We start from the raw sequence: 57,671 nt of genomic DNA, 5'->3' as shown, positions 1-57,671 counted from the left end.
GAAGAGGGCACGACGCTGTTCTCGCTGCTGCTCGCCGCGTGGCAGGTCCTCCTCGCCCGGCATGCGGGACAGGAGCGCTTCGCGGTCGGCTCGCCCGCGGCGGGGCGCACGCGCGCGGGACTGGAGGACGTCGTCGGCTACCACGTCAATCCCGTGGCGCTGGTGGCGGACCTGTCCGGGGACCCGTCCTTCCGCGCGCACCTGGGCCGGGTCCGGCGCACGGTGCTGGAGGCGCTGGAGCACCAGGAGTTCCCCTTCCCCCTGCTCGTGGAACGCCTGCGGCGTCCGCGCGACGCGAGCCGGTCTCCGTTGTTCCAGGCGGTGTTCGCCTGGGAGCAGCCGCACCGGCGCGAGGAGCTCACCCCGCTGGTGCTGGGCCTTCCTGGCGTGCGCGTGCGCTTCGCGGGTCTGGAGGCGGAGAGCGTGCCGGTGGAGCTGGGCACCGCGCAGTTCGACCTCGCGCTCCAGATGGCGGATGCGCCGAGCGGGTTGGACGGCGCGCTCCGCTACGACACGGACCTCTTCGACGCGGACACCGCCGGGCGCATGGTGGCGCGCTTCACGTGCCTGCTCGCGGGCATCGCGGCGGACGTGGACCAGCGCGTGTCGGCCCTGCCTCTGCTGCCGGACGCGGAGCAGGAGCGCGTGCGTACGTTCAGCGCGGGGGCTCTGGCGCCCGCGTCCTTCACCCCCGTTCACCACGCCATCGCGTCACACGCCGCGCTCGCGCCCGACTCGCTGGCCATCGCTTCGGACGGGCGACAGTGGACGTACGGAATGCTGGAGCGCCAGGCCCGCGTGCTCGCGCGAAGGCTGCGCCAGCTGGGCGTGGGTCCGGACGTGCGCGTCGGCGTGCTGATGCACCGCTCGCCCGAACAGGTGCTCGCGCTGCTGGGCGTCCTCAAGGCGGGCGGCGCGTACGTGCCGATGGATCCGGATGCACCGCGGGCGCGGTTGGAAGCACTGCTGGAGGACGTGGGCGCGGCGGTGGTGCTCACGACGCCAGAGCTGCGCTCACGGCTGCCCGCGTCCGCGCGGGTGCTGGACGACGTGACGGCCGCGGCCCACGACGTGCCGGACACCTCGCTGGACGTCACGCCCGACGCGGATCACCTCGCCTACGTCATCTATACGTCCGGCTCCACCGGGCGGCCCAAGGGTGTGCAGCTCACGCACGGCGGACTGGCCCACTTCGCGGGCTGGTACCAGCGGACCTTCGGGCTGTCGCCCTCGGCGCGGGCCACGCACCTGTCCACGCCGGTCTTCGACGCGTCCGTGCTGGAGGTGTGGCCCGCGCTCATCGCGGGCGCCAGCCTGCACCTGCCCGGCGATGACGTGCGTGCCATGCCGGAGCGGCTCGTCGCGTGGCTCGCCGCCGAGCGCATCACCCACACCTTCCTCACCACGGCCCTGGCGGAGGGCGTGCTCGGACAGGCGTGGCCCCAGTCGCTCGCCCTGCGCGAGCTGACCACCGGCGGTGACCAACTGCACCGGCGCCCCTCCGCGCACACTCCCTTCCGCGTCACCAACCTCTACGGTCCCACCGAAGGCACCGTGGCCGCCACCTTCGCCCCGGTCGAGTCCGGGGACGTGGCGTCCGGCCTGCCCACCATCGGCCGGCCGCTGGACGGCGTGCGCGTGCACATGCTCGACGCGGAGCTGCGGTCCCAGCCGCTGGGGGTCGCGGGCGAGCTGTGCATCGGCGGGCCGGGCGTGGCTCGTGGTTACCTGGACCGCCCCGACCTCACCGCCCGCGCCTTCGTGCCGGATCCCTTCAGCGCGGTCCCCGGCGCGCGCCTGTACCGGACCGGAGACCTCGCGCGCCTGTTGCCGGAAGGCGAGCTCCAGTTCCTGGGCCGGCTCGACCATCAGGTGAAGCTGCGCGGCTTCCGCATCGAACTGGGGGAGATTGAATCCGTCCTCCAGCGTCACCCGGACGTGCGGCAGTGCGTGGTCGCGGTGCGTGACGAACCTCCCGCGGGCAAGCGCCTCGTCGCCTACGTCGTCGCCGCGCCGGACGCGGTGCTCACCGGAGCCGCGCTGCGCGAGCACGTGCGCCGCGAGCTGCCGGAGGTGATGTGCCCCGCGGCCTTCGTGCTCCTGCCCGCGCTGCCGCTGACCCCCACGGGCAAGGTGGACCGTCAGGCCCTGCCCGCGCCCGAGCTGGAGCGCTCCACGTCCCCGGAGGACGCGGCGCCGCGCACCGCCACGGAGCAGTCGCTCGCGGGACTCTGGGCGGAGCTGCTCGGCGGGGCCGTGGGCCTGCACGAGGACTGGTTCGCGATGGGCGGCCACTCGCTGCTGGCCGCGAGGCTGCTCGCTCGCGTGCGCGAGGTGTTCGGGGTGGAGCTGCCCCTGCGCACGCTGTTCGAGGCGCCCACGGTGGCCTCGCTCGCCGCGCGCATCGACGGGGGCGTGCGCGCTCCGGTGCGAGGACCCACGCTGACGCACCGGAAGGACCGCGCACCGGAAGCGCCGCTGTCCTACGCGCAGGAGCGGCTGTGGTTCCTGGACCAGTTGGAGCCCGGCGACGCGCGCTACCACCTGCCCGCGGCGGTACGCCTCCAGGGTCCGCTGGATGTCGCGGCGCTGCGCCGAGGCCTGGATGAAGTGGTCCGCCGCCACGAGGCGCTGCGCACCACCTTCTCCCAGCACCAGGGCCGCGCCGTTCAGCGCGTCCATGCGCACGTCCCCTTCGAACTGCCCGAAGTGGACCTGGGCGGCCTGTCCCCGGAGGCGCGCGACGCGGAGGTGCACCGGCTCGCGAAGCATGAGGCCCGCGCTCCGTTCCCGCTCGCCCAAGGCCCCCTGCTGCGTGGGCGGCTGCTGAGGCTGGGCCCTGACGAGCACGTGCTGCTGCTGACGCTCCACCACATCGTCGCGGATGGCGAGTCCGTCGCCGTGCTGCTGCGAGAGTTGGGCGCGCTGTACGCGGCGTTCTCCACGGGCGTCCCTCCGGCGCTCGCACCGCTGCCGCTCCAGTACATCGACTTCGCGCTGTGGCAGCGGGAGTGGCTGGCGGACGGCGTGCTGGAGCGGCAGCTCGCGCACTGGAAGCAGCGGCTGGCGGGCGCCCCCGGCGTCCTGGAGCTGCCCACGGACCGGCCCCGGCCCGCGGTGCGGACGCTCGCGGGCGGCCGTCACGCGGTCCATCTCCCGGCGGCGCTCGCCGGGGGACTCGCGGAGCTGGGCCGGCGCGAAGGCGCCACGCCGTTCATGACGCTGCTGGCGGCGTTCCAGACGCTGCTGCTGCGCTACACGGGCCAGGACGACCTCGTCGTGGGCTGCCCGCTGTCCAACCGCACGCGCGTGGAGACCGAAGGGCTCATCGGCTTCTTCGTCAACACGCTGCCCCTGCGCACGGACGCCTCTGGCAACCCCTCCTTCCGCCAGCTGCTGGGCCGGGTGCGCGAGTCCGTGCTCGCGGCGCACGAGCACCAGGACGTGCCCTTCGAGAAGCTGGTCGAAGCGCTCGCGGTGGAGCGCGACCTGGGTCGCACGCCGCTCTTCCAGGTCGCGTTCTCCTACCAGGACGCGCCCCTGCCCTCCCGCGCCCTCCAGGGGCTGCGCCTGACGCTCCTGGAGTCTGAATCCGCTCCGGCGAAGTTCGACCTGAACCTCGCGCTGGAGCGCGGCGAGGACGGCCGGCTGACCGCGCGCTTCGAATACGACGCGGACCTCTTCGACGCGGCCTCCATCGCGCGCCTCGCGGGGCACTTCCAGGAGCTGCTGACCAGCATCGCCGCGGATCCCGACGGCCGCGTGGGCGACCTGTCCCTGATGACGGCGGAGGAGCGGCACACGCTGCTCCACGGGTGGAACCCGCGCCCGGTGGCGCCGCCGTCCCACGTCCCCGTGCACTCGCGCTTCGGGGCCTGGGCGGAGCGCACGCCGGACGCGCTCGCGGTGGCCTTCGCGGGTGAGTCGCTCACCTACGGCCAGCTCGAAGCCCGCGCGAACCGGCTGGCCTGGCACCTGCGCGGCCTGGGCGTGGGGCCCGACGTGCCCGTGTCGCTCTGTCTGGAGCGCTCGACCGCGTTCGTCGAAGCGGCGCTGGGCGTGCTCAAGGCGGGCGGCGCCTACGTTCCGTTGGACCCTTCCGCGCCCCCGGAGCGGCTCCAGTCCATCCTGGAGGACGTCCGCGCGCCGGTGCTCCTGGCCTCGCGGAACACCGCCGCGCTGGCGCTTCCGCCGGACTGCCGGTGCCTGCTCGCGGAGGACGGCTTCGGCGCCGCCGGTGCGCCCGCGCACGCCCCGCCGGAGCTCACGGGTCCACGCCACCTGGCGTACGTCATCTACACGTCGGGCTCCACCGGCCGCCCCAAGGGCGTGGAGCTGGAGCACGCGGGACTGGCCCACCTGGTGGACTGGCATCAGCGGACCTACGCGCTGACGCCGGAGGACCGCACGACCCAGGCTGCCGGGCCCGCGTTCGACGCCGCCGTGTGGGAGCTATGGCCCACCCTCACGGCGGGCGCCAGCCTCCACATCGTGGAGGACGAGGTGCGCGGCGTGCCGGAGCGCCTCGTCGCGTGGCTCACCGATGAGCGCATCACCCGCTGCTTCCTGCCCACGCCGCTCGCGGAGGCGGTGCTCACGCAGCCGTGGCCCGCGCACGCGGCGCTGCGGACGCTGCTCACCGGCGGAGACCGGCTGCACCGGGGCGCGCCCGAAGGCACACCGTTCCAGTTGATCAACCACTACGGCCCCACGGAGTGCACGGTCGTCGCCACCAGCGGACAGGTCTCCGCGGGCGCCGTGAACCCGCCCATCGGGCGCCCCATCGCGAACACCCAGGCCTACGTCCTGGACGCGCGCCAGCAGCCCGTCCCCGTGGGCGTCCCTGGCGAGCTGTGGTTGGGCGGCCTGGGGCTCGCGCGCGGCTACCTGAACCGTCCGGAGCTCACCGCGCGCGCCTTCGTTCCGCACCCCTTCGACGCGCGCGACGGCGCCCGCATCTATCGCACCGGCGACCGGGTCCGCTTCCTGCCGGACGGGGCGCTCGAGTTCCTGGGCCGCGCCGACACGCAGGTGAAGCTGCGCGGCCTGCGCCTCGAACTGGGAGAGGTGGAGTCGCTCGCGATGGAGCACCCCGCCGTGCGGCAGGCCATCGCGACGGTCAGCGAAGAGGGGCCCGGCGGCAAGCGGCTGGTGCTCCACGCGGTGGTGGCGCCGGGACAAGCGTGCACGGAAGGCGACCTCAAGGCCCACCTGCGCCGCCGGCTGCCGGAGTCCCTGGTCCCGTCCGCCATCCTGTTCCTGGACGCGCTCCCGCTCACCCTCAACGGGAAGGTGGACCGTCGCGCGCTGCCCGCGCCGGACGCCACGCCTCGCGCGGACGGTGTGGCCCCCCGAGACGCCACGGAGCAGCGGCTGGCGGACATCTGGACGGAGCTGCTCGGGGCTCCCCGGGTGGGCGTCCACGACGACTTCTTCGAGCTGGGCGGCAACTCGCTGCTCGCCACCCAGGTCATCTCGCGCGTGCGCGAATCCTTCGGCGTGGACGTGCCCCTGCGCAGCGCCTTCGAGGCGCGCACCGTGGCCGCGCTCGCGCAGGTCGTCTCACGGCAGGCGGAAGTCCGGAAGCAGCCCGTCCTCACGGCGCGCGCGCCAGCTGAGGCGCTGCCCCGGGTGGAGGGGCTGTCCGAGGCGGAGCTGGACGCACTCATCGCTGAGCTCGAAAGCGGAGAAATCGAATCATGAGTGACGAGAAGCAGTCCTCCGCGTTGGAGGAGAAGCGCGCCCGCGCCCGGGCCCTCATCCAGCAGCGCGCGGCGAAGCCTCGGGCCTTGCCGCCCTCCTTCGCCCAGCAGCGGCTGTGGTTCCTGGATCGGCTGGAGCCGGGCAGCCACCACTACGGCATCCCCTTCGCCGTGCGCCTCAGCGGAACGCTGGAGAGAAGCGCCCTGGAGAAGAGCTTCCAGGAGATCGTCCAGCGCCACGAATCCCTGCGCACGACCTTCCAGGCCCGCGAGGGCGAGGCCGTGCAGGTCGTGGGGCCCACGCCGGAACTGCCGCTGCACGTGGTGGACCTGGGCGGGCTGGACGCGCAAGAGACCGCGCGCCGCGTGCGGGAGCTGACCGCCGAGGACGTGGCCGCGCCCTTCGACCTGGAGCGCGGTCCGTTGATCCGCTGGAAGCTGCTGCGCCTGTCGGACGCCGAGCACATCCTGCTGCTGTCGATGCACCACATCGTCTCCGACGGCTGGTCCATTGGCGTGTTCGTGCGCGAGCTGGCAGCGCTGTACGCGGCCTTCCTCCAGGGCGCGCCCTCGCCGCTCCCGCCGCTCACGGTGCAGTACTCCGACTTCGCCCGCTGGCAGCGCGACTGGCTCCAGGGCGACGTGCTGGAGGAGCAGCTCGCGTACTGGCGCGCGCACCTGGCGGACGCGCCCACCGCGCTGGGCCTTCCCACGGACCGGCCGCGTCCTCCGGCCCAGACCTTCCGCGGCACGCAGCTGCCCCTGGGTGTGTCCCCGGCTGTCACCGCCGCGCTCAATGCCCTGTCCCGCCAGGAGGGCGCCACGCTGTTCATGACCCTGCTGGCCGCGTGGCTGGTGCTGCTCCAGCGCTACACGCGCCAGGACGACCTCGTCGTCGGCACGCCCATCGCCAACCGCAACCGCGCGGAGACCGAGGGGCTCATCGGCTTCTTCGTCAACACGCTGCCCCTGCGCACGAACCTCTCCGGCGACCCGCGCTTCACGGACCTGATGGGCCGCGTGCGCGAGACGGCCCTGGGCGGCTTCGCCCACCAGGACGTCCCCTTCGAGAAGCTGGTGATGGACCTGCGCGTGAAGCGGGACCTGAGCCGCTCGCCGCTCTTCCAGACGATGTTCGTCCTCCAGAACGCGCCGCTCCAGCCGCTGGCGCTCCCGGGGCTCACGCTGACGAACCTGGACCTGGAGACGGACACCGCCAAGTTCGAGCTCACCCTGACGCTGGTCGAGACGTCGGGCGCGTTGACGGGCTGGCTCGAATACAACACGGACCTCTTCGACGCCTCCACCGCCCACCGGCTGGCGCGGGCCTACGAGCGCCTGCTGGAAGGCATCGCGGCGGATCCGGAGCGCCGAGTCTCCGCGCTGCCGCTGATGGACGCGGCCGGCCGCCAACAAACGCTGGAGTCCTTCCACCCGCCCGCGGTGCCGCTGTCCCCGCGCCCCCTGCACGTCCTCTTCGAGGAGCAGGCACGGCGCACGCCGGACGCCATCGCGGTGGAGTGCGAGGACGACCTCCTCACGTACGCGGAGCTGGAGCGCCGGGCCAACCGGCTCGCGCACCTGCTGCTCGCATCCGGCCTGGAGCCCGAGGAGCGCGTGGCGTTGTGCCTGCCCCGCTCGACGGAGGTACTGGTCGCGATGCTCGCGGTCATGAAGGCCGGCGGCGCCTTCGTGCCAATGGACGCCGGCGCTCCCACGCAGCGGCTGGCCCTGATGGTCGCGGAGTGCCGCGCCCGCTACGTGCTCGCGCCCGCCTCGCTCGCGGTCAAGCTGCCGGTGCCGCCGGAGGCGCGCCTGGAGCCCGGCGCGTGGCGGCAGGAAGGCCTACGGGAGACGCCTCCCGCGCGGACCGCCCACCTGGAGCAACTGGCCTACGTGGTGCACACCTCCGGCTCCACCGGCGTGCCCAAGGGCGTGATGATCTCCCACGCGGGCATCGCCAACCGGATGCTCTGGGAACAGCATGCGCTGCCCATCGGACCGGAGGACCGCGTCCTCCAGGTGGCCTCGTTCGGCTTCGACGCCTCCATCTGGGAGTTCTTCCGCGCGCTGCTCGCGGGGGCCCGCGCGGTGATGGTGCGAGACGGCGCGCACCAGGACAGCCGCTACATCGCGGACCTCATGGCCCGGCGCGGCGTCACGCAGATGAACGTGGTGCCGTCGCTGCTGCGCGTGGTGCTGGAGGAGCCGCGCATGGGGGACTGCCGCGCGCTGCGCACGGTGGTCTGCGGAGGCGAGGCGCTGACGACGGACCTGGTGGACCGGCTGGCGGAGCACTCCTCCGCGACGCTCTTCAACTTCTATGGCCAGACGGAGGTGTCCATCGACGCCACGTGGTTCACCTGCGCGCCCGGCATGGCGCGCAAGGCGGTGCCGCTGGGCCAGCCGCTGGGCAACATGAAGATGCACGTGCTGGACGTGCGCGGACAGCCCGTTCCCCCGGGCGCGCCCGGCGAGGTGTACCTGGGCGGACCGGGCCTGGCGCGGGGCTACTTCCTGCGGCCGGACCTGAGCGCGGAGCGCTTCGTGCCGGACCCCTTCGGCCCTCCGGGTTCACGCCTGTTCCGCACCGGCGACCTGGCCCGCCAGCTGCCGGACGGCGAGCTGGAGTTCCTGGGGCGCGGCGACCACCAGGTGAAGATCCGCGGCGTCCGCGTGGAGCTGGGCGAGATTGAAGCAGCGCTCCGCCAGCACCCCGCCATCCAGGACGTGGTGGTGCTCGCGCGCGAGCAGGCCGTGGAACCCGAGCCCCCCGCGATGGATCCGCGCCTGCTCCCGCTGGAGCCGCCCCCGCGCGGCCCGTCCCCGCATCCCCTGCCCTGACCCTCACCCCCCCCGCGGAGAAGACACGCCATGCAACGCACCAACCTCCAATTGGCCTCGCAGCACCCGTCGCTGGTCCCGCAGTCCCAGTCACTTCCGGTGGTCTCCTCGCACACCGAATGGGATCCGCTCGAGGAGGTCATCGTCGGCGTCGCGGACGGCGCCACGGTGCCCTCGTGGCACGTGACCCTCAAGTCGACCATGCCCCGCAAGCACTGGGGCTTCTTCCAGGAGCACGGCGGCAAGCCCTTCCCCCAGGACATGGTGGACGCGGCCAACCGCGACCTGGACGAGTTCGCCCACATCCTGGAGGCCGAGGGCATCCGCGTCCGCCGCCCCGAGCGCGTCTCCCACGCAAAGCCCTTCGCCACGCCGGACTGGCACTCGCCGGGCGGCCTCTACACGGCCATGCCCCGGGACCTGCTGCTCGTCGTGGGCGACCAGCTCATCGAGACGCCCATGCCGTGGCGCTCCCGCTATTTCGAAGTACATCCGTACCGGAAGCTATTGAAAGAGTACTTCCAGGCGGGCGCGCGGTGGACCTCCGCGCCCAAGCCGCAGCTGACGGACGAGTCGTTCGACGACACCTGGGAGGTGCCGGGTGACGACGAGCCCATGCGCTACGCCCTCACGGAGTTCGAGCCGCTCTTCGACGCGGCGGACTTCGTGCGCTGTGGCCGGGACCTCTTCTACATCCGCAGCCACGTGACGAACGCGTTCGGCGTGGAGTGGCTGCGGCGGCACCTGGGCAGCGAGTACCGCATCCACGAGCTGAAGTGCCGGGACACCAAGCCCATGCACATCGACACGACGTTCATGCCGCTGGCGCCCGGCAAGCTGCTGGTGAACCCGGAGCGCGTGGACGAGCTGCCGCGGATGTTCAAGTCGTGGGACATCCTCCGCGCGCCGCCGCCCTGCGCCTCGGACGACCTCATCCTCTACTTCAGCGGCAAGTGGCTGAGCATGAACATCCTCATGCTCGATGAGCAGCGCCTCGTCGTGGACAAGAACGAGCACACGCTGATCCGCGCCTTCAAGGACTGGGGCTTCAAGCCCATCACCTGCAACTTCACGAACTTCTACCGGCTGGGAGGCTCGTTCCACTGCGCCACGCTCGACGTGCGCCGCCGTGGCGTCCTCCAGTCCTACTTCTGAGCCAAGGCTGCGCGCCCGCGCGCCGCATCCCCCCTTTCCGCCGACAACCCTCCCGAGGACCGCTCCAACATGTCGTCCACGCACCGCCGGCTCTCCGAATCCCCTTCCGAACAGCGTGAACCGCCGGCCCGAAACCTGGCGCGGGAGGACGCCCCCGCCGCGTCCTCCCGGGAGCTGGTGGCCTACGTCGTCCCGCGCCAGGGCCAGACGGCGCCCACCGTCGAGGAGCTGCGCGGCTTCCTCAAGGAGCGGCTGCCGGAGTCGCTCATCCCCCAGGCGTGGATGCTGCTGGAGTCGCTGCCCCTCACCCTCAACGGAAAGGTGGACCTGCGCGCGCTGCCCGCGCCCCTGCGCCCCCAGGCGGCGCAGGCCTTCCTGCCACCCCAGGGCGCGACGGAGGAGCTCATCGCCGGCACCTGGGCGAGCCTGCTGCGCGTGCCCCGCGTGGGACGGCACGACAACTTCTTCGAGCTGGGCGGCCACTCGCTCCTGGCCACCCAGGTGATGTCCCGCCTCAACTCCGCGCTGGGCACCGAGCTGCCGCTGCGCATCCTCTTCGAGTCAGCCACGGTGGCGGGGCTCGCGGCCCGCGTGGACAGCGCGCGCGCCGAGGCTTCGGGAGAAACCCTGCCACCGCTGGTCCCCGCGCCGCGGGATGCGCCCCTGCCGCTGTCCTTCGCCCAGCAGCGGCTGTGGTTCCTCGACCAACTGGAGCCCGGCCTCACCGCCTACAACGTCGCGGGCGCGGTGCGGCTGTTGGGTCCGCTGGACGTCCAGGCCATGGCGAAGAGCCTGGAGGCGCTCGTGCAGCGCCACGAAACGCTGCGCACCACCTTCGCGCTGGTGGACGGACAGCCCGTGCAGCGGGTGCACCCCACGGTGGAGGTGCCGGTGCACGTGGAGGCCCTGTCCGGCGCCAGCGAGGACGCCGTGCGCCAACGCGTGGAGGAGGAGGCGCGCAGGCCCTTCGACTTGGCCACGGGTCCGCTCCTGCGCGCGCGCCTGCTGGACCTGGGCGGCATGGAGCACGTGCTGCTCGTCACGATGCACCACATCATCTCCGACGGCTGGTCCATCAGCGTCTTCGTGCGCGAGCTGGCCGCCTTCTACGGCGCCTTCACCTCCGGGCAGTCCGCGGCGCTCGCGCCCCTGGCCGTGCAGTACGGGGACTTCTCCGTGTGGCAGCGCCAGTGGATGCGCGGCGAGCGGCTGGACGCGCAGCTGGCGTACTGGAAGCAGCAGCTGACCGGAGCGCCGCCCTCGCTGGAGCTGCCCACGGACCGGCCCCGCCCGGCCGCGCAGCGCTACCGGGGCGCGCGCCACGCCTGGAAGCTGGGCAGGGCGCTGACGGACGCGCTCCAACAGCTGTCGCGCCGCCAGGACGTGACCCTCTTCATGACGCTGCTGGCGGGCTTCAACGTGCTCCTGGGCCGCTACGCGCGCACGGAGGACGTCGTCATCGGCAGCGCCATCGCCAACCGCGGCCACGTGGAGACCGAAGGGCTCATCGGCTTCTTCGTCAACACGCTGGCCCTGCGCACGGACCTCTCCGGCGACCCGCGCTTCGTGGAGCTGCTGGGCCGCGTGCGCCAGACGACGCTGGGCGCCTACGCCCACCAGGATGTCCCCTTCGAAAAACTGGTGGAGGCGCTGCAACTGCCGCGCGACCTGAGCCGCCCGCCCCTCTTCCAGGTCATGTTCGCGCTGCAGAACATGCCCCCGCCCCGCCTGGAGCTGGACGGCCTGACGCTGACGCCGGTGGACGTGGAGACCGGCTCCGCGCAGTTCGACCTGACCCTGAGCCTCACCGAGGACAAGGACGGCCTGGTCGCCTGGTTCGAATACAACACCGACCTCTTCGACGCGGCCACCGTCCAGCGGCTCGCGGGCCACTACCAGACGCTGCTGGAGGGCGCCGCGCGAGACCCGCGCCAGCGCCTCTCCCGGCTGCCGCTGCTCACCCCCGCCGAAAACCAGCGCCAGCTGCTGGACTGGAACCGCACGGACGTGCCCTGGCGGCGCGACGAGTGCTTCCACGAGGTCTTCGAGGCCCAGGTGGACCGCACGCCGGACGCGCTCGCCGCCGTGTGCGAGGGCCGCTCCCTCACGTACCGGGAGCTGGACGCGCGGGCCAACCGGCTGGCGCACCACCTGCTGGCCGCGGGCGTGTCCACGGACCGCATCGTCGCGCTCTTCCTGGACCGGGAGCTGGAGTTCCTCGTCGCCATGCTCGCCGTCTGGAAGGCGGGCGGGGCGTATGTGCCCATCGACCCGGCGCTGCCCCGGCACCGGCTGCGCTCCGTCGTGGAGCAGAGCCAGTGCGTGATGCTGCTCACGGAGGAGCGCCACCTCGCGGACGCCCGGGACATCGCCTCCGGCCGCCCCGTGGCGCGGGTGACGGAGCTGCTGGAACAGGACGCGCCCTGGACGCGCCCGGACGTGCACGTGCCGCCGGAGGCGCTCGCCTACGTCATCTTCACGTCGGGCTCCACCGGCATGCCCAAGGGCGTGATGATTGAACACGTCGGGATGCTCAACCACCTGCGTGCGAAGCAGCACACGCTGGGCATCACCGCCCGGGACGTAGTGGCGGAAATCGCCACGCCCAGCTTCGACGTGTCGGTGTGGCAGTTCGTCTGCGCGCTGCTCGTGGGCGCGCGCACGGCCATCTTCAAGGACGAGTCCGCGTGGGAGCCCGTCCAGTTGCTGGCGAAGATGCGGGACGAACGCGTCACCGTCCTGGAGACGGTGCCCACGCACATGCGCATCATGCTGGAGGAGATGGAGGCCAACCCCGGCCGCTACGACCTCTCCGCCATGCGCTGGTTCATCGTGAACGGCGAGCCGCTCCTGCCGGAGCTGTGCGCGCGCTGGTTCAAGCGCTGGCCGGGCGTGCCCATGGTGAACGCCTACGGCGCCACGGAGGTCTCCGACGACAGCGCGCACTACCCCATGCGGTCCGCGCCCTCCATGCACTGGGCCAGCCTGCCCATCAACGGCACGCTGCCCAACCTCCAGGCGTACATCCTGGACACCTTCCTGCAGCCGGTGCCCATCGGCGTCGCGGGGGAGATGTACATCGGCGGCGTCGGCGTGGGGCGCGGCTACCTGGGGGACCCCCTCAAGACGGCCCGCTCGTTCGTGCCGGATCCGTTCGCCACGGAGCCCGGCCAGCGGCTGTACCGCACCGGAGACCTGGTGCGCTTCCTGGAGGACGGCAGCATCGAGGTGCTGGGCCGCATCGACCACCAGGTGAAGGTCCGCGGCTTCCGCATCGAGATTGGCGAAGTGGAATCCGCGCTCGCCCAGCACCCGGACCTGAGGGACTCGGTCGTCATCGCGCGAGGGGACAAGGGCCACGCGAAGCGGCTGGTGGCCTACGCCGTCCTCAAGGAGGCGGAGGCCGTCACCCCGGCCGCGCTCGCGGAGTACCTGTCCAGCAGGCTGGCGGACTACATGGTGCCGTCCGCCTTCGTGCTGATGGACGCGCTGCCGCTCCTGCCCAACGGCAAGGTGGACCGCAACGCGCTCCCCGCGCCGGGAGAGGGTGACCTCGGGTCGCTCACCGCCTACGTGGCGCCCCGCACACCGCTGGAGCAGCGGGTCGCGGACGTCTGGGCGGACCTGCTGGGCCTGCCCCGCGTCGGCGCGGAGGACAACTTCTTCGCGCTCGGCGGGCACTCGCTGGTGGCCATCCAGTCCAACGCGAAGCTGCGCGCCCTCACCGGTGTGGAGCTGTCCGTGCGCGACCTCTTCGAGGGCCAGACGGTGGCGCGCATCGCGCAGCGCATCGAGGCATTGCAGAGCGTCCCCGCGGACGGTGCCGCGCCGGCGGTGGCGCTGCCGCCCCTGCGCAGGCTGGAGCCCCGGGCGCACTATCCGCTGGCCACGTACCAGTTCCCCGAGTGGTACATGCACGAGCTGGAGCCAGACAGCCCGTTCTACAACGTGTGCATCGGCGACCTGGTGCTCACCGGCGACCTGGACCTGGACGCCTTCACCCGCGCCTGGCAGACGCTGGTGGACCGCCACGACATCTTCCGGCTGCACTTCGGCTACGTGGACGGCCAGCCCGTGCAGCGCGTCCGCCCGCACGTGGCCGTCACCCGCGAGTCGCTGTACCTGGACCGGCGCGACGTCCCGGACGCGGACTTCCACGCGGAGGTGCAGCGGCTGGCGCGGCGGCACAGCGGCATGTCGCTCGACTTCGAGAACGGCCCGATGTTCCACGTGAAGCTCGCGCACTTCTCCGGCGGCCGCTTCCTCGTCCTCTTCCTCGTCCACCACATCATCTGGGACGAGACCTCCACCATGAACCTGGCGCGGGAGCTGAGCGAGCTCTACAACGCCTTCCGCGCGGCGCGCGCCCCGCGCCTGCCGGAGCTGCGGCTGGGCTACGTGGACTACGCCGCGTGGATCCACGACGCCGTGGCCTCTGGCGGCCTGGAGCCCCAGCGCCGCTACTGGCTCCAGAAGTTCGCCACGCTCCCGCCGCCCCTGGAGCTGCCGCTCGACTTCCCGCGCCCCGCCTTCCAGACGTTCAACGGCGCGGAGGTCCACCGCGTCATCCCGAAGGAGCGGAGCGCCTCCATTGACGCCTTCGCCCGCCGGCACCACACCACGCTCAACATCGTCTTCCTCTCCGCGCTGCACGCGCAGCTGCACCGGCTGAGCGGACAGCGGGACTTCGTGGTGGGCACGCCCATCGCCAACCGCGACGACGAGCGCGTGGCGCCGCTGCTGGGGCTCTTCGCCACCGCGCTGCCCATGCGCTGCACCGTGCGGCCGGGCATGACCTTCCAGCAGCTGTTGGAGGACACGCGCCAGACGGCGGCGGAGGCGTATGACCACCACGTCTACCCCAGCGTGCTGGCCATCCAGGAGCTGAACCCGGACACGGACCTGTCCCGCAACCGCCTCTTCTCCGTGATGTACGGGTTGCAGAACAACAAGCTGCGGCTCGCCGACGAGGTCCGCTTCGAAGGGCTCCAGCTGGAGTTCCTGCGCGGCATCGAGGTCGCCGAGAGCGAGACGTCCAAGTTCGACCTCACGTACATCGTGGACCACGTCGCCAGCGGCGTCATCGTCCGGCTCAACTACAACACCGACCTGTTCAAGGCCGCGACCGCGGAGCGGATGCTGGAGCAGTACCTCTCGCTCGTCGAACAGCTGGTGGCGGACCCCACCCGCGCGCTCGCGGACTACCGGATGCTGTCCACGACGTCGGAGCAGCGGCTGCTGCACGCGTTCAACGACACGGCGCTGCCCTTCGACGCGGACACCGGCGTGCACCGCCTGGTGGAAGCGCAGGTGGAGCGCACGCCGGACGCGGTGGCGCTCTCGTGGGAGGGCGGACACCTCACGTACCGGCAGCTGGACCGCGAGGCCAACCGCTGGGCCCACCACCTGCTGGCGCACGGCGTGGGCCCGGAGCACCGGGTCGGCGTGCGCCTGGAGCCGTCACCGGAGCTGGTGCTCGCGCTGCTGGCCGTGCTCAAGGCGGGCGCCGCGTACGTGCCCGTCAGCCCGGAGCACCCCGAGGAGCGCCAGGCACAGGTGCTGGACGCCGCCGGAGCCCGGCTGCTCATCACCGCGGGGCCGCTGGCCCAAAGCCTCCAGCGCCCGGGGCTGACGGTGCTCTCCATGGACGCGGAGCGCGCTGGCGTGGCGTCCCGGCCCTCCACCTCCCCGGAGGGCGCATGGGGTGGCCGGGCCCTGGCCTACGTGCTGTTCACGTCGGGCACCACGGGCGTGCCGAAGGGCATCGAAATCGAGCACCGGGGCATCGCCAACGTCGTCGCCTCCACCCAGCGGGACTACGCGCTGGACGCGAGCGACGCGGTGCTGCTGCTCACCTCGTTCACGTTCGACCCGTTCGTGCTGGACCTCTACTGGCCGCTGACCGTGGGCGCGCGCGTGGTGATTCCGCCGCACGCCGCGGCCCGCTCGCCCCAGCACCTGGCGGAGGTCGTGCGCCGCGAAGCCATCACCCTGTTCCAGTGCGTGCCCCTGATGCTGGGGGAGCTGGTGGACGCGCGGCGTGCAGGGCGCATCCCGGAGCTGCCGTCGCTGCGGCGGGTCCTCTCCGGAGGCGCGTACCTGCCGCGCGAGCTGCGCGACGCGTTCCTCGCGACGTTCCCCACCCGCCTGGCGAACCACTACGGCCCCACGGAGGTCACCGTGGATGCCAGCCGCTTCGACTGCGCGCGGCCGGTGGAGGGCGACATCGTCCCGCTGGGCCGGCCCATCGCCAACACGCGCCTCTACCTGTTGGATGAAGCGCTGCGCCCCGTGCCCTTCGGCGTCACCGGCGAGCTGTACGTGAGCACGCCAGGGCTCGCGCGAGGCTACCTGGGCGACCCGGCGCGCACCGCTCGCGCCTTCCTGCCAGACCCCTTCCACCAGGAGGCGGGCACGCGGATGTACCGCACCGGGGACCTGGGCCGGTACACCGAGGCGGGCGACGTCGAGTTCATCGGCCGCGTGGACAAGCAGGTGAAGGTCCGCGGCAACCGCGTGGAGCTGGAGGAGATTGAATCCCGGCTCGCCGCGCACCCGGCGGTGGCGGGCTGCATCGTGCGGCACGCGAAGAAGCCCGGCGGCGGCGATGGCCTGGTGGCCACCGTGGAGCTGCACGAGGCCGCGAGCACGCTCCAGGGGGAGGGCCTGCGCTACCGGATGTTCACGCTCGCCCAGCGCCCGGAGCTGAAGCGGGCCATGGACGACCTGCACGTGGGCGCGTGGCCGGACTTCTTCGCGGGGGACACCGTCCTGCGCGAGTTCTGGCCGCGGCTCGCGGAGGAGTTCGCCGCGCACCAGTTCGCGCTCGTCGACGAGGACGACGCGGTGGTGGCCGCCGGCAACGCGCTGCCCATCCGGTGGGACGGCACGCGCGAGGGCCTGCCCGCGGGCTGGGACGCGGGGCTGCGGCAGGGCTTCGAGGACGCGGCGCGCGGCGTGCCCGCCGACACGCTGATGATCCTCACTGGAGTGGTGGCCGAGGACGCCCTGGGCCGGGGGCTCGCCACGCTCATCCTGAGGGGCTTCAAGGCCCTGGCGCGCGCGCACGGGCTGGGCCGGGTGGTCGTCCCGGTGCGGCCCACCGGAAAGGCGTCGCGTCCCGACCTGTCCTTCGAACAGTGGTGCCACGCGCGCCGCGAGGACGGACAGCTCCAGGACCCGTGGCTGCGCATCCACGAGCGCGTGGGCGGCCGGATGCTCCACGTGGAGTCGCGCTCGCAGTACATCCGCGCGGACCTGGCTTCGTGGGAACAGTGGAGCGGCCAGCGGCTCGCCGCGTCCGGCGAGTACGCGCTCCCCGGCACCATGCAGCCGGTGACGGTGGACGTGGAGCGGGGCTTCGCCGAGTACCACGACCCGAGCGTGTGGATGGAGCACCCGCACGCGGAAGGCGAGCCCTCCGCGTGGCGACTCCTGGACGGCGCCCGGCTCCAGGACTTCCTGGCGAAGACGCTGCCGGACTACATGCTGCCGGAGCGCTACCAGTTCGTCTCGCGCCTGCGCCGCAATCTCAGCGGCAAGGTGGATGAGCGCGCCCTGCCCCCGGCCTTTGGTGACGAAGGGCCCGCCGCGCCGCAGGTCGCGCCCCAGACGCCGCTCCAGGAGCGGCTGGCGGAGCTCTGGAAGGACGTGCTGGGTCTGCCCAACGTGGGCATCCACGCGGACTTCTTCGAACTGGGAGGGCACTCCATGCGAGCCCTCCAGCTGCTGGCGCGCATGACCGACCAGTTCGGCGTGACGCTGGGCCTGCGGCAACTGCTCAAGCACCGCACCATCCACCGCCTGGAGAAGCTCGTCGGCGAAGCCCTGGCCACGCGGGCCACGACCCCGGACGCGGCCGTGTCCCACGAAGCCTCCATCACGGCCGTGCCCGTGGTGGAAGCGGCCCCTGCGCTCTCCCCCGAGGGCCGGGGCGACGCCGTGGGCCACCACGGGGAGCTGCTCCAGGGCGTGTTCCGCGACGCGGACGGGCGCCTGCACCGGGGCCTGCTGTCGCTGCCCTGCGGCATGCTTCGCTCGGACGCGCGCTTCCAGCTCACGTCCGGTGCGGGGCTCACCGTGGAGCCGGCATGGAAGACCAAGGCGGCCCGGGCCGCGGCGCTCACCCTGGAGTGGGCGGGCGTGGAGCCGCGCGGCGCGCACCTGGTGGTGCACAGCAACATCCCCGTGGGCTGGGGGCTGGGCTCCTCCACGAGCGACGTGGTGGCCACCATCCGCGCCGTGTCCGCGGCGCTGGACCGGCCGCTGACGCCGGAGGACACCGCGCGGTTGGCGGTGAAGGCGGAGACGGCGTCGGACTCCACCATCTTCGGCAACAGCGCGCTGATCTTCGGCCATCGCGAAGGCGTGGTGCTCCACCGCTTCAGCGGCGAGGTGCTCGACCTGCGGGTGGTGAGCATCAACCTGGACCCCGGCGGCAAGGGCGTGGACACCCTGGCCCACGCACCCGCTCGCTACGACAGCGAGGAGATCGAGCAGTTCCAACGCCTGCGTGCATCGCTGGAGCGGGCGCTCGCGACAGGGGACTACCGGCTGTTGGGCGAGGTGGCTACGGCCAGCGCGCGCATCAACCAGCGCTTCCTGCCCAAGCCCCACTTCGAGCTGCTGCTGGAGGTAATGGAGTCCTCCGGCGCGGTGGGCCTCCAGGTGGCGCACAGCGGAACGGTGGCGGGGCTGCTCTTCGACCCGCGCACGTCCGACGTGGAGGCGCGACTGTCGAAGTGCCAGGCGCTCCTCGCGGAGCGGGGCTTCCCCGGCACGTGGCGCTTCTCCAGCCACGACCGGAGCCGGCCCGCCTCCGCCTGACGCGTGCTACGCGGGAGGCCGGTGCGCGGCGGCATGGCCGCGCATCACCTCCTGGAAGAAGCGCCGTCCGACAAAGAAGCCGCCCAGCGGAGCACCTGACCAGAGGGCTCCAGTGGGCGGATCGAGGATCCACGGCGTGATGTCGACACCCTCCGCGCCCGAGGCCCTGCGCAGCGGTCCCAGCCGCGCCCGGTCCTCGGGCGTGGGCGGACTTCCCAGCTCGAACACCTCGATGGACGCGCGCCGCACTGGGGAGCGCGCCGCGCCGGCCTCGATGCAGCGCAGGGCCAGCGCCGTCACCTCTTCGCGAGTCAGGGCGAAACGCCGCGCCGGGTCCCGCGCGCGGTCCACAATGCACGCCAGCTTCAGCCCGCGTGCGTCCCACCGGTACACCACCACGTCCGCGGCGTCCGCCAGGGCCTGGGCTCCGTCGGGGGCGCCCCACACGAAGCCGCGCTCGGCGACGGCACGGTGGGCGAAATAGGAAGCGAAGGACGCGGCATCACCGCGCTGTTCAGGAGAGGTCGTCATGGGAGGAAGCACACGCCGCCTCGATTCTGTTTCCAACAGCCCCCCACGTCGGCCGAGCAAAGCCCACCCCGCTCGTCCCATCCAACGCTTGGATTCCGGCCGCATCACGCACCGACACCAGGCCCCAGGAGGCCCGCGCATGATGGACGACGCACCCCGGCTGTGGACCCGCAGGCGCATGCTGGGGACCACGGGGGGACTCCTCACCGCGAGCGCGTGGATGCCTCCGGTGCTCGCCGCCGCGCCGCAGGTGAAGCTGCCGGACACCTTCGCCAAGACGGAGCGCGAGCGTCCCGGTCCACCCAACCCACAGCCCGAATCCGAGCGCGTTGGCTGGGCCGTGGTGGGCCTGGGCCACCTGTCGCTCGAGGAAATCCTCCCCGCCTTCGGACAGATGAAGCGCGGCAGGCTGGTGGCGCTGGTAAGCGGCAACCGCGAGAAGTCGCAGGCCATCGCGAAGCAGTACGGCGTGCCGGACAAGGGCCTCTACGACTACAAGTCGTTTGATCAGCTCAAGGACAACCCGGAGGTGCAGGCCGTCTACATCGTCCTGCCCAACAGCATGCACGCGGAGTTCACCGTGCGCGCGGCGCAGGCGGGCAAGCACGTCTTCTGCGAGAAGCCCATGGCCAACACCTCGGCCGAGTGCCAGCAGATGATCGACGCGTGCAAGAAGGCGGACCGCAAGCTGGGCATCGCGTACCGGCTCCAGTACGAACCGCACCACCGCGCGGTCATCCAGATGGCGCGCAACAAGGAACTGGGCACGCTCAAGCTCTTCACCGCGAACAACGGCCAGAACCAGGGCGAGCCCAACCAGTGGCGTCACAAGAAGGCACTGGCGGGCGGCGGCGCGCTGCCGGACGTGGGCATCTATTGCCTCTCCGCCGCGCGCTACTTCAGCGGCGAGGAGCCCACGGAAGTGCAGGGCTTCAGCCAAAGCACGCCCGGGGATCCACGCTTCAAGGAAGTGGAGGAGTCCTTCGCCTTCCACCTGCGCTTCCCCTCCGGCTTCCAGGCGCACTGCACCAGCCACTACGGCACGCACGAGACCAAGGACCTGCGGCTGATGGGCACGGACGGCTGGGCGTCCATGGACCCGGGCTTCGCCTACAGCGGGCTGCGTCTGCGCGTGGGAATGAAGTCCAAGACGTTCCCCAAAGCAGATGACACGGTGGAGCGAAGCTTCAGCCAGCCGAGCCAGTTCGCTCGGGAGATGGACCACTTCTCGCGCTGCGTGCAGGAGAACGTCATTCCTCACACGCCAGGCGAGGAGGGCCTCGCGGATGTGCGCATTATCGAAGCGCTCTACCGCTCCGCACAGGAGGGCAAGGTGGTGAAGCTGGAGGCCGCGAAGAAGCTGGATGCCTTCCGCGGCCCGCCGCCCAAAGAAGAAGGCTGAGCCCCATGCAGGCCACCAGCGGTCCGTGACCAAGTCCTGCGACCCGAAGTTCTCCGGCGAGGACGCACGCCTCACGGAGCGCTGCGATGGGGTGCGTGCACGGACGGCAAGGCGAGGAAACGGGCAGAGGCATCCGCCCGGGCACGGTTGCATCCAAACCTGTCCGACAGTCGGACCGACTTCCGCCGCATGGGGGCCTGTGGCCGCGCTGGTTCGTTCGGCAGGGGCGCGACGTCGTGCGTGCGCAAACGCCAAGGCAAGGCACGGACAGAGGCGCCCGCCCGGGCCCGGTTGCCTGAAAAGCTGTCCGACAGTCGGACAGGTTTTTCTCCGACCGGGCCCGGAGGGTGACCCCCTGGCTGGCAATGAGAAGGGTGGGCCCGCGCGTCCATGTCAGACCCCTGTGGTTGGATGGCGATGCTGGGACGAGGAGGGGGATGGGGATGGGGATGGAGCGGCGAGGACTCGTGGCCTATGTGGAGGCGCAAATCGAGCGCGATATCGCGCTGGGGCGGCTGCACCCGAGCGGACAATTTGGCTCCGAAGCGAAGCTGGCGCGCCGCTATGAGGTGTGCCGGGGCACCATCCGCGAGGCGCTGCGGCGGCTGGCGGCGAGAGGCTTGGTGGTGCAGCGCCCCGGACGCAAGACGCGCGCGGTGGCGTTGGATGAGTCGCTGACGCTGGAGAACCTGGGGCTGGCGCTGCATGACGCGAGCAACCCGGATGCCCGGTGGCTGCTGGAGGGCTACTTCAGCCTCAAGCGGCAGGTGCTGGTGGAACTTCTGGCCGACTGCTGCGCGAGGGCCTCGGACCTCGACTTGGACCGGCTGGGGAGCACGTGCTTCCAGCTCCAGGACGCGGCGCGCTGGGAGTCGGGGGAAGTCTGCGCGTGGGCGGAATTCGAGTTGCTGCGGCATGCGGCACGGGTGGCGGCGCGTCCGGGGCACATGCTCCTCGTTCAGTCCTTGCAGCGGGCCTTCCTGGGAGGAGCCGCCCAACTGCTGCCGCTCATGGGCGGAGAGGCGCTGCGCGAGTGGGCCTTCCGCGTGATGGCAATCGTGCACGAGCGCGACGTGCAGGCCCTTCAGCATGAGCTGCCAGCGCTGCTGAAGGCTCGCGATGAGCGCGTACTGAATGCCTTTGCCCCTGCTTCCCAGGAGCAGGCTTCACCCGAGGCCCACGTTCCCCCCGTGACATCAGCCACGCAGGACTCTGCGCCAAAGACACACCCCTGCACGGAAGCACGTGACCCCGGCGCTCCTACGTCAGCCCCTGGGCAGGACGAGTCGTTGGAGACACGCCACTGCGTGGAGGAGCATCGATTCGACGACCTCGTGTCGACCGCGGAGCAGGACACGGCACCCGAGGACCTCCTCGTGAAGCCGAACAGCGGGCAACCACCGCCTCCAGCCGCTCCGGGATGCTCCACCTGCGAGTTCCGAGGGGAATGCACTGAGAAGAGCGTGGCCGATGCGGCCTTGGAAGACCTGTTCGACTGTCGGTCAGGTTGAGGCATCGCGCCTCCAACGGACCTCTCACTCCCTACTCACGCCCGGCGATGGCTGCGCCGATACGCGCCGGGAGCGGTCCCGTCCCAACGCTTGAAGGCCCGGTTGAAGGACGCCTCGCTCTGGTAGCCGATGGCCGGAGCGACCTCGCTCAGGGGCAGCTCGCTTTCGCGCAGGAGCTGGGCGGCCTTGATCATCCGCCATCCCACCAGGTACTCCAGCGGCGGTTCCCCCACGAGTTCGCTGAAGCGCGCGGCGAACCCGGACCGCGACAGGGCCACGGCGGACGCGAGGCTCTCCACCGTCCAGGGTTCCTCGGGGCGCTCGTGGATGAGCGCGAGCGCCTTGCCAATCTGCGGATCCGCCAACGCCCGCAGCCCGCTCTCCCGGCACGACTCCTCCGACTTCATGATGTGCGCCCGCAGGGCCTGCACCAGCAGGATGTCCGCGAGCCGGCTCATGATGACGGTGGCGCCCGGGTGGGACGACGCGCTCTCCGTCAGCAGCAACTGCACCGTGGACGCCAGTGACGGCGCCGTCGCCGCGTCGTCCGCGGCCAGGTGGATGACGCGGGGCAGTTCCTTGAAGAGGAGCGTGCGCGGCGCAACGCCCAGCTGGAACGACGCCGCGACCAGCGTGGTCCGCTCGCCGTCGCCGCCCAGCCGGATGGAACCCTTTCCTCGGGCGCTCGCGCAGGCCCCGTGCGCCAGGACATGAACGGGGCTGTCCTCCTTGTCGCGCAGCGTGTGCCCTCCGCCATGCGGCAGCACCGCCAGGTCTCCCGCGCACAGCACCAGGGCTCCCGGAACGCCCTCCACCTCCAAACGGGCCCCACCGCGCGCGACGAGGATGATGTGCGCGCCGGGGGACGTCCCGAACTGGAGCCCCCACGGGGCGAACAGCTCGAAGCGGCCGTGCATCCGGGTGGACAGGCGCAGGGTGTCCAGGACGTCCGCCAGGACATCCGCCCCATGGGCCTCCAGCGAATCTGGACGATCGGTCAATTTATTTGGACTGGATGCCATGGCACGTCCATAGCGCCTGGAGCATTCAACGGCCATGGCAAATACACTCAAGCTCCTCTCCCCCCTCCGCCTGGGCCGGCTCGAACTGAAGAACCGGCTGGTGATGGCCCCCATGACCCGCAGCCGGGCGCTGGTGGACGGCAACGTCCCCAACCCGCTGGCGGTGACCTATTACGAGCAGCGGGCGTCCGCGGGCCTCATCGTCACCGAGGGCACCCAGGTCAGCCCCCAGGGCGTCGGGTACATCCGCACGCCGGGCATCCACTCGCCGGAGCAGGTGGCGGGCTGGAAGAAGGTGACGGACGCGGTCCACGCGGCGGGCGGGCTCATCTTCGCGCAGCTGTGGCACGTGGGGCGCGTCTCGCACCCGGACTTCCATGGTGGCGAGTTGCCGGTGGCGCCGTCCGCGATTGCCGTCCAGCAGGAGGTCTTCACGTTCCAGGGCAAGAAGCCCGCGGTGACTCCCCGGGCCCTGGAGACGCATGAGATTCCCGGCGTCGTCGAGCAGTTCCGCCAGGCCGCTCGCAACGCGAAGGAGGCTGGCTTCGACGGCGCGGAGCTGCATGGCAGCAACGGCTACCTGTTGGACCAGTTCCTGCGGGACGGCTCCAACCAGCGCACGGACGCGTACGGCGGCAGCATCGAGAACCGGGCGCGTCTCCCGTTGGAGGCGGCGCGGGCGGTGGCGGAGGTGTTCGGCGCGGACCGCGTGGGCTACCGGCTCTTCCCGCAGAACTTCCCGTACACGGGCATGCACGACTCCACGCCCACGGAGACCTTCACGTACCTGGCCCGCGAGCTGGGCAAGCTGGGCCTGGGCTACCTGCACGTGACGGAGCTCGTCACGGGCCCCGCCGCTCCGGCGCCCGAGCAGCGCATCACTCCGGCGATCCGCAAGGCCTTCCCGGGCGTCATCATCGCCAACGGGGGCTACGACGCGCAGGCCGGTGAAGCGGTCATCAAGCGCGGCGAAGCGGACCTCGTGGCGTACGGCGTGCCGTTCCTCGCGAACCCGGACCTGCCGGAGCGCTTCCGCCGGTCCGCCCCGCTCAACACGCCGGACGCGTCGACCTTCTTCCAGGGCGAGGAAAACGGCTTCACGAGCTACCCGGCGCTGAGCTGAACCGAAAGGAGGGAACCGTCATGAGCACGCAGCGAATGGATGTCCTGGAGCGAAGGCTGGCGCGGATCATCGACCTGCCCGAGCCCACGCAGGGGCAGTTCGGGCCCGCGCACACGGTGGTGCCGGTCATCTCACCGGAGGACTACGCGCGGTCGGATCCGTTCATCCTGCTGATGGATGACCGCATCGACGGCAAGCCCATTGGCGGGCCGCATCCGCACGCGGGCTTCGAGACGGTGACCCTCGTGGTGAAGGGCGGGATGACCCACGACAGCGGCAGCCTGGGCGAAGGCGACGTGCAGTGGATGACGGCTGGCAGTGGCGTCATCCACGGCGAGGGCCTGGAGGGAGACCTGGGCCAGGCTCGCATCCTCCAGCTCTGGCTCACCCTGCCCAAGGCGCAGCGCTGGGTGCCCGCGGGCTACCAGGACCTGCCTTACGCGGAGCTGCCGGTGCGGCGCGAGCCGGGCGTGGAGGTGCGGCTGTACAGCGGCACGTCGGGAACGGTGCGGTCGGCGACGAAGAACTACGTGCCCGTCACGCTGGCGGAGCTCCAGTTGGAGCCGGGCGCGTCCATCGCGCAGGACCTGCCCGCTTCGTACAACGGCTTCTTCTACGTGCTGGAGGGAGAGGTCGCGGTGGGGCCGGACCGCCAGGCGCTGAAGCCCGGGCAGGTGGGCTGGCTGGACCGGCCGGTGTCGGGCGGAGACAGCACGGTCCGCGTCACCGGGACGACGCGGGCGCGCGTGCTGCTGTACGCCGGTCAACCGCAGCGCGAGCCGCTGGTGAGCCACGGGCCGTTCATCGGGGACACCCAGGATGACATCCTGAGGTCCTTCGCGGGATACCGCGCGGGCCGCTTCGGTCCGCCACCGCCGAGGTAGCGGACCGCGGAGCCGCGAGCGTCAGCGGCTTTCGACGGGGGCCGGCGCCAGGGTGGCGGCGGCCGTCACGCCAGAGTTCGCGCGCTCCAGGTGCGGACCCAGCTGGCCCATCAGCATCAGCCCGGCCATGCGGAAGTCGGAGATGAACGACCAGAGCGGGTACTTGAAGGTCGCGGGGCGGTTGTGCTCGATCTTGAAGTGGCTGGCCCACGCGAAGCCGTAGGCGCACACCAGGGCGGCGGGAATCAGCGCGCCGCGTCCGGTGACGGCTGCGGTGATACCCAGGCCCACGCCCAGGCTGGTGCCGGCGAGGTGCAGCCAGCGTGTCGACGCATGCGAATGCTCGCGCAGGTAGAACGGCCAGAACTCGGCATAGGTCTGGATGCGGTCGGACATGAAGTGAAGTTGTGTCCAGCTGCCCGCCTCTCGTCAACCCATGCGGGCCACCTTCGTGCCTGCACCAACGCAACCCGGACGGGACCGAGGGCAGGAGAGCAGCCAGGCGGTCCCCGACGCGGCCCGTCGTTTTCGGACGGACCGGGAACAATCCGGTGAGGACGGCCCGGACGGAGGGAGGCGCGAACCGAGCGTGTCGTGAAAGACTCGGGGACGCACATGAGTGACTGGACGCCCAAGCTGAACCCGACGGTGGACCTGCGGCGGCTCCCGCTGAACGCGGAGGAGGGCTTCGTACTGTCGCGGCTGGACGGCCACACGCGAGAGAAGGACCTGCCCGCGCTGACAGGGTTCCCGCCAGACAAGCTGCGGGACATCCTCACGAGGCTGGTGTCCCAGGGAGCGCTGCTTCCGGGCACGGAGGTCGCGAGTCCCGTGAACACGGTGCGGCAGCCAGGCGCCCCGGCGGGTACGACCGCGAGTCCGGTGGCGAGCGCTCCAGCGCATGTGGCCTTCGCGGGCGCGGCGCACGCCCCTCGGCAACATACGCAGCCGACGGCCTCGGCAAACGCGGAGTCTGCATTCGGCGTCGGCAACGGCCTGACGGATGCAGCGTCCGCGGCTCACGCGTACGCGAGTGATCATCCTGCGCCGTCACTCGACGCGAGCGATACGGAACCGCTTCCCGAGGCAGAAGCCGTGGACGGCGCTGACGACGAAGCTGGCCCCGTGGACGACGTGCCCGAAGCGGTGCAGGGCGACTACCGCAAGCTCTTCGAGACGCGGCTGCACGCGCTGCCGGAGGACCAGCGGGTGGCGCTCGCGCATGGAGCGGAGGATCCGGAGCTGTCCGCGCTGTGCTTCGACCCGGTGCCCGCCGTCATCAAGGCCGTGCTGGAGAACTCGCGAGTGGGCCTCGCGCACGCGCGGCTCATCGCACGGCACCACCGCAACCCCGTGGGCCTGGAGGCACTGGTGGCCCGAGCTGCCTTCGCCGCGGACACAGGCGTGCGCCGCTTCCTCGTGCGCAACCCACAGCTGCCGGCCGCCCTCTTCCGCCGCCTGTGGGCGATGCGCCGCCTGATGGAGCACCACAAGCTCACGGTGGACCGGGACGTCCCGGAGCAGACCCGCCGCACCGCGCGCGAGCTCCTGCGCCAGCGCTTCTCCACCGGTCCGTCCGAGGAGAAGGTGGAGCTCATCCTCAACACAGAAGGCCGGGCCCTGGGCGCGCTCGTGGGCATGCCGGTGGACGGAAAGACGACGTCGCTGTTGTGCGGGCGCACGTACCGCTCGCCCATGCTGGTGCAGAACATCGCGCGCTGGAGCGCCGCGCCGCCCGCGCTCATCGCGCACCTGCTCAAGCAGGAGTTGGTCCGCCGTCAGCCCCAGCTGCGCATGATGCTCGCGCGCCACCCCAACGCGCCCGCGGACGCGAAGCGCGCCTGAGCCTCATGCCCCACGCCGAAGCCAGGGTCGTCCGCGAGTTGAAGCACCACCTGCTCAAGCACGGGCTGCGCAGGTCGCGCGTCCTGCACCTGCTGGTGGATGCGCATCCCTCGTATGTCCGCAGCCCGTTCGCCCGGGACCTGGAGCCCATGACGCGGCTCACGCTGGAGGGCACCCGGCCGGACATCCTGTGCAGCGTGGCGCGGCCCGAGGGCGTCCTCGTCACGGGCATCGAGGTGAAGGCCTCTGAAAGGGATTGGGTCCAGGGCCTGGGCCAGGCGCACAGCTACCGCGCGGGCGTCCATCACGCGTACCTCGCGCTGCCAGCCTCCGCCGCCAACCTCCGCGCCCCCACCCTGGCGCAAGCGCGGAGCATCGGGGTCGGCATCCTCGCCCGGGACGCGAAGCACTGGGTGGAGGTCATTCCGCCCGCGGACCCCACCCCGCTGCCCCGCGCCGTCAGCCAGGCCTCCTCGCTGCTCGAAGGCGTCCCCGCCGCGCGCAGCCTCCAGCTCAACCATCCCCTCAACTACCTCGCGGCCGCGTTCCTCGCGGACCGGGAGGCGCCCTCCGGATTGCTGATCAAGTCGCTCGCCGCGCACTGGCAAGACCTGAAGAGCGACAGCTCCCGGCGCCACGCGGCCACGGGCGCCAACACGCTCGGGCTGCTGGACCTGGACTGGAAGCCCACGCTCGAAGGCCGCACCGTCGCGGACCTCCTGGCCGCGCTCCAGTTCGACCCCGACACCCGCTACGACAAGCGCAAGCGCCTGCTGGACGTGCACGCGGCCTTCGCCGCCGTGGCGCGCTTCGTCCTCATCCGGCAGCCCGCGGTGCGCCTCATCCACCGGACCCTCACGGACCACGGCGGAAGCCTCACGCTGCCGGAGCTGGCCGTGGCGGCGGGCCATGACGACCCGGCGCTGGCGACAGCCCTCTTCCTCGCGGACCCCTCCGGAACGCTGAAGCCCGGGCTGCGGGGGCCGGACATCAACCCGTCCACCGTCTTCAAACTCAAACAGAACCTCTGGCACGCGGGCCTGCTCGACACCAAGGCCCACGGCACCGCCGGAAAGGACGCCCGCGCCTACCGGCCCGCTGAAGACATCTGGGCCCTGCCTCGCGACAAGGCCTCTTGACTACAACTGTAGCCATGGCATATCGCCCATGACTACAACTGTCGTCACGAGGGGTGCCATGGACAGGTCGTCAGCTCCGTCCCAGGAGTCGAAGCCGCTCCCGTCGTTCGTCCGGGAAGGGCTGGGCTGGCTGTTGGCCCTGCACCTCCTGCTCGCGCTGATGCCGTCCCTGCACCTGATGGAGACGCTGCAAGCCGGGGCACACAAGGCCCGCGTCTTGTTGAAGGCCGCGGACACCGTGCGCCGTCACGCGGCGCCGCTCCTCCCGGTCATTATCAGGGCTTCCGCGCGGTGATGAGCGGCTGGTTGAAGCCCGTCTCCTCCGGTGTGTACCAGCGCGGATCCACCAGCCCCGCGCGGGTGAGCGCCTGCTCCAGCTCCACGGGCTGCAGCAGGCGGTAGACGCCAGTGTGCTCGGTGGTGTGCCAGATGCCGGACTCCTGGCGCAGGATGAACTGGCGCACCGTGTACTGCCTTTCATCCACCGCCCAATCCCAGACCTGGAACAGCACGCGGCGGCCCAGCGGCGTGTCCAGCACGCGCTCCGCCGTGAAGCGCGGCCGCTTCTCCAGCAGCGCCGAGTGGTCGCGCAGACTCGCCACGAGAAGGCCCCCAGGCACCAGACGCGACGCCATCGCGGTCGCGGCGTCGTCCAGGTCCGAGTCCTCCAACAGGTGCGCCATCGCGTTGTCGCACGACATCACCACGTGGAAGGTGCCCGGCACCTGCCAGTCCAGCATCCGCATGTCCGCCACGCCGGTGGTGATGCTCACGTGCATGGCGCGGGCTTCCCGCTCCGCGCGCGCCACCGCGGAGGGGCTCAGGTCCGTGGCGTGCACGGAATAACCCCGCGCCGCCAGCCCCAGCGCCTGCGTGCCAATGCCGCACGCGCAGTCCAGCACCCGGCGCGGCGGCGGTGCCCCCGAGCGGCGCAGGAGCGCGTCCAGCACCGCGCCCTGCCGGTCCACCGACTGCTCCCAGTCCGCGAAGAGCAGGTGGTACTCCTCGGCCAGCCCTTCGTAGAAGTCCAGGACGCTGTCAGACATGACGGCTTCCTCCTTTAACACCCCCATGCGGGCCGTCACGCGCATGGACGCCGGACGTCGCCTGTCCGTCATGTCGGAGCCAGGATGGGGCCGGGAGGTCTTCTCCTCTGGGGGTTGTTACCCGGAAGACGGGGCTCGGGAGGCCCGCGCGGGCAGGGGCGGACACCGGGCAGGATGCACCGTCATTCCCCGCGTGAAGCTCGCGCGCACCCAAGGCAAGGAGCACCGATGCTGTCGTTGACGCCGTCACAGGTCCGCCTGGGATGGTCCGCCACGAACAAGGCGGAGGCCATCCGCCTGGTCGGACAGGTGATGGTGGAGTCCGGCTTCATCTCGCCCGGCTACGTCGACAGCATGCTCAAGCGCGAGCAGGTGTCCGCCACGTTCCTCGGCCACGGCATCGCCATTCCGCACGGCCTGCCGGAGGCGCGCCACCTCGTGCTCCAGACGGGCGTCGTCGTGGTGCAGTTCCCCTCCGGCGTCGTCTGGAGCGAGGACGCCCATGCGCACCTCGTGGTGGGCATCGCGGCGAGGTCCGACGAACACCTCCAGGTGCTCGCCAACCTCACCGGCGTGCTGGACGACGAGGCCCGGGCCGTGGCCCTGGCCTCCACCCTGGACGCGGCCGCCATCATCCAGGCGCTCCAAGGCCCCGTCGCTCCGCTGGAGCAGCCAGAGGCTCCCGTGTTCGAGGGCCTCTCGCTCCAGGTCCTGTCCCCGTCACCGCACGGCCTGCACGCGCGTCCCGCCACCATGGTGGTGGAGGTGGTGCGCCGCTTCCATGCGGACGTCACCGTCCACCACGAGGGGCGGCAGGCGAACGCCCGCAGCCTCCTGTCGTTGCTGCGCCTGGGCGCCCGGGGCGGCTCGACGCTGACGCTCACCTCGGCGGGGGACGACGCGGCGGCGGTGCTCCTCGCCTTGCAGGAGGCCTTCGACGTCGGCCTGGGCGAGGGCCCGCTCGCCGCTCGCGCGCTGGCACCGGAGCCCGTGCCCTCCGCCGTGCTCGACTACGAGGGGACGCTGGTCGCGGGCCTGTCCGCGTCGCCGGGCATCACGTCCGGGCCCGTGTGGGCCTTCCAACGCGAACGGCTGGAGGTGGAGGAGCGGGCCGCCGACGCCGCGCGGGAACACCAGTTGCTGGAGGCGGCCCTGGCCGGAGCGGCGGCGGAGCTGCGCCAGCTGCACGAAGGCTTCCTCCAGAAGGCCGGAGCGCAGCGGGCCGCCATCTTCAAGGCGCACCTGGAGCTGCTCGACGACCCGGAGATGCTGAGCGAGTCGCACGGCCTCATCGACACCGGCCTGAGCGCGGGCGAGTCCTGGCGCCGCGTCTTCGAGAACCGCGCGGAGGCGCTGGCCGCTCTGGAGGAACCGGTGCTGGCCGCGCGGGCCGCCGACCTGCGGGACGTGGGCCGGCGCGTGCTGCGGCCCCTGGCCCGGGTGCTGGAGGGCGAGCCCACCTTCCCGGAGCATCCGGTGGTGCTGCTGGCGGAGGACCTGGCGCCGTCTGACACCGCGAAGCTGGACCCCGCCATGGTGCTGGGCCTGTGCACGGCGGGCGGCGGCACCACGTCGCACACGGCCATCATCGCGCGCTCGTTGGACCTGCCGGCGGTGGTGGCGGTGGGGCCGTCGGTGCTGGACCTGCGCAACGGGCAACACTGCATCCTGGACGGCGACGCGGGCGTGCTCGTCGTGGGCCCTTCGGCGCGGGACCGGGCCAGGGCCGCGCACCAGCGCGAGCGGATCCGCACACGGCGCGAAGCGGAGAAGCTGGAGCGCTACCGGCCCGCCATCACGCTCGACGGAAGGCGCGTGGAGGTGGCCGCGAACATCAGCGAGGCCGCGGACGCGGGCAAGGCCGTGAACGCGGGCGGCGAGGGCGTGGGCCTGATGCGCACGGAGTTCCTCTTCCTCGACCGTGACGAACCGCCCGGAGAGGAGGAGCAGCTCCACGCGTATCTCACGATGGTGCGCGCGCTGAACGGCCTGCCGCTCATCCTGCGCACGCTGGACATCGGCGGGGACAAGCACGTGCCATACCTGTCGCTGCCGGCGGAGGCGAACCCGTTCCTGGGCGTGCGCGGCATCCGGCTGTGCTTCGAACGGGAGGACCTGTTCCGCACACAGCTGCGCGCCATCCTGCGCGCGTCGATGGAGGGCCCGGTCCGCATCATGTATCCGATGGTGGCGATGCCCGAGGAGCTGGCGAAGGCGCGCGCCATCACCGAGTCCATGCGCCAGGAAGTGGGCGCGGATCCGGTGGAGACGGGCATCATGATTGAAGTCCCTTCGGCGGTGATGATGGCGGAGCAGTTGGCGCGGGACGTGTCGTTCTTCTCCATCGGGACCAACGACCTGACGCAATACCTGCTGGCCATGGACCGGCAGCACCCGGTGCTCGCGTCCCAGGCGGACGGCCTGCACCCAGCGGTGTTGCGCATGGTGGACCTCACGGTGAAGGCGGCGAGGAAGGCGGGCATCTGGGTGGGCGCGTGCGGCGGCATCGCGGGAGACCCGTCCGGCGCGGTGGTGCTGTCCGGCCTGGGCGTCACGGAGTTGAGCGTGGCCATCCCCAGCATTCCGGCGGTGAAGGCGCTGCTGAGGGGCATCTCCATGGCGGACGCGGAAGACGTGGCCCGGGCCGCGCTGGAGTGCGGCAACGCCGCCGAGGTGCGGGGGCTGGTGCGCGGCCTGCTGGCCCGGAAGGGAGCGAAGGCGTGAGGCCGACGAAGCCGGGCGTGGTGACGGTCACGTTGAACGCGGCCATCGACCAGACGCTGGAGTGTCCGGGGTTCACGGCGGGCGCGGTGAACCGCGTGGTGGCGGAGACGCGCACGCCGGGAGGCAAGGGCATCAACGTGGCGGCGTTCCTCGCGCAAGGCACGCGTCCGGTGACGGCCACGGGCTTCCTGGGCGAGGACACGGTGACGTTGTTCGAGACGCTGTTCCGCGAGCGAGGCATCCAGGACCGCTGCCTCCGGCTGCCGGGCTCCAGCCGCGTGAACATCAAGGTCGTGGACCGCACGAGCGGCGCGGTGACGGACCTCAACCTGCCGGGCCTGCGCGTGCCGGAGGAGGCATTGGCCGCGCTGATGGAGACGCTGGATGCGCTCGCGGAGGACAACGGCTGCTTCGTGCTGTCCGGCAGCGTGCCCGCGGGAGTGCCCGCGTCCATCTACGCCACGCTGACGGAGCGCCTGCGAGCAAAGGGCGCGGTGGTGGCGGTGGACACGAGCGGAGCACCGCTGCGCCACGCGGTGGCCGCGAAGCCGGACTTCGTGAAGCCGAACGCGCGCGAGTTGGAAGAACTGGTCGAACGCCCCCTGAGGAACGCGGGCGAAATCGCTCGAGCCGCACGCGAGCTGCACGCGACAGGCATCGGGCTGGTGGTGGTGTCGCTGGGAGCGGACGGCGCCCTGTTCGTGTCAGACGACGGCGCGTGGCGGGCCCTGCCGCCCCCCGTGGAGGTGGCGAGCACGGTGGGCGCGGGCGACGCGCTGCTCGCGGGAGTCCTGGCGGCGAGGCTGGACGGCCACGACCTGGAGACCTGCGCCCGGAGAAGCACGGCCTTCGCGGCCGGAAAGCTCGCGAAGGTGGGCCCGGTGCCCCCTACACCCGAGCGCGTGGCGGAGCTGCTCTGCGCGGTGCGGATGCACCCGCTGGGCACGGGCTGATCAACAGCCGCGCGGCAGGTGCACCCGGAAGGTGGTGCCCGCTTCTTCGGTGGACACCACGTCCACCGCGCCGCCGTGCGCGCGGACGATCTGATTCACGATGAAGAGCCCCAGCCCCACGCTGCGGTGCTCGCTGCCCTCGGTGGTGCCCCGGGTCATCGGCTCGAAGAGCACGGGCAGCAGCGCCGGCGGAATGGGCGTCCCCGGGTTCGTCACCGCCAGCACCACCTCCCGCTCGTCCCCGCGCGCCTCCACGCGAATCAAGGCATCCGCCCCGCTGTACTGCACGGCGTTGGTGAGCAGGTTCGTCATCACCTGCGCGATGCGGTCCGGGTCCCAGTTCCCCCGTCCGCAGCCCTCGCACACCAGGTCCAGCGAGCGCCCCGGCGCGGTGAGCCGCACCTCGTCCACCACCTGCTCGGCCAGCTCATGCAGGTTCATGGGCTGGGGCTTCACCGGCAGGGCCATGCCCGTGCGCACGTGGGTGAAGTCCAGCAGGTCGCGGATGAGCCGGTTCGCCCGGTCCGACGAGTCGAGGATGCGCCGCAGCCCCCGGCGCGCCCGGTCATCCAGGTCCGTCCTGCGCATCAGCGTCGCCGCCGACAGGGAGATGGCGTTGAGCGGGTTGCGCAGGTCGTGGCTGACGATGCCCATCAACTGCTCGCGCAGGACCGTCGCCTCGTGGGCGCCCATCAACTGCGAGTCGCGCTCGGTGAGCGCCTCCTCCTGCTCCAACTGGTAGCCCACCAGGTCGCCCAGGTGACGGAAGGTCTCCAGCGCGTCGTCGGTGAGGTCCGCCGGGTTCGAGTCCAGCGCGCACATCACGCCGAAGAACTCCCCGCCGCGCCGGTACAGCGGCACCGCGATGTAGCTCTCCACGTTGTACATCTTCGGCGCGGGGTGGTTCATGAAACGCGGATCCCTGCTCGCGTGGTTCACCCGCAGCGGCCCGTCCAGGGTCCGCACCGTGTTGCAGAACGTGGTGCTGACGGCCAGGGTGTCCCCCACCTTCAGCCCGAAGCCCATCTCGTCCAGCACCGCGCAGCACGTCCACGACTCCGGCGTCACGCGCGCCACCACCGCCAGGCGCAGCCCCGTGGTGCGCGTCAGCACGCGCAGCACCGTCTTCACCGCGTCGATGCGGCTCACGACCTCCACGTCCGAGGTGGGGGGGGTGGCGGTGCGGAGATGGGGGTTCGCGGAGAGGAATGGGGACATGGATGGCTCCTTTCCAGTTTACGTGTCGCGCGGGTCCTGGCGCTGTTGGACCCCGGGACAGGCCCTACGGCCCCCCATCCGCATGCCCGGTCTGGGTGCGTCCCTCCAGCCTCTCGATGGCCGCACGCACCGCCGGTGGCACCGGCACCTTCTCATGCGTGGCGTAGCGCAGCGTCACGACGATGGAACCGCCGCGCGTGTAGAGCACCCCGTCGTCCGCGCCCGCCACCACGTGCTCGAAGGTGATGGAGGAATTGCCCACGCGCGTGACGCGCGCGCCCGCCACCAGGTTCACCGGGAACACCACCGGCTTGAGGTAGTCCGCGTGCGTGTTCGCCAGGATGGGCCCCACCCCGTCCGCCATCGTCGTGTCCGCACCCGAAGCGGACGGCCCCACCAACCCGATGCGCGCCATGTACGCGATGCGCGCGGACTCGAACCAGGTGAACGTGCGGGCGTTGTTGACGTGCCCGTACGCGTCCATCTCGCTCCAGTGCACGGGGAAGGGCACGACAACGGGGAAGTCCTTCAGGGAGGCGTTCGACATGGCCCCCAGGGTCGCAGGGACCATCCCGCCAGGGAACGGAAACCACGCCTGCCTGCCCTCCAGGAGTCCCGTACAGGCATGCTAAGCCAGGGGTCCATGGCTCTCCGGTCCACGCTGGCGCCGCCCGCCGCCCCGTCCCCTTCCTCCGCCGTCCCGGGTCCTCGCGATGGCCGGTGAGCCCACGCGGCCCGAGGAGGACAGCCGCTACGACCCGCCCGCGCCCTGGGAAGAGCCAGGCCCCACGCCCTCGCCGCACCTGGTGCGCGAGCGGGGCACCGCCACCGCCACCAGGCCCCAGAAGCACGCGGACATGGTGCGCTGGCTGCATCCCACGCAGGTGCTGCGCACGGGCCTGGACGCGGTGGTGGCCACGGTGTTCGGGGCGCGAGCGGACCACCGGCTCATCGAAGCGGTGGTGCGGCCGCAGCAGCCCTACTTCGACTATTCGGAGGAGTCCGGCGCGGACGGCGACTTCTGGCTCGACTACGTCTCCGACATCGGCGACGGCTGGGACTCCACCTACGCGGTGGCGCGCCTGCTGGCGCTGCCAGAGCTACGGCTCCCAGAAGAGGACGGCAAGACAGCGCACATCACGCCGCGAGGCCGCGTGCTGGTGTTCGGCGGGGACGAGGTCTACCCCGGCGCCAGCCGCGAGACGTACGAGGAGCGCACGGTGCAGCCCTACGAGGCCGCCATGCGCCGCTCGCAGGCGCCCCACCCGGACCTGTTTGTCATCCCGGGCAACCACGACTGGTACGACGGCCTGTCCGCCTTCATGCGGCTGTTCTGCGCGCAGCGCTGGCTGGCCGGGCGCCGCACGCGGCAGAGCCGCAGCTACTTCGCGCTGAAGCTGCCGAAGAACTGGTGGCTCATCGGCACGGACGTGCAGCTCAACAGCGACATCGACGTGCCCCAGGTGGAGTACTTCCGCCACGTCGCGGAGCAGATGGGCCCCGACGACCGCGTCATCCTCTGCAACGCGGAGCCCGCGTGGGTGCTGGCGGCTGCGGCCAGGCGCCACAAGGGCAGCTACCTGGAGAACAACCTGGAGTACCTGGAGGAGAAGGTGCTCGGGCGGCGCATCGCTGTATTCCTCGCGGGCGACCTGCACCACTACCGCCGGCACGAGGACGAAACCGGCCAGCACCGCATCACCGCGGGCGGAGGCGGTGCCTTCATGCACCCCACGCACGCGCCGGCAGCGCCCGTGCTGCGAGACGGCTCCACGCTGCGCAAGAGCTTCCCGACCGAGGACACGTCCCGGAAGCTCGCGCGCAAGAACCTGTTCCTCATCCGCTACAGCCCGCTGTTCGGGCTCATCACCGGCCTGTGGTACCTGCTGCTCGCGCTGGCGGCCTACGCGGAGGTGGGCTCGCTGGGCCTCTCCCGCCTGCCGGAGGTGGTGACGGCGGTGGCCAACAGCATGGTCAACCGGCCGTGGACGCTCATCCTCGGGATGGTGACGATGGGAGGACTCGCGGGGCTGGCGGACGCGGCGCTGGGGAAATGGCGCGCGCTGCTGGGAGTCCTGCACGGCGTGGCGCACATCGTGGCGGCGTTCTTCATCGCGTGGGGAGCCACGTACTTCACGGTGAGCCAGCTGGGCGTGTGTCCGGTGTTGTCACCGGATGGCGCGCACTGCGCGGATGGCTGGCTGCACCTGGCGGGCAAGTTCTTCTTCTCCTGCGCGTTCACCTTCGTGGGCGGCTTCCTCGTGGGCCCGTTCATCACGGGCCTGTACCTCTGGCTGAGCGTGAACTTCTTCGGCGCGCACTCCAACGAGGCCTTCGGGTCGCTCGCGCTGCCGGACTTCAAGAACTTCCTGCGCATGCGCATTGGCAAGGACGGGGCGCTGACCATCTACCCCGTGGGCCTGGAGCGCGTGCCGCGCAAGTGGAAGCCCACCGGAGCGGGGCCCATGTCGCCCGCGTTCGACCCGGACGACCCGAAGGCCACCGAGCCGTTCCTCATCGAGCCGCCCATCCGCGTCTGCCGCTGATGCTACTCGGCCGAGCGCGAGGAGGACGGGGCGTCCGAGTCCTCTTCTGGCTCCGCGCTGGAGCTCGCGACCCGCGAGGTGTCCTCGATCAATGGCGCGATGCCGGGCTGCTTGAGGGTGAGCGTCACATAGTCCTGCACGGCCGCGTCCAGGCCCACGTCGCGCTTCGCGCGTTCGGACAAGAACCACTTGTGCTCCAGCACCTGGCAGTAGAGCTCCGCGGTGTCGGCCGCGCGGCCCAGGTCTTTCTGGAGGCGTGACAGCGTGGGGTGGTAGCGCTCGTCCAGCCAGCGGAACGCGGCCACGCTCAGGGGCACGCTGCGATCCATCTTGCGCGTGAGCGTGGCCTTCATCTCCTGCATCTCATTGAGCAGCAGGCTCGCCTGGCGCTCCTCCGCGACGATGCCGGTGAGCGAGTGCAGCTGGTGCCGGTGGTACTCGCGGTCCGTGACAATGGTGCGCATGCGCAGCTGGCTGCCCTGCCCGCTCGCCAGCAGCTCCACCTCGCCCACGGAGAAGCCCAGGTCGTTGAGTGTGCGGATCCGCTCGTGGATGCGGTAGCTCTCATGCGGCTGGAGGATGAGCTCGCGGTTGATTTCAGCCCACAGCCGCTCGTAGCGCTGACGGATGCTCGCGGCCGTCTCCTGCCACGCCTCCAGTTCCTGGGGCAGCTCCTCCGCCAACTCCACGCGAGCAGCCAGGTCCGCCAGGCCGCCAGCGATGTTCTCCTCCATGATTTGCAGGTCCATCTCCCGCTGACCTGCGGAGAGCTGCTCGTGCAACTCGGACGTCTCCGCGTCCACCGCGTATGCCTGCAACTCGCCCGCGTCGCGGCGGAAGAGCACGTTGGACAGCGAGCAGTCGCCCCAGAAGAAGCCGCCCAGGTGCAGCCGCACCAGCAGGCCCGCCATCGCGTCCAGGAGCCGCGACCGGTAGCGTTCCAATCCCTGCTGCATGAACAGCGCGCGGTACGGCAGCGACGACGCGAGGTACTGGGTGATCAGCAATCCAGGCCTGTCCCCGGGCGAGACCTCCAGCCCCTCCTCCGTCTGGACCGCCAGCCCCACGGGACACACCGACGGCAGTCGGCGTTCCTCCAGGCCGCGCAAGAGGTCGTACTCGCGCTGCGCCACGCGCGCGGGCGTCTCCTTGAAGGCGTAGATGGTGGCGCCGTAGCTGACGAACACCACCACGTGCCGGGACAGACCGCGCGGCACCTCCACCACGCGCGGTGAACGCTCCGTCCACGCCTCCAGCGGCAGCTCCCACGGAAGGTCGAGGAAGTCCGGGTGCCCCTGCCGGATATGCAGGGAATGAAGGCGGCGAGCAGGGTGAGACATGTTGGCCACAAGCCTACCGTCCGGGTGAGCGCGCTTCATCCGGGCGGTGCGCTGGCCCGCGTGGAACGTTCGCTGTTAGAGGAAGAAGCCATGCGACCCCTCCGCGGACTTTCCCTCTGCAGCGCGGCCCTGCTGTCGGCCTGCGCCGGTTCCTCGCCTACGCCCGGGCCGACGCCGTCCGCGCCTGGAAGCATCACGCTCGCCGCGCCCGCGGGAGACGCGTGGTACCGGGGCGCGGTGTTCTACGAAGTGTTCGTCCGCAGCTTCCAGGACTCCAACGGAGACGGAGTCGGAGACCTGCCGGGGCTCATCTCGCGTCTGGACTACCTGAACGACGGCAACCCGGCGACAACAGACGACCTGGGAGTGGACGCGCTGTGGTTGATGCCGGTGTTCGCGTCACCCAGCTACCACGGCTACGACGTGACGGATTACGAGCGCATCCAGACGGCATACGGCTCGCTGGAGGACCTGCAACGGCTGTGTGACGAGGCGCACCGCCGGGGCATGCGCGTCATCCTCGACTTCGTCATCAACCACACCAGCTCATCGCATCCGTGGTTCGTGGACTCGGCGTCCTCGGCGCAGTCGGCGAAGCGCGATTGGTATCAGTGGCGCGGGAACAACCCGGCGTGGGCGCAGCCGTGGGACATCTACTCGCAGACCAACACGTGGCATCAGCAGAACAGCGGCTGGTACTACGGCGTCTTCTGGGGCGGCATGCCGGACCTGAACATGCAGACGCCCGCGGTGCGCGAGGAGTTCAAGCGACTGGCGACGCTGTGGCTCCAGCGAGGCGTGGACGGCTTCCGGCTGGATGCCGCGCGCTACCTCATCGAGACGGGCGGCGGCGCGGGGCAGGCGGACACGCCGGAGACGCACGCGTTCTGGAAGGAGTTCTCCGCGCACGTGCGTTCGGTGAAGCCAGACGCGGTGCTGGTGGGAGAGGCCTGGAGCGAGACGCCGTCGGTGGGGAAGTACTACGGCTCCACGGCGACGGTGCCGGGCGGGGACGAACTGCCGCTCAACTTCAACTTCCCCATGTCCGCGCGGGTGCTTGAAGGCATCAACGCGGGCAACGGCGGAGGCGTGGCGGCGAAGCTGTTGGAGATGAAGAACAACTATCCGGCCGGCGTGGCGGACGCGCCCTTCCTCACCAACCACGACCAGGTGCGACTGGCGACGCAGTTCGCCAACGACGGGGCGAAGCTGGGGCTGGCGGCGGCGGTGCTGCTGACGCTGCCGGGAGCGCCGTTCCTCTACTACGGCGAAGAGGTGGGCCTGGGGAACGGTAACGCCAACAACGACGAGTCCAAGCGCACGCCGATGCCATGGAGCGGCGCGGCGGGCGCGGGCTTCACGACGGGCTCGCCCTGGTACGCGTTCTCCAGCGGAAGGGAGACGGCGAACGTGGAGGCGCAGCGAAGCAACCCGGGGTCGCTGTTGTCGCGCTATCGCTCGCTCATCCACGCGCGTCAGGGTTCGGAGGCGCTGCGAAACGGAGGCCTGCGGCTGTTCACGGCGACGACGGGAATGTCGCGCACGCTCGCGTTCGTGAGGACGCTGGACGACGAGCAGGTGCTGGTGGTCCACAACTTCTCCACCTCGCAGGAGTCGGTGGGACCGTTCGACGTGGAGGCCACCACGGCGGAGCCGCTGTTCGTGGACCCCGGAGTGACGCAGCTCTCGGGTGGCACGGGAGCATGGAAGGCCAGCATCCCGGCGCGTTCCACGGGCATCTGGCGGCTGCGCTAGCTGACGACAGGCTGACGCCACGAGCGGGAGAGGTGCGTCTCTCCCGCGGCCTTGAAGCGGCGGATGAGCTCCGCCGCCGCGCCCTTGCCCTGATGGAGCAGCCACTTCAGCTCCACGGGCATCAGCACCTTCACGGTGAGGAGCCGGACCTCGCCACCTGGAAGCGAGAAGCGAGAGGGCAGCGAATCCGTCTCCATGCCGATGAGCACGGCCACACGGCCCTCGGGAGTGACAAGGGTTTCGGGCATGCCCACGCCGTCCACTTCCATGGACAGCGTGCCGTTGGCCAGGGAGACACGGAGCTTCTCGAACTCAGCGACCTCATAGGCGACACGTTCGAGCAGGTGCACCGGCCAGCTCTTCCACACCTCCCCGAGCGGCTCCGGGGTCTCGATGGCGAGCTCCAGTCCGAAGCCTGCGGTGGGGCGATCCAGGATGTCGTTGAACGGGTCGGACAGGCCGTCGGTCACGATGAGCATGCCGCCGTCAGCGCGGCGCATGGCCGTCCACCACTGTCGTTCACCCGGCCACGGGCCACCCACGACGGGAGGGATGTAGAAGTCGTCCGACATGGTGCCGAGCCCACGCCACACGGCTCTACGGGCATGGCGAGCCTGGTCCCACAATTCGCCTCGCCGCTTCGTCTCCGCGCGGCGAACGGGGTCGAAGGTCGGCGGCCCGGTGACCGCTTCGAACTTCGCGCCCGTAATGCCCGCGCGCTCCATCGCGTCCTTGATCTCCTCGGAGACGATTAGGGAGACCTCCCACTCCGAGGGGCGGAATACTTTCGCATCGCCCACCTTCGACGGGTCGATGCGCATGCCGTAGATGGAACGGAGTGTGCCCACCTTCTCCGGAATCTCATCCTCTTCGGTCCAAGAGTGAACCTCTTCCGAAGCCTCGGTATCTACGCACGGGATGGTGCGAAGGGCATTGAGGATGAAGTACGGCCCTGCACGAGAGTCGACTTCGACGGGGATCAACTCCACTTCAGTCGGAGCCAATTCCTGAAAGAGAGCTGCCAGCTTCGCATTGACGACCGGGGTACCGAACGCCGCATGTGAGTAGTCACGAGATTCTCCCTCCAGGTCCAATGGAAGCCGAATCGGGTCCTTGAAATGCGCGGGTTCTCCACCCGTGAACTGCCAGGGGTCATCAAGTTCGCGCCCTTGCAGGTCGAGCGGATGCCCCAGGCACCAGAACCCTTCAGCGACATCCTCGGAGAGCGTGAAATAGTTCGTTGCCATCGTGTCCGCTCGTCACTCCAGGCCCGTGACCATCCGATTCAGCCTCGACCCTTTCTGGACGATCTCTCCAGCGAGTTCCCTCAACGCCTTTATCAACTGCGCCCGACAGCTCGCCAGAGAGCTGCATGTACGAGTCGACCGGGCCAGCGTCTCCAAGACATGCTCGTGGTATTGCCTCGGATGAGGTCCTCGGTGTCCCGGCACACGGACCCTGTTCGCGGGATCATCAAGCGACATCCCGGCCTTGTCGAAGATCTTCTGGAACTGCGGTGACCACGGGCCACCACGGTTCGTGGCACTCCACCACTTATTGGAAGCAATGTGGTGCTCATGCCCTTCCGCATCCGCGCCACTCGCGACGGGACTCTTCTCATCCCGAGCGGACATGGCCACAGCGTTCGGAGCCAGCACCAGGGTGACGACGCCCTCGGAGGACACAGCCGCGGACTCCACCTGCGCCGCCGCACCCAGCCGGAAGCCCCCCATCTCCGCGGCCACCAGCGAGGCCTGCCCTGAACCCGGAAGCGTGGCGACCTTCGCCGCGAACGTCTCCGCCGTGCTGCCCACCGCCGCCAGCGCCAGCATCACGAACGCCCGCGCCGCGTTCTTCCCCATCACCTCGCCGTACTCCTCCCCCGCATCGCGAAGCTCATCGAACGTCCGAGCAACCCGAGCGTGTTCCGACAACTCGATCCATCCCTGGATGAGATTCCACACCGTGTCGATGCCCAGGTAGGCGATGAGCACCACCGTCATCGTCGCCGCGATGCCCTTCGACACGGGCTCGGGCAGCAACCACAGCGCCAGGTACACGGTGCTCGTCGCGACAATGGTGGTGAGCACCGCGCGCGGGTCCGTCATCCCCACGAGTGCTTCCGACGTCTCCTCCCACACCGAATCCAGCGCGATGGCGAACGCCAGCGAACGCCGTCCGTCCTCATCCAGCGTGGAACCCGCCTCCAGCAACTGAAGACAGTCCCCCGGTGTCTGCTTGCGCTGGCACCACCGCCCATAAGCGCTCGCCAGCTCCCGGCCGTCATCCTCCACCAGCAGCCGGGCACGAGGAGTCTCCTCCACGGAGACCAGTCCCAGTCGCCCGCGCACATGCGCATAGGCCTTCGAGGAGAACGAGCCCGCGAACAGCCGATACGCGTCCTCACGAGGAAGCGGGGACACCGGCGCATCCTCCGCCAGCGTCCGCACCGCCTCCGTGAACACATCCCCGTCCAACTCCACGGGCTCGACCTCCGCCCGAGGCACATGGATGACCGGAGCACCCTGCCCCGTCTTCAGCCGGACGCCACGCGTCGCTGAACACCCCGTGCCCAGCAACAACAGCAGCACCACGACCGCCCAGCTCCGGCACGAAGACATGGATGCCTCCAAGGCATCCATCCTCGGCCGCGCGGACTCACCGCAACCAGGACCTCCCGCGCACAGCGCGGGAACCGACCGTCACGGGGCGGGCGACGAAGGACCCACGACACCGGCGTCCTCGGCCACGGCCCCCGCATCCGGTGCGTCCACCGTCACACCGGCGTCCTCCACCGTGCCCGCGGTCGCCGGAGCAGCCACGGCCTTCCCCGACGGCACCACCGCGCTCCACGCCGGCCTCGAAGCCCCCAGCACCTCCTCCTGCGTCGTCCCCTGCGCCACCAGCAGGTCCACCACCGGCGACTGCGAGGGGTCTCCCTTCCGCCCACCACCGAAGCGGTCACCCGACGGCGGCTCCCCGGGCACGATGCCCATCGCCATCAGCCGCGGGTTCGCGTTCGTGTCCCCACCGAACATCCCGCCCAGCGCCACGCGCCGCTCGATGGTCGCGCCCGTCACCGCCACGCCGTAGCCCCAGTCCGCGCTCGCGTGTCCGCCCAGGAAGCGGTCCGGCACCCGGAACACCACCGTGCGCCCGCTCACCTGGATGAGGGTGGGAAAGAACACCCGCGCCTCCAGCTCCTGCTCCGTGGCCGCGTTCAGGTCCGACTCCACCTTGCCGCCAATCCCTCCGGACTTCTTCTCGTACGCATCCAGCGCCGCCTGCCGCCAGGTCTTGCGCAGGGCCTCACGCGCCTCATAGGGACGCGGCGTCAGCACCACCGCCTTCTCCCACCCGGAGTCCGCCGCCAGCGTGAGCCCGCGCCCCGGCAGCGTGTCCATGCGCCCGGAGCCGGGCACCCGGTCCTGGTCCACGTACAGGTCCACGTTGAACGTGTAGAAGCCGTGCCGGGCCCGCTCCGCGACCGTCGCGCCCTCCAGGTCCACCGACTGCGCGCGCGAGGGCTTCGCGATGGGGTGCGCGAACGTCACCTCGAACCGCGTCGCCTCGTCGTCCGCGAACGCCGCCACCGACACCACGTCCAAATCCCCACGCCCCAGGTCCGTGCGGCGCGGATACAGCAACTCGCCGTCGCCGTGGTCATCCCCCACTGGATCCGTCAGCCGGAACAGCAGCGCGTCCTCGCGCGTCTTGCCGCCAGAACACGCGGCCAGGGTGGAGGCGAGCAGGAGCGCGGACACGCGGGAACGCACGAACATGGAAGGGCACCTCATGCACGAAGGGACGGCCCGTCAGGTGTATCGCGCGGTGCCCCAAACGCAAGGAGCCCGGAGTGCCTTCACAGGCGCCCCGGGCTCCCACTCGCGTCAACCCCGTGCCCCGCTCGAAGCGGAGCGCGCGGTGACTAGAACTGCGCCTTCATGAACGCCTTGACGCGCATCTGCTCGAAGTTGCGCTCTTCCAGGGTGTTCCAACCGCCGTTGCGGTTGGTGAAGCCGCGCGAACCCACCGCCACGCCGTGGTCCGCCGCGATGGTGTCGTCCGCGAACTGCACCACGTAGCCGTCGCCGAAGTCAGGACGGAAGGTGCCGAACGCGTACTGGCCCTCCAGACCGAACTCCACGCCGGACAGGATGTAGCGCGCCTTCACCAGCACCTGGTTCTTGTTGTGCTTGCCGGACGCCATCTCGTGGTTGTTGTACGCCTGGAACGCCGTGTTGCCGTCCAGCAGGTCCGCGAAGAACTTGGAGTAGCTGGCGGACACGTACAGGTCGTCCGTGAACTGGTAGCCCGCGCCAGCCGTGAACGTCGTGTAGTCCAGCAGGCGGTCGTCGTCCGCGAGGTTATCGAACGGCTTGAACTGGTAGCCCGTGTCGCCCTGGCTGTTCGTGACGACGTTCGGGTTGCTGTAGATGCCGGAGGTGCTGTTGCCAGCGCTGTACTCGTTGACCAGCGTGTTGTCGCACGCCACGCCGCCGCCCGCGCACGCGCCCGACGCGTAGGGCAGGAAGCGCGGATCATTCATGCGCTTGTCCGTCTCGTGGATGTACTTGAACTTGCCGAAGACATCGATGCCCTTCAGCACGTCCACCACGTACTTGGCGCGCAGCGCGATCAGGTGCGTCTTCTTGTCCTGGAAGGGCTGGTAGGCCGTGCGGTAGTTGTGGCCCACGCCGGAGTCCAGCTCCGTGCCCGGGTACTGGCTCTCGTTCAGCGACTTGGACGCGTCGCCGTACGCCTGCCAGTTGGTGTTGTACGTGATGAACGAGTACTCGCCGCCCACTTCCAGCGCGCCGTTCGCGTAGACCGGGTTCGCCGTCACGCCCTTCCAACCAATGGCCGTCTCCGCCATGGGCTCGTCGAAGTCCGTGAAGTCGTTGTCCACGTTGATGGTCGCGACCTGCTGGGCCTCGCTCGTCCAACCGCCGTAACCGATGCGGGTGGGGTTGCCCTTGTAGATGCCGTAGGACGCGTTGGACGGGCCGGGGAACGCGAAGCTGCCGTCATGGCCTTCCGTGAGGAGCACGTCCGCCTCGCGGCGGCTCGCCATCACGGCCACGTAGTCCGCGCCGATGCTGAACAGCTGGAAGTTCAGCGACAGGCCCACGTCCAGCGGGTCGTTGAGGGACGCGTTCAGCATGTACGTCTGGTCGGTGTGACGGCCAGCCAGCACCGCGCTGTAGCCACCGATGCCGCCGAAGTTCGCCGGCGACAGGATGGGGTCCGCGTTGGAGTACGACGTGTACGCCGCGCCGCGCACGTCCAGCCACGAGCCCATGTGCAGGCCCGCCTTCAGACCGCCCACGCCGTTGCGGTAGCGCGGGGTCAGGTCACGGCCGTCGTCGACGTTCGTGTCCTCCACGTTCACTTCCTGGTCGTTGGCGTACTGGAAGATGCCGCCGACGTCGAAGAGCTCGTTCGGGGTGTACTTCGCCTGGAAGCCGTACGCCGCGTCACGCGCGTGGAAGGCGCCCGTGCTGAAGTTCGGGCCCGCCCACAAGCGGGGCAGCGAGATACGCGCCGCGTCCCACGTGAGCCGCCGCTCGAAGTTGGAGCCCTGCAGCATGATGGCCGCCGCGTTGTCGCGGTCGATGTAACGGACGCGGCCGATGACGAACGGGTCGAACTGGCCCAGGTCCGTCGCGCCGATGAGCGCCGAGTCGATGAGGTAGCCCGGACGCAGCGTCACGGACATGCCACGCAGCTTGATGTACTGGTTGGAGCGGGGGTCGAACTCGCCGCAGTCGCCCGCGGTGCAGTCCGGCGTCGGCGGGTTCCGGCCACCGAAGCCGCCGAAGTTCGTCCAGAAGTTCTGGTTGAAGCGGCTGTGGATGCGGCCGTTGACCTCCACCTGCGGGGAGATCTTCGCGTTCAGCAGGAGCTCCAGCTCCGTGCCGATGCCGTTGTCGCCGTAGCCTTCACCGGGCACCGTGGTGAAGTTGTACATCGCGCCCTGGTCGCGCTGCGTGCCCCAGAGGTACTTCGTATAGGTCGTGCCACCAATGGTGAGCTTGGGGCCGCTGTCCTGTGCCATGGCCGCCCCAGGAATGAGGCCGACCGCCACGGTGAGCGCACACGCTCCCCGCACCACGTTCTTGCGATTCTTCATGATGTCCGGAAAACCCTTCTCGAAAGCTTTTGAACCAGAGGGGGGTCATCCCCTCTCCCGGGCCGCCGCGGGACCTCCGCGGCAGCCCTCCCCGTGTTGCATCAAACCTTGAAACGGACTGTTTTGAACAGTCCGCCACCGACTACTTCGTCGGCGTGGCCGTCGTCGGCGCCGGAGCGACCGTCGTTCCAGCCGGAGCGGCCGGCGTGGGCGCCGGAGCCGGGGCCGGAGCCGCGGGAGCCGCCTCGGGAGCCGGGGCCGGAGCCGCGGGAGCCGCCGCCGCGCCACCCTGCGCCGCCGGGCGCTTCTCGCCAGAGACCATCTTCAGCGTGGCCTTCTTCGTTGCAGAACCGTCACCCGCGCACTCGTACGAGAGCATTTCGTACTGAGCCTTGATTTCAGAGCTGTCGCCCTTGCCCTGGCCCGCGAGCACGTCAATCACGTGCGGATCGCAGTTGAAGTCGGAGCCGCCGCCGAAGCGGTGCTGGCCCTCGTACTCGTTGACGCGGCGGGTGAGCAGGTCGTTGTCCGCGGGGAAGCCCTCGTTGGACTGCATCACGACCTGGTAGCCCCACGTGGAGGGGTCACCGGCGCCCAGGTCGGAGTTCATGACCGTGGCGGTGATCTTGTTGCCGGAGGCGCGCACCTTGGTGGGCACCACGACGGCGCCCTTCATCGCGCCGGCCTTGTTGTTGGCCTCCGCGCGCACGCGCGACGAGCCCTGCGGCGAGATGATGATGACCTTGTCCCACGCGTCTTCCGGCGCGAAGGAGACGTTCAGGCCCGGAGGGCTGTCCGTGAAGCCGCTGCCGACCTTGTGGTCCGTGTCGATGAAGATGAAGACCTCCTGCACGGAGAAGCCGTCCGCCATCTTCCAGGGGTTCTCCAGCGACGCCTTCAGCTGGATCTCCACGTCCGTCTTGTTGCCGCCCTGGTCCAGCTTGAAGCCGGTCAGGTCGAACGAGCCCGCCTTGTACACGGGGTCCGTCGGGTAGGTGTACTTGCCCGGGCCCTTGTCGTCGCCGGTGGGATCCTTGAACTGCACCTTGTCGGCCAGGGCCGGCGCCGCGGACAGGGAAGCGGCCAGGGTGAGGACTGCGATGCGGGGGTTGATCATGGGGGTGCTTGCTCCTTGCAACGACAGACGAAAGGACTGCGAAGAAAGACCGAGGGACTAACCCTTCACGCCACCGGCGGTGAGCCCGGAGACGAGGTACTTCTGCAGGAAGAGGAAGAGGAACACGACGGGCACGGACACGATGATGGAGCCGGCCGCGAAGTAGCCCCACTGCTGGCTGAAGCCGCCCACGAAGAAGCGCAGGCCCACCGGCGCCGTGTACATGGCTTCCTGGTCCATGAACGTCGCCGCGAGGATGAACTCGTTCCACGCCGTCATGAAGCTGAACAGCGCCGTCACCGCCACCGCGGGCTTGGCCAGCGGCAGGATGATGCTCCAGAAGATGCGCCCCGGAGACGCACCGTCCATCAGCGCCGCCTCCTCCAGGTCCTTGGGGATGGTGTCGAAGTAGCCCTTGAGCATCCACACGCTGAACGGGATGGACGTGGTGGCGTACACGATGATGAGGCCCAGCCGGCTGCTGCCCAGGCCCAGCCACTGCACCAGGATGATGTAGAGCGGAATCAGCATCAGCGTGCCCGGGAACATCTGGGACACGAGGAACGCCATCATGCCCGCACGCTGGCCGGGGAACTTGAAGCGGCTGAAGGCATACGCCGCCGTGCACGCCATGAAGACGCCCAGCACCGTGGTGCCAATGGCCACGATGGCGCTGTTGAGCATCCATTTGGCGAACGGCTGATCCGCCATCACCGACGCGAAGTTGGAGACGCTGAAGGTCTCCGGCCACGGCGTCACCGCGCGCAGCCGATCCCAGAAGGTGGGGTTCTCCGGCAGCGTGGCGATGGCCAGGCTCTGCTTGCCGGAGAAGGCCAGGCTCACCACCCAGAGGATGGGGTAGATGGTGAAGAGGGTGAAGGTCACCAGCACCACGTGCAGCGGCAGGTGGGAGATGCCTTCGCGACGTTCAGAGAAGAGCGCCATGGGTTACGCGGCCTCCGTGGCGCGGCTCATGCGGTTCTGCACCATGCTGTAGAGCAGCAGGATGCCGAAGATGACGGTGGAGTACGCCGCCGCGTAGCCGTGGCGGTAGCGCTCGAAGGCGAACTTGTACGCCTGGGTGACCAGGATTTCGGTGGAGCCGCCCGGGTCGCCGCCCGTCACCAGGAAGATGATGTTGAACATGTTGAAGGTCCACACCACCGACAGGATGACCGCGGGCACCAGCGCGGGCTTCAGCGCGGGCAGCGTGATGGCGGTGAACTGCTGCCACCGGTTGGCGCCGTCCACGCGTGCCGCTTCGTAGAGCTCACCCGGGATGGACTGCAGCGCGCCCAGCGACACCACCATCATGAACGGGAAGGACAGCCATCCGTTGGTGGCCAGCGCCGTGAAGAACGACGTGAGCGGCGAGTCGAACCACGCCAGGCCGTCCCCACCGAACATCCGGATGACGTGGTTCACCACGCCGAACTGCTGGTGGAACATGCCCTTCCAGATGAGCGCGGTGATGTAGTTGGGCATGGCCCACGGCAGGATGAGCAGCACGCGGTACACCGGCCGCATCCTCAGATTCGGCACGTTGAGCGCCAGCGCGAGCAACAGGCCCACCGTCACGCCGATGGTCACGTTCGTCACCGTCCACACGATGGTGAACAGGAGCGTGTAGTAGAAGTTCAGGTAGTTGAAGACCAGCGAGCCGTCCGCCGCCGTCTTCGCGAAGCTGAAGTCGCCCAGGATGTCCACGTAGTTGCGGAAGCCCACCCACAACTCCGACAGCGGCTGGCTGCTGTTGTAGAGGTTGGCGTCCGTGAACGACAGCGTGATGCCGTAGGCGAAGGGGAAGAACACCAGCACCACCATGCCCACCATGGCGGGCAGGATGTATGCGTAGGCCTGCCGGTGCTCCACCGCCGTGGCCACCGCGCGGTGCAGCGCGCCCAGGCCGATGAACAGCAGCACCGCCAGCCCCACCACGCCCAGCGCGCCCAGCGCCTTGCTCGCGTTGCCGCGCACCTGCGCGCCCGCCGCCGAGAGCTTGGCCTCATCCGGCGCGCCGGACTCCGTCAGCTTGCCCAGCGGACGGCGCATGGCGTCCGCGTCCCACGCGCCGGGCTTCAGCGCGGGCTCCGCGTTGAGATTGTTCGCGGTGATGAGCGCCTGGGCCTTCTCGCCGCGCGTGCGCAGCTCCGCGCTGACCGCGTCCTCCGTCTGCCGCAGCTCCGCATCCAGCGCGCGCAGCGAATAGACGGTGTAGCCACCCAGGCCCGCCAGGAACAACGCCGCAGCCACGGCCACGCGCACACCCTGACGCGATAGCGCGAACGCCGCCCCCGCGCACGCAGCCAGCGGCAGCAGGAACGCCAGCAGCACCGGCGTCCACGAAGGCGTTTCCCCCTTCACCACCGCCGGGGTGAGGGACTCCACGGAGCCCACCACCTGTCCGTCCACCTCCACGGGCGCGGAGAGCAGCCGGCTCGCGCCGTTGTCGAGCAGCTCCGACTCCACCTCCGCCTTGCGCGCGCTGCCCTCCTCGCGGTTCGTCTCCACCGCGGCGCGCAGGCGCTGACCGCGGTCGTACAGCGGCTTCTCTTCGCGAGACAGCCGGCGCGGCGCCGCCTTGTCCCCGGTGTCATCCGGGAAGGTGGACGCCTCCAGCTTGATGCCGCTGAAGGCGATGACGCGCACGGAGCTTCCCGGCACGCCCGGCCAGCCCGCCACCACGGCCTTCACGCCGTCGCCCGTGCCGCCCGCGCGCTGCACCAGGTCCGCCAATCCCAGCAGGGACACGGTGGCCGTGCGCTGCTCGCGCTCCGCCGCGCGCTCCTGGTTGGCGCGCGCGAGCAGGCCGTGCGCCAGGAACAGGGACACGCCCAGCGCCAGGGCGAGCCCCACCAGCACTCGCCCCCGGTAGCCGCCCGCACGGCCGGAAGGCCCCGGAGTCGAAGGGTCCTTCACGGAACTGCTCGGGGCGGTGGAGGCCGGCGTGGGGGCACCGGCCGCGGAAGGGGGCTGCTGGGGGGCGTTCTGGCTCACTTCAGCTCCTCACTTACTTCTTGCGCAGGCCGGCGACGTCCTTCGCCACGCTCTTCTGGGCCGAGTCCAACGCCGCCTTGGGGGTGGCGGTGTTCTTGAACACGGTGTTCATCGCGCTGGTGGCCGGGGTCCAGACCATCGACATCTCCGGCAGGTTGGGCATGGGCACCGCCACGTCCACCTGGTCCTTCATTGCCTTGAGCAGCGGATCCGCCGCCACCTTCGCGTCCTGGTACACCGCCTGGTTCGCGGGGCTCTGACGGCCCTCCAGGGCCAGCGTCTTGCCGGGGCCCGCGTCGGTGAGGAACCTGGCGAAGTCGTAGGCCGCTTCCTTGTTCTTCGACGGGGCGGCCACGTACACGCCCTCCACCGTCATCCAGGGCTTCAGCGGCGTGCCCTTGTTCTCATCCAGCGTGGGCAGCCGGGCCAGGCCGTACTCCACGTCCTTGGAGACCTCGCCCAGGAACCACGGGCCGGAGAACACCATCGCGGCCTTGCCCTCGTTGAAGAGCGAGGTGATCAGCGCGCTGGAGGGCTCCGCGGGGAGGATACCGTCCTTGTTCTTCCACTTCAGGACCTGCTCCACCGACTTCACGTTGGCGGGCGAGTTCATCGTGGGGGCGTTCTTCGCGTCGAACACGCCGCCGCCGAAGCCGTTCATCACCGCCGCGTGGTAGTAGAAGTCGTTGTACGCGTACGCCAGACCGAAGCGGCCCGCCTTCGCGTCGGTGAGCTTCTTGGCCATCGTCACCATCTCGCCGGACGTCTTGGGCGGCGTGGGGACCAGCTTCTTGTTGTAGATGAGCGTGATGACCTTGTAGTTCAGCGGCAGGCCGTATGCCGTCCCGCGGTAGGTCATCGCCTCCATCGTCGTGGGGATGAAGCGCTTCTTCGTCGCGTCATCCAGGAAGAAGTCGATGGGCTCCACCGTGTTGCCCGCTTCAATCCAGCCGCCCAGGCGGTCCTGCGCGAAGATGAAGAGGTCCGGGCCCTTGCCGCGCGGCACGGTGGCGGAAATCTTGTCCGCGTAGGCGTCGTACGGCACCGCCAGCGTGGTGACCTTGACCTTGCCTTCGTTGGCCTTGTTGTACTCGGCGACCACCTTCTCCAGCGCGGCCTTCTCCTCCGCGCGGTAGGCGTGCCAGAGCACCAGCTCCGTGGCGGCGAAGGACGGGACGGGCAACAGGCCGACTGCGCACAGACAGAGGGCCGCGAGCAACGTTCGCAGGTGCGTCATTGAGAAAATCCTCCGGGATATCAAACGGAAAGCCGCAGCTCGGATTCAGCGTCGAAGAGATGCAGGGACTCCAGCTCCACCGTCAGGGGAAGGGCGGCGCCGGGCTCCGGGGTGGCCTGGGGCGGCAGGCGGAAGACCAGCGGGTTGTCTCCCAGGCGGGCGTGCACGATGAGCTCGTTGCCCAGCGGCTCCACCAGCTCCACGCGTGCCTCCGCGGGCGCGGACTCGCCGCGCGCGACGTTGCCCGCGGGCAGGACGTTGTCCGGGCGCAGGCCCACCTTCACCTTGCGTCCACCCTTGCCCGCCGTCGCCGCGCGCAGCTTCTGCGGCACCGGCAGCTTGAAGCCGTCACCGGAGAACGACGCACCGTCCGCGTCCAGCGTGGCGGAGAGCATGTTGATGGGCGGCGTGCCGATGAACTGCGCCACGAACACGTTGACCGGCTTCTCGTAGACCTCCAGCGGGGTGCCCAGCTGCTGGAGCTTGCCGTCCTTCATCACCGCGATGCGGTGGCCCATGGTCATGGCTTCGATCTGATCGTGCGTGACGTAGACGGACGTGACCTGGAGCCGGTGCTGGAGCTTCTTGATCTCCGAACGCATCTGCACGCGCAGCTTCGCGTCCAGGTTGGAGAGCGGCTCGTCGAAGAGGAACACCGCCGGCTTGCGCACGATGGCGCGGCCCAGGGCCACGCGCTGACGCTGGCCGCCGGACAGCGCCTTGGGCTTGCGGTCCAAGAGGTGCGTGATGCCGAGGATTTCCGCCGCCTCGTCCACCAGCTTGTCCATCTCCGGCTTGGGCGTCTTGCGAATCTTGAGGCCGAACTCCAGGTTCTGCCGCACGGACATGTGCGGATAGAGCGCGTAGTTCTGGAACACCATGGAGACGTCCCGGTCCTTCGGCGGCAGCGTGTTCACCGCGCGCTCACCGATGGAGATGGTGCCTCCCGAAATCTCCTCCAGGCCAGCGATCATCCGGAGCGCCGTGGACTTGCCGCAACCGGACGGCCCCACGAGGACCATGAACTCATGGTCGCGGATATCGAGGTTGAGCCCCTCGATGACCGACACGTCTCCGTAACGCTTCGCCACGTCCTTGAACGACACGCCGGCCATCAGGCCCTCCAGCAAGAGCCCCGCTCGCGCCGGTGACAACAGCACGTCCGGGTCAGGTTCTGCGCATGCACCGCCGGGTGCCTCACGGCACGCGTCCGAGGATGCGCGCGGACAGCGGCGGAAGCGCCAGATCCAGCGTGGCGCCAGCCTTCGTCCGCCCTCCGTTCAGCAGATCCTCCACCTCGCCGACGCCCTTCCAACCTTCCGGCCACGGCACCGACACCGCGCCCTTCGTCTTGGCGCGGTTCACCGCCACCACCACCGTGTCGCCGGACGCTTCGTCGCGCCGCTGGAAGACATACACGTCGCCTTCCGTGGAGAGCGGCGAGTGCGTGCCCCGTGACAGGGCCGGGTGCGCGCGGCGGATGGCGATGAGGCGCTTGTAATAGTCGAGCAATGCCTCGTCGCGCTTCTTTCCCGCGCCAGGCTTCACCGCCTGCTTGCCCCACGGCATGTCGCTGCGGTTCTGCGGCCAGTCACCGCCCGCGCGGCCCACTTCCTCGCCGTAGTAGATGACGGGGATACCGCTCGTGGTGAGCTGCAGCGTGGCGGCCAGGCGGAAGAGGGGCACGTTGCCCTGCAGCTGGTGCAGCGCCCCGTCCACGTCGTGCGACGACAGGAAGTGCGACAGGTGGTGGCCCGGCGTCACCTTCGCGCGCGACTGGAGGTAGCGGTCGAACGCCACCGCGCGGCCACGGCCCTGCACGAAGCCGAGCGCGTTGCCCTGGAAGGCGAAGTCGAAGCCGGCGTCCATCTCGTCCGGGGTGAAGTACGGCGCCAGCCCCTCCACGTCGCCGCCCCACAGCTCGCCCAGCAGGAAGAAGTCGGGAGAGATCTCCGCGCGCGTGCGGCGGCGGTGTTCCTTCCAGAAGTCGTGGGACACGTGCTTCACGGTGTCCAACCGGAAGCCGTCCACGCCAGAGCGCTTCGCCCAGTCGATCTGCACGTCCAGCAGGTACTTCGCCACCTCCGGACGCTCGGTCTTGAAGTCCGGCAGGCCCGCCACGCACGACGTCAGGTCATCCGAGCCGCAGGTGCCCTTGTCTTCCGAGCGCAGCCAGTCCGGGTGGTCCTTCAGGTAGCGCGAGTTGTAGCCCGGGTGGTTGTAGACGACGTCCAGCAGCACGCGGATGCCGCGAGCGTGCGCCGCGTCCACCAGCGCCTTGAAGTCCTCTTCCGTGCCGAAGCGCGGATCCAACGCCTGGAAGTCGTCCGCCCAGTAGCCGTGGTAGCCCCAGTCCGGGAAGCCAGAGCCGGTCACGAAGCCCGGGATCTGCTTCAAGAGCGGCGTCACCCACAGCGCCGTCACGCCCAGCGACGACAGCTCATCCAGCTTCGCGGTGAGCCCCTTCAGGTCGCCGCCGTGGAAGGTGCCCGCCGCCTTCACGTCGCCCTTCTCGTTGTTGGAGGGGTCGCCGTCCGCGAAGCGATCCACCACCACGAAGTACAGCACCTCGTCCGCCCAGGGCCGCGCGGGCTCCTTTTTCTCAGAAGCCGGAGCAGCCTCCTTCACGGGTTCGGGGGCGGGGGTCGTCCGAGCCTCGGGAGCCTCCGGAGCGGGCGCGGCGGGCTGCGTCGCGGCGGCCTCCGGCGCGGGCTGCGTCGGAGTAGGGGCGGCTGTGGCGCACCCCGCCAGACACAGGGCGACAAGGCCCTGGAACATCGGGCGCCACCCACCGCGGTGGGAGGCAGCGTCAGGTTGTGGGCAGGGGAGGCTGGGGGCCATCTGGGCGCGGCACTGTATCCAACAGTCTTGAAGTGGGTGAAGGGGCGTCGGAACAATCGGCTGATGCCGCAACGCGGCATGCCCCGGATGTCTTCCTCTGTACACCCGTGTGACGCATGGCGCGGGCGGACTCAACGGAGCGCGCGATTCGTGCCGCACCGCGTCTCGATTCTGCGTCCTTTGGCATCCGACGTCGTGGGGTGGCGGCGCCGGTCCCAACCCAGATCATCCAGAGAGTCCTGTAACTCCTGAAAACGGGCAGGGATCACCTGCGACAAGGGTGGCTGCTACCCTGCCCGGAAATTTCCACCCCCTTGGAGGTTTCCCCTGAGAGTTCCTTTCGCAGTACCCCGCATGACGCGAGCGCTCGCGTTCGGCGGGCTCTTCGCCGCGCTGCTTCCCATGGCGGCGCTGGCGGCGCCCACGTCGGTGACTGTCATTGGCGACCTGCAGACGGGCGCGGGCTGTGCCGCCAACAACGACCCTACCTGCGCGCAGACGGCGCTGGCGTACGACGCGGACGACGCCAAGTGGCAGGGCTCGTTCAACGTGCCGGCGGGAACCTGGCACTTCAAGGTCGCGCTGGACGGTTCGCTGGCGCAGACGCACGGCGGCCCGGGCGGCGCGGACGTGGTGCTGAACCAGACGACAGCGGGCGCGGTGAAGTTCTACTTCGACGCGAACACGCTGTACGTGACGAGCAGCCGCTCCGGCACCATCGCCACGGTGGCGGGCTCGTTCCAGAAGCAGTTGGGCTGTCCGGATGACTGGAAGCCGGACTGCCTGCGCTCGATGATGCATGACCTGGACGGCGACGGCATCTACACCTTCACCACGAAGGCCCTGACGGCGGGCAACTACGAGTGCAAGGTCGCGCTCGATGAGCAGTGGACCACCGCCTACCCCGGCGGCAACGCGTCGTTCGCGGTGGAGACGGACAACCAGGAGATGATCTTCACCTTCGACTCCGGTGCCTCCAAGAAGGTGACCATCCGCGCCGCGGGCGCCCCCGCGGGCGACCTGCTGCTGGCGCGGGCGCACTGGATTGCGCGCGACACCGTGGTGTGGAGCCCGGAGGTCCCGGCCCCCGCGGGCACGGTGTTCAGGCTGCACACGGCGCCCACGGGCGGCATGACGCTGAGCGGCGCTGGCGTGCAGGGCGGCACCCTGGCGACGCTGACGGTGGACGCCGCGGGCCTCACCGCCGCGCAGGCCGCGCGCTTCCCCAACCTGGTGGGCCGCAAGGTGCTGAAGCTCGCCCAGGCGGACGTGGCCAACGCGGCCGCGTGGCTCAAGGGACAGGTGGCCGTGTCCGCGACGAACGCGGAGGGCGTGATGCTGGACGCCACCAGCACGCAGTTCGCGGGCGCGCTGGACGACCTGGACACGTATGACGGCGCGCTGGGCGCGACGTTCGAGAACGGCATCCCCACGCTGCGCCTGTGGGCCCCCACGGCGAAGAGCGTGAACGTCCTCCTGTTCGCGGACGGCAGCCCCACGTCCACCTTCACCCGCGTGCCCATGACGGCCGGCGACAAGGGCGTCTGGAGCGCCACGGGCGACGCGTCGTGGAAGAACCGCTTCTTCCTCTACGAGGTGGAGGTCTACGCCCGCAAGGAGGGCAAGGTCGTCACCAACCGCGTCACCGACCCGTATTCGGTGTCCCTCTCCACCAACAGCGAGCTGAGCCAGATTGTGGACCTGGCGGACCCGGCGCTCGCGCCGCAGGGCTGGAGCACGCTGGCGAAGCCCGCGCTGGAGGCCCCGGAGGACATCGTCCTCTACGAGCTGCACGCGCGCGACTTCAGCATCAACGACCTGACGGTGCCGGAGAACGAGCGCGGCACGTTCAAGGCCTTCACCCGGGACTCGGACGGCATGAAGCACCTGACCCGGCTGGCGAAGGCGGGCCTGACGCACGTGCACCTCCTGCCGGTGTTCGACATCGCGACCATCAACGAGGACCGCGCGGCGCAGCAGCACCCCGCGGGCGACCTGGTGTCGCTGCCCGCGGACTCCGACCAGCAGCAGGCGGCGGTGAAGGCCGTGGCGGACCTGGACGGCTTCAACTGGGGCTATGACCCGTTCCACTACACGGTGCCGGAGGGCAGCTACTCCACCAACGCGCAGGGCACGACGCGCACGGTGGAGTTCCGGGAGATGGTGCAGTCGCTCAACCAGCACGGCCTGCGCGTGGTGATGGACGTGGTCTACAACCACACCAACTCCGCCGGGCAGGACGCCAAGAGCGTGCTGGATCGCATCGTCCCGGGCTACTACCACCGCCTCAGCGACGACGGGAACGTGGAGATGAGCACCTGCTGCCAGAACACCGCGTCCGAGAACGCGATGATGGAGAAGCTGCTCATCGACTCCGTGGTGACGTGGGCCAGGGCGTACAAGGTGGACGGCTTCCGCTTCGACCTGATGGGCCACCACCTGAAGTCCAACATGGTGAAGCTGCGCGCCACGCTGGACGGGCTCACCGTGGAGAAGGACGGCGTGGACGGCAAGGCCATCTACGTCTACGGCGAGGGCTGGGACTTCGGCGAGGTGGCCGGCAACGCGCGCGGCATCAACGCCACGCAGGCCAACATGGCGGGCACGGGCATCGGCTCGTTCAACGACCGCCTGCGCGACGGCGCCCGCGGCGGTGGCCCCTTCAGCGGCTTGCAGGAGCAGGGCTTCATCACGGGCCTGCTGTCCGACCCGAACGGCACGAGCCAGGGCACTGAGGCGGAGCAGAAGGACAAGCTGCTGCGCTACAGCGATTGGATCCGCGTGGGCCTCACCGGCAACCTGAAGGACTACTCGCTGGTGGACCGCACCGGCGCGACCGTGCTGGGCGAAGGCGTGGACTACAACGGCGCCAAGGCCGGCTACACGCTGGACCCGCAGGAGGTCATCACCTACGTCTCCGCGCACGACAACGAGACGCTGTTCGACGCGGTGCAGTTGAAGGCGCGGCGCGACCTGCCCATGGCGGAGCGCGTGCGCATGCAGAACCTGGGCATCTCGCTGGTGGCGCTGGGCCAGGGCATCCCGTTCTTCCACGCGGGTGACGAACTGCTGCGCTCCAAGTCGCTGGACCGCAACAGCTACAACTCCGGTGACTGGTTCAACAAGGTGGACTGGACCTACCAGTCCAACAACTGGGGCGTGGGTCTGCCCCCGGCCGCGGACAACCAGGGCAACTGGTCGCTCTTCGGGCCGCTGCTGGCGGACGCGGCGCTGAAGCCGTCGTCGGCGGACATCCTCCGGGCGCGCAACCACTTCGAGGAGATGCTGACCATCCGCAAGAGCTCGCGGCTGTTCCGCCTGCGCACCGGTGACGAGGTGAAGCAGTTGGTGCGCTTCGAGAACACCGGTCCGGACCAGATTCCGGGCCTCATCGTGATGGCCATGCAGGACCACGGCACGAACGCGGAGGGCAAGCGCGCCATCGTGCTGTTCAACGGCACGGACGAAGCCCAGACGTTCAAGTCGGACGGGTACAAGTCCCTGAAGCTGGTGCTGCACCCGGTGCTGCGGGCGTCCTCGGACACGGTGGTGCGCACGTCCGCGTACGACGCGGCCACGGGCGGCTTCACGGTGCCGGCGCGCAGCACCGCCGTGTTCGTCACCGACGACGCCGTGGTGGATCCGGATCCGCAGGACCCGGACGAGTCCGACGGCTGCAACTGCCAGAGCACGGTGCCCGGTCCGCTGGGCGCCACCAGCCTGCTGATGCTCTGCGGCCTGGCGCTGAAGCTGCGCCGCCGCCGCGCGTAGCCTGAAGTC

Annotated in this window: 33 protein-coding genes (1 of these 33 cut by a window edge); 16 read left to right on the top strand and 17 right to left on the bottom strand. The window is 70.2% G+C overall.

All coding sequences use genetic code 11. The features are described 5' to 3' along the window. The 4 genes from D7Y04_RS01275 to D7Y04_RS01260 all read left to right on the top strand — a co-directional run. Positions 1-5,703, top strand: the 3' portion of a protein-coding gene (locus tag D7Y04_RS01275) for a non-ribosomal peptide synthetase (protein WP_158627441.1). 2,955 nt of this gene lie to the left of the window's left edge; only the last 5,703 of its 8,658 coding nucleotides appear in the window; its start codon lies off the left edge, out of view; the stop codon is at positions 5,701-5,703. Next, entirely contained in the window at positions 5,700-8,546 is a 2,847-nt protein-coding gene (locus D7Y04_RS01270; RefSeq protein ID WP_121758075.1) for an amino acid adenylation domain-containing protein, read from the top strand. Before D7Y04_RS01275 ends, D7Y04_RS01270 begins: the two co-directional genes overlap by 4 nt. Before the next feature lie 30 nt (positions 8,547-8,576). Then, a complete protein-coding gene (locus D7Y04_RS01265; protein WP_199749591.1) occupies positions 8,577-9,701 on the top strand; it encodes an inosamine-phosphate amidinotransferase 1 in 1,125 nt (374 codons plus the stop codon). Between the two features lie 69 nt (positions 9,702-9,770). Then, on the top strand, positions 9,771-18,527 hold the full coding sequence (locus tag D7Y04_RS01260) for a non-ribosomal peptide synthetase (RefSeq protein WP_121758074.1): 8,757 nt from the start codon (positions 9,771-9,773) through the stop codon (positions 18,525-18,527). A 6-nt stretch (positions 18,528-18,533) separates the two neighbouring features. Here the strand turns inward: D7Y04_RS01260 and D7Y04_RS01255 are convergent, their stop codons facing one another. Beyond that, complete coding sequence (locus D7Y04_RS01255; RefSeq protein ID WP_121758073.1) at positions 18,534-19,058, bottom strand: hypothetical protein; 525 nt, start codon at positions 19,056-19,058, stop codon at positions 18,534-18,536. Positions 19,059-19,197: 139 nt separating this feature from the next. Here D7Y04_RS01255 and D7Y04_RS01250 point away from each other — a divergent pair, with 139 nt between their 5' ends. Together D7Y04_RS01250 and D7Y04_RS01245 are read left to right on the top strand one after the other, a co-directional pair. Next, on the top strand, positions 19,198-20,460 hold the full coding sequence (locus D7Y04_RS01250) for a Gfo/Idh/MocA family protein (RefSeq protein ID WP_121758072.1): 1,263 nt from the start codon (positions 19,198-19,200) through the stop codon (positions 20,458-20,460). A gap of 443 nt (positions 20,461-20,903) precedes the next feature. Next, the gene (locus tag D7Y04_RS01245; protein ID WP_121758071.1) at positions 20,904-21,971 is read left to right on the top strand and encodes a FadR/GntR family transcriptional regulator; all 1,068 of its coding nucleotides are present in this window, start codon (positions 20,904-20,906) and stop codon (positions 21,969-21,971) included. 35 nt (positions 21,972-22,006) lie between these two features. Here the strand turns inward: D7Y04_RS01245 and D7Y04_RS01240 are convergent, their stop codons facing one another. Beyond that, positions 22,007-22,972 carry an AraC family transcriptional regulator gene (locus D7Y04_RS01240; protein WP_233601217.1) on the bottom strand — a complete coding sequence of 322 codons (966 nt, stop codon included), beginning with the start codon at positions 22,970-22,972 and terminating at the stop codon, positions 22,007-22,009. Between the two features lie 55 nt (positions 22,973-23,027). On the opposite strand from D7Y04_RS01240, the gene D7Y04_RS01235 reads away from it, so the two are divergent. Both D7Y04_RS01235 and D7Y04_RS01230 read left to right on the top strand, forming a co-directional pair. Further along, a complete protein-coding gene (locus tag D7Y04_RS01235) occupies positions 23,028-24,116 on the top strand; it encodes an alkene reductase (protein ID WP_121758069.1) in 1,089 nt (362 codons plus the stop codon). A gap of 20 nt (positions 24,117-24,136) precedes the next feature. Further along, positions 24,137-25,000 (top strand): pirin family protein, encoded by an 864-nt coding sequence (locus D7Y04_RS01230; RefSeq protein ID WP_120594718.1) that lies wholly within the window; start codon positions 24,137-24,139, stop codon positions 24,998-25,000. 21 nt (positions 25,001-25,021) lie between these two features. Here the strand turns inward: D7Y04_RS01230 and D7Y04_RS01225 are convergent, their stop codons facing one another. Next, positions 25,022-25,396 carry a DUF962 domain-containing protein gene (locus D7Y04_RS01225; protein WP_120578987.1) on the bottom strand — a complete coding sequence of 125 codons (375 nt, stop codon included), beginning with the start codon at positions 25,394-25,396 and terminating at the stop codon, positions 25,022-25,024. A gap of 219 nt (positions 25,397-25,615) precedes the next feature. Here D7Y04_RS01225 and D7Y04_RS01220 point away from each other — a divergent pair, with 219 nt between their 5' ends. Genes D7Y04_RS01220 through D7Y04_RS01210 form a run of 3 tightly spaced genes read left to right on the top strand, consistent with a single transcriptional unit; the run spans position 25,616 to position 28,279 of the window. Next, positions 25,616-26,845 carry a hypothetical protein gene (locus D7Y04_RS01220; protein WP_171812462.1) on the top strand — a complete coding sequence of 410 codons (1,230 nt, stop codon included), beginning with the start codon at positions 25,616-25,618 and terminating at the stop codon, positions 26,843-26,845. Positions 26,846-26,850: 5 nt separating this feature from the next. Next, positions 26,851-27,984, top strand: a complete 1,134-nt coding sequence (locus tag D7Y04_RS01215; protein WP_121758068.1) for a hypothetical protein — start codon at positions 26,851-26,853, stop codon at positions 27,982-27,984. A 58-nt stretch (positions 27,985-28,042) separates the two neighbouring features. Continuing rightward, entirely contained in the window at positions 28,043-28,279 is a 237-nt protein-coding gene (locus tag D7Y04_RS01210) for a hypothetical protein (RefSeq protein WP_121758067.1), read from the top strand. Here D7Y04_RS01210 and D7Y04_RS01205 read toward each other — a convergent pair. Beyond that, positions 28,260-29,030, bottom strand: coding sequence for a bifunctional 2-polyprenyl-6-hydroxyphenol methylase/3-demethylubiquinol 3-O-methyltransferase UbiG (locus tag D7Y04_RS01205; protein WP_120578983.1), 771 nt, complete (start codon positions 29,028-29,030; stop codon positions 28,260-28,262). The two genes, D7Y04_RS01210 and D7Y04_RS01205, sit on opposite strands and share 20 nt — an antisense overlap. 228 nt (positions 29,031-29,258) lie before the next feature. Here D7Y04_RS01205 and ptsP point away from each other — a divergent pair, with 228 nt between their 5' ends. Together ptsP and pfkB are read left to right on the top strand one after the other, a co-directional pair. Beyond that, on the top strand, positions 29,259-31,754 hold the full coding sequence (gene ptsP, locus D7Y04_RS01200; RefSeq protein ID WP_158627440.1) for a phosphoenolpyruvate--protein phosphotransferase: 2,496 nt from the start codon (positions 29,259-29,261) through the stop codon (positions 31,752-31,754). Beyond that, entirely contained in the window at positions 31,751-32,707 is a 957-nt protein-coding gene (gene pfkB, locus D7Y04_RS01195) for a 1-phosphofructokinase (protein ID WP_158620591.1), read from the top strand. Before ptsP ends, pfkB begins: the two co-directional genes overlap by 4 nt. On the opposite strand, the gene D7Y04_RS01190 is transcribed toward pfkB, so the two are convergent. Both D7Y04_RS01190 and D7Y04_RS01185 read right to left on the bottom strand, forming a co-directional pair. After that, positions 32,708-33,925 (bottom strand): GAF domain-containing sensor histidine kinase, encoded by a 1,218-nt coding sequence (locus D7Y04_RS01190; RefSeq protein ID WP_121758064.1) that lies wholly within the window; start codon positions 33,923-33,925, stop codon positions 32,708-32,710. It abuts the gene before it with no gap. A 64-nt stretch (positions 33,926-33,989) separates the two neighbouring features. Then, complete coding sequence (locus D7Y04_RS01185) at positions 33,990-34,472, bottom strand: thioesterase family protein (RefSeq protein ID WP_120594726.1); 483 nt, start codon at positions 34,470-34,472, stop codon at positions 33,990-33,992. Between the two features lie 166 nt (positions 34,473-34,638). On the opposite strand from D7Y04_RS01185, the gene D7Y04_RS01180 reads away from it, so the two are divergent. Next, entirely contained in the window at positions 34,639-36,471 is a 1,833-nt protein-coding gene (locus tag D7Y04_RS01180; RefSeq protein ID WP_171813303.1) for a metallophosphoesterase, read from the top strand. Between the two features lie 2 nt (positions 36,472-36,473). Here D7Y04_RS01180 and D7Y04_RS01175 read toward each other — a convergent pair whose 3' ends face one another. Further along, the gene (locus D7Y04_RS01175) at positions 36,474-37,811 is read right to left on the bottom strand and encodes a DUF4032 domain-containing protein (protein ID WP_121759233.1); all 1,338 of its coding nucleotides are present in this window, start codon (positions 37,809-37,811) and stop codon (positions 36,474-36,476) included. A gap of 90 nt (positions 37,812-37,901) precedes the next feature. Between D7Y04_RS01175 and D7Y04_RS01170 the strand changes: the two genes are divergently transcribed. After that, the gene (locus D7Y04_RS01170) at positions 37,902-39,566 is read left to right on the top strand and encodes an alpha-amylase family glycosyl hydrolase (RefSeq protein ID WP_120594711.1); all 1,665 of its coding nucleotides are present in this window, start codon (positions 37,902-37,904) and stop codon (positions 39,564-39,566) included. Here D7Y04_RS01170 and D7Y04_RS01165 read toward each other — a convergent pair. The 10 genes from D7Y04_RS01165 to D7Y04_RS01120 form a co-directional block, all read right to left on the bottom strand. Beyond that, positions 39,563-40,813, bottom strand: a complete 1,251-nt coding sequence (locus D7Y04_RS01165; protein ID WP_121758063.1) for an imm11 family protein — start codon at positions 40,811-40,813, stop codon at positions 39,563-39,565. The two genes, D7Y04_RS01170 and D7Y04_RS01165, sit on opposite strands and share 4 nt — an antisense overlap. A gap of 12 nt (positions 40,814-40,825) precedes the next feature. Next, positions 40,826-42,187, bottom strand: a complete 1,362-nt coding sequence (locus D7Y04_RS01160; protein ID WP_121758062.1) for an AHH domain-containing protein — start codon at positions 42,185-42,187, stop codon at positions 40,826-40,828. 81 nt (positions 42,188-42,268) lie between these two features. After that, on the bottom strand, positions 42,269-43,348 hold the full coding sequence (locus D7Y04_RS01155) for a glucodextranase DOMON-like domain-containing protein (RefSeq protein WP_158627439.1): 1,080 nt from the start codon (positions 43,346-43,348) through the stop codon (positions 42,269-42,271). Between the two features lie 146 nt (positions 43,349-43,494). After that, entirely contained in the window at positions 43,495-45,699 is a 2,205-nt protein-coding gene (locus tag D7Y04_RS01150) for a hypothetical protein (RefSeq protein ID WP_121758060.1), read from the bottom strand. A gap of 142 nt (positions 45,700-45,841) precedes the next feature. Beyond that, a complete protein-coding gene (locus D7Y04_RS01145) occupies positions 45,842-46,816 on the bottom strand; it encodes a glucodextranase DOMON-like domain-containing protein (protein ID WP_121758059.1) in 975 nt (324 codons plus the stop codon). 57 nt (positions 46,817-46,873) lie between these two features. Then, positions 46,874-47,761, bottom strand: coding sequence for a sugar ABC transporter permease (locus tag D7Y04_RS01140; RefSeq protein ID WP_121758058.1), 888 nt, complete (start codon positions 47,759-47,761; stop codon positions 46,874-46,876). Positions 47,762-47,764: 3 nt separating this feature from the next. Next, complete coding sequence (locus D7Y04_RS01135; RefSeq protein WP_121758057.1) at positions 47,765-49,813, bottom strand: carbohydrate ABC transporter permease; 2,049 nt, start codon at positions 49,811-49,813, stop codon at positions 47,765-47,767. Between the two features lie 13 nt (positions 49,814-49,826). Continuing rightward, positions 49,827-51,050, bottom strand: a complete 1,224-nt coding sequence (locus D7Y04_RS01130; RefSeq protein WP_121758056.1) for an extracellular solute-binding protein — start codon at positions 51,048-51,050, stop codon at positions 49,827-49,829. A gap of 20 nt (positions 51,051-51,070) precedes the next feature. Beyond that, positions 51,071-52,165, bottom strand: a complete 1,095-nt coding sequence (locus D7Y04_RS01125) for an ABC transporter ATP-binding protein (protein ID WP_120594704.1) — start codon at positions 52,163-52,165, stop codon at positions 51,071-51,073. Between the two features lie 82 nt (positions 52,166-52,247). Continuing rightward, on the bottom strand, positions 52,248-53,828 hold the full coding sequence (locus D7Y04_RS01120) for an alpha-amylase family glycosyl hydrolase (protein WP_121758055.1): 1,581 nt from the start codon (positions 53,826-53,828) through the stop codon (positions 52,248-52,250). Between the two features lie 417 nt (positions 53,829-54,245). Here D7Y04_RS01120 and pulA point away from each other — a divergent pair, with 417 nt between their 5' ends. Next, positions 54,246-57,662 carry a pullulanase-type alpha-1,6-glucosidase gene (gene pulA / locus D7Y04_RS01115; protein ID WP_121758054.1) on the top strand — a complete coding sequence of 1,139 codons (3,417 nt, stop codon included), beginning with the start codon at positions 54,246-54,248 and terminating at the stop codon, positions 57,660-57,662. The last annotated feature ends 9 nt before the right edge of the window (positions 57,663-57,671 follow it).

Source organism: Corallococcus sp. AB038B (assembly GCF_003668955.1).
Classification (GTDB): Bacteria; Myxococcota; Myxococcia; order Myxococcales; family Myxococcaceae; genus Corallococcus; species Corallococcus exiguus.
This window is presented reverse-complemented; position numbering and strand designations above follow the sequence as displayed.

Excerpts from the sequence above, each read along its gene's own strand:
- D7Y04_RS01255 (WP_121758073.1), bottom strand. The coding sequence starts at position 19,058 with ATGACGACCTCTCCTGAACAGCGCGGTGATGCCGCGTCCTTCGCTTCC.
- D7Y04_RS01165 (WP_121758063.1), bottom strand. The coding sequence starts at position 40,813 with ATGGCAACGAACTATTTCACGCTCTCCGAGGATGTCGCTGAAGGGTTC.
- D7Y04_RS01235 (WP_121758069.1), top strand. The coding sequence starts at position 23,028 with ATGGCAAATACACTCAAGCTCCTCTCCCCCCTCCGCCTGGGCCGGCTC.
- D7Y04_RS01125 (WP_120594704.1), bottom strand. The coding sequence starts at position 52,165 with ATGGCCGGCGTGTCGTTCAAGGACGTGGCGAAGCGTTACGGAGACGTG.
- D7Y04_RS01265 (WP_199749591.1), top strand. The coding sequence starts at position 8,577 with ATGCAACGCACCAACCTCCAATTGGCCTCGCAGCACCCGTCGCTGGTC.
- D7Y04_RS01230 (WP_120594718.1), top strand. The coding sequence starts at position 24,137 with ATGAGCACGCAGCGAATGGATGTCCTGGAGCGAAGGCTGGCGCGGATC.
- D7Y04_RS01205 (WP_120578983.1), bottom strand. The coding sequence starts at position 29,030 with ATGTCTGACAGCGTCCTGGACTTCTACGAAGGGCTGGCCGAGGAGTAC.
- D7Y04_RS01220 (WP_171812462.1), top strand. The coding sequence starts at position 25,616 with ATGAGTGACTGGACGCCCAAGCTGAACCCGACGGTGGACCTGCGGCGG.
- D7Y04_RS01175 (WP_121759233.1), bottom strand. The coding sequence starts at position 37,811 with ATGTCTCACCCTGCTCGCCGCCTTCATTCCCTGCATATCCGGCAGGGG.
- D7Y04_RS01210 (WP_121758067.1), top strand. The coding sequence starts at position 28,043 with ATGGACAGGTCGTCAGCTCCGTCCCAGGAGTCGAAGCCGCTCCCGTCG.
- D7Y04_RS01145 (WP_121758059.1), bottom strand. The coding sequence starts at position 46,816 with ATGATCAACCCCCGCATCGCAGTCCTCACCCTGGCCGCTTCCCTGTCC.
- D7Y04_RS01190 (WP_121758064.1), bottom strand. The coding sequence starts at position 33,925 with ATGTCCCCATTCCTCTCCGCGAACCCCCATCTCCGCACCGCCACCCCC.
- D7Y04_RS01160 (WP_121758062.1), bottom strand. The coding sequence starts at position 42,187 with ATGTCTTCGTGCCGGAGCTGGGCGGTCGTGGTGCTGCTGTTGTTGCTG.
- D7Y04_RS01170 (WP_120594711.1), top strand. The coding sequence starts at position 37,902 with ATGCGACCCCTCCGCGGACTTTCCCTCTGCAGCGCGGCCCTGCTGTCG.
- D7Y04_RS01215 (WP_121758068.1), top strand. The coding sequence starts at position 26,851 with ATGCCCCACGCCGAAGCCAGGGTCGTCCGCGAGTTGAAGCACCACCTG.
- D7Y04_RS01185 (WP_120594726.1), bottom strand. The coding sequence starts at position 34,472 with ATGTCGAACGCCTCCCTGAAGGACTTCCCCGTTGTCGTGCCCTTCCCC.
- D7Y04_RS01245 (WP_121758071.1), top strand. The coding sequence starts at position 20,904 with ATGGGGATGGAGCGGCGAGGACTCGTGGCCTATGTGGAGGCGCAAATC.
- D7Y04_RS01150 (WP_121758060.1), bottom strand. The coding sequence starts at position 45,699 with ATGAAGAATCGCAAGAACGTGGTGCGGGGAGCGTGTGCGCTCACCGTG.
- D7Y04_RS01180 (WP_171813303.1), top strand. The coding sequence starts at position 34,639 with ATGGCCGGTGAGCCCACGCGGCCCGAGGAGGACAGCCGCTACGACCCG.
- D7Y04_RS01225 (WP_120578987.1), bottom strand. The coding sequence starts at position 25,396 with ATGTCCGACCGCATCCAGACCTATGCCGAGTTCTGGCCGTTCTACCTG.
- D7Y04_RS01250 (WP_121758072.1), top strand. The coding sequence starts at position 19,198 with ATGATGGACGACGCACCCCGGCTGTGGACCCGCAGGCGCATGCTGGGG.
- ptsP (WP_158627440.1), top strand. The coding sequence starts at position 29,259 with ATGCTGTCGTTGACGCCGTCACAGGTCCGCCTGGGATGGTCCGCCACG.
- D7Y04_RS01270 (WP_121758075.1), top strand. The coding sequence starts at position 5,700 with ATGAGTGACGAGAAGCAGTCCTCCGCGTTGGAGGAGAAGCGCGCCCGC.
- D7Y04_RS01130 (WP_121758056.1), bottom strand. The coding sequence starts at position 51,050 with ATGACGCACCTGCGAACGTTGCTCGCGGCCCTCTGTCTGTGCGCAGTC.
- D7Y04_RS01120 (WP_121758055.1), bottom strand. The coding sequence starts at position 53,828 with ATGTTCCAGGGCCTTGTCGCCCTGTGTCTGGCGGGGTGCGCCACAGCC.
- D7Y04_RS01140 (WP_121758058.1), bottom strand. The coding sequence starts at position 47,761 with ATGGCGCTCTTCTCTGAACGTCGCGAAGGCATCTCCCACCTGCCGCTG.
- D7Y04_RS01155 (WP_158627439.1), bottom strand. The coding sequence starts at position 43,348 with ATGTTCGTGCGTTCCCGCGTGTCCGCGCTCCTGCTCGCCTCCACCCTG.
- D7Y04_RS01260 (WP_121758074.1), top strand. The coding sequence starts at position 9,771 with ATGTCGTCCACGCACCGCCGGCTCTCCGAATCCCCTTCCGAACAGCGT.
- pulA (WP_121758054.1), top strand. The coding sequence starts at position 54,246 with ATGACGCGAGCGCTCGCGTTCGGCGGGCTCTTCGCCGCGCTGCTTCCC.